Origin of the sequence: Luteibacter sp. (genome assembly GCF_036500425.1) — a bacterium.
Taxonomy (GTDB): Bacteria; Pseudomonadota; Gammaproteobacteria; order Xanthomonadales; family Rhodanobacteraceae; genus Luteibacter.
Genome location: NZ_DASYCB010000043.1, coordinates 1 through 57671, shown reverse-complemented (window position 1 = coordinate 57671; position 57671 = coordinate 1). Strand labels below are relative to the sequence as shown.

The 57671-nt window shown below is 64.0% G+C and carries 52 protein-coding genes, 1 tRNA gene and 1 pseudogene; 37 read left to right on the top strand and 17 right to left on the bottom strand.

Translation table 11 applies throughout. From position 1 onward, the window contains the following. Positions 1–192 precede the first annotated feature (192 nt). The 7 genes from VGN46_RS10430 (at position 193) to VGN46_RS10400 (ending at position 4181) form a co-directional block, all read left to right on the top strand. On the top strand, positions 193–609 hold the full coding sequence (locus VGN46_RS10430) for an organic hydroperoxide resistance protein (protein WP_331643433.1): 417 nt from the start codon (positions 193–195) through the stop codon (positions 607–609). Between the two features lie 37 nt (positions 610–646). Next, positions 647–922, top strand: coding sequence for a DUF2282 domain-containing protein (locus VGN46_RS10425; protein ID WP_331643431.1), 276 nt, complete (start codon positions 647–649; stop codon positions 920–922). Then, positions 919–1374 carry a DoxX family protein gene (locus tag VGN46_RS10420; RefSeq protein ID WP_331643429.1) on the top strand — a complete coding sequence of 152 codons (456 nt, stop codon included), beginning with the start codon at positions 919–921 and terminating at the stop codon, positions 1372–1374. Before VGN46_RS10425 ends, VGN46_RS10420 begins: the two co-directional genes overlap by 4 nt. 33 nt (positions 1375–1407) lie before the next feature. After that, a complete protein-coding gene (locus tag VGN46_RS10415) occupies positions 1408–2178 on the top strand; it encodes an alpha/beta hydrolase (protein ID WP_331643427.1) in 771 nt (256 codons plus the stop codon). Between the two features lie 30 nt (positions 2179–2208). Beyond that, positions 2209–2502 carry a hypothetical protein gene (locus VGN46_RS10410; protein WP_331643425.1) on the top strand — a complete coding sequence of 98 codons (294 nt, stop codon included), beginning with the start codon at positions 2209–2211 and terminating at the stop codon, positions 2500–2502. Between the two features lie 87 nt (positions 2503–2589). Further along, positions 2590–3435: a DUF692 domain-containing protein gene (locus VGN46_RS10405; RefSeq protein WP_331643423.1), complete on the top strand. Its 846-nt coding sequence runs from the start codon at positions 2590–2592 to the stop codon at positions 3433–3435. Next, entirely contained in the window at positions 3432–4181 is a 750-nt protein-coding gene (locus VGN46_RS10400) for a DNA-binding domain-containing protein (protein WP_331643421.1), read from the top strand. Before VGN46_RS10405 ends, VGN46_RS10400 begins: the two co-directional genes overlap by 4 nt. Positions 4182–4198: 17 nt before the next feature. Here the strand turns inward: VGN46_RS10400 and VGN46_RS10395 are convergent, their stop codons facing one another. The 3 genes from VGN46_RS10395 to VGN46_RS10385 all read right to left on the bottom strand — a co-directional run bounded on the left by VGN46_RS10395 (position 4199) and on the right by VGN46_RS10385 (position 6177). After that, positions 4199–5524 carry a type II toxin-antitoxin system HipA family toxin gene (locus VGN46_RS10395; protein WP_331643419.1) on the bottom strand — a complete coding sequence of 442 codons (1326 nt, stop codon included), beginning with the start codon at positions 5522–5524 and terminating at the stop codon, positions 4199–4201. A gap of 3 nt (positions 5525–5527) precedes the next feature. Continuing rightward, the gene (locus VGN46_RS10390; RefSeq protein WP_331643417.1) at positions 5528–5773 is read right to left on the bottom strand and encodes a helix-turn-helix domain-containing protein; all 246 of its coding nucleotides are present in this window, start codon (positions 5771–5773) and stop codon (positions 5528–5530) included. A gap of 98 nt (positions 5774–5871) precedes the next feature. Further along, complete coding sequence (locus tag VGN46_RS10385) at positions 5872–6177, bottom strand: hypothetical protein (RefSeq protein ID WP_331643415.1); 306 nt, start codon at positions 6175–6177, stop codon at positions 5872–5874. Positions 6178–6297: 120 nt separating this feature from the next. Between VGN46_RS10385 and VGN46_RS10380 the strand changes: the two genes are divergently transcribed. Next, positions 6298–6987, top strand: coding sequence for a response regulator transcription factor (locus VGN46_RS10380; protein WP_331643413.1), 690 nt, complete (start codon positions 6298–6300; stop codon positions 6985–6987). Beyond that, positions 6971–8311 carry a HAMP domain-containing sensor histidine kinase gene (locus VGN46_RS10375; RefSeq protein ID WP_331643411.1) on the top strand — a complete coding sequence of 447 codons (1341 nt, stop codon included), beginning with the start codon at positions 6971–6973 and terminating at the stop codon, positions 8309–8311. The genes VGN46_RS10380 and VGN46_RS10375 overlap by 17 nt, the downstream gene beginning before the upstream one ends. A gap of 5 nt (positions 8312–8316) precedes the next feature. Here VGN46_RS10375 and VGN46_RS10370 read toward each other — a convergent pair whose 3' ends face one another. The 3 genes from VGN46_RS10370 to VGN46_RS10360 are packed head-to-tail and all read right to left on the bottom strand — an operon-like array spanning position 8317 to position 10631. Beyond that, on the bottom strand, positions 8317–9102 hold the full coding sequence (locus tag VGN46_RS10370) for a hypothetical protein (RefSeq protein WP_331643408.1): 786 nt from the start codon (positions 9100–9102) through the stop codon (positions 8317–8319). 18 nt (positions 9103–9120) lie between these two features. Continuing rightward, positions 9121–9606 (bottom strand): discoidin domain-containing protein, encoded by a 486-nt coding sequence (locus VGN46_RS10365; RefSeq protein ID WP_331643406.1) that lies wholly within the window; start codon positions 9604–9606, stop codon positions 9121–9123. Next, the gene (locus VGN46_RS10360; protein WP_331643404.1) at positions 9603–10631 is read right to left on the bottom strand and encodes a sterol desaturase family protein; all 1029 of its coding nucleotides are present in this window, start codon (positions 10629–10631) and stop codon (positions 9603–9605) included. Before VGN46_RS10360 ends, VGN46_RS10365 begins: the two co-directional genes overlap by 4 nt. Positions 10632–10756: 125 nt before the next feature. Between VGN46_RS10360 and VGN46_RS10355 the strand changes: the two genes are divergently transcribed. Further along, a complete protein-coding gene (locus tag VGN46_RS10355) occupies positions 10757–11665 on the top strand; it encodes a hypothetical protein (protein ID WP_331643402.1) in 909 nt (302 codons plus the stop codon). Positions 11666–11734: 69 nt separating this feature from the next. Here the strand turns inward: VGN46_RS10355 and VGN46_RS10350 are convergent, their stop codons facing one another. Next, complete coding sequence (locus tag VGN46_RS10350; protein WP_331643400.1) at positions 11735–12607, bottom strand: LysR family transcriptional regulator; 873 nt, start codon at positions 12605–12607, stop codon at positions 11735–11737. A 132-nt stretch (positions 12608–12739) separates the two neighbouring features. Here VGN46_RS10350 and VGN46_RS10345 point away from each other — a divergent pair, with 132 nt between their 5' ends. Together VGN46_RS10345 and VGN46_RS10340 are read left to right on the top strand one after the other, a co-directional pair. Beyond that, entirely contained in the window at positions 12740–13477 is a 738-nt protein-coding gene (locus VGN46_RS10345; protein ID WP_331643398.1) for a glucose 1-dehydrogenase, read from the top strand. A gap of 113 nt (positions 13478–13590) precedes the next feature. Further along, positions 13591–14493 carry a LysR family transcriptional regulator gene (locus VGN46_RS10340; RefSeq protein ID WP_331643396.1) on the top strand — a complete coding sequence of 301 codons (903 nt, stop codon included), beginning with the start codon at positions 13591–13593 and terminating at the stop codon, positions 14491–14493. Between the two features lie 29 nt (positions 14494–14522). On the opposite strand, the gene VGN46_RS10335 is transcribed toward VGN46_RS10340, so the two are convergent. The 3 genes from VGN46_RS10335 to VGN46_RS10325 form a co-directional block, all read right to left on the bottom strand. Beyond that, positions 14523–14599, bottom strand: a tRNA-Arg gene (locus VGN46_RS10335). Between the two features lie 57 nt (positions 14600–14656). Next, positions 14657–15565: a LytTR family DNA-binding domain-containing protein gene (locus tag VGN46_RS10330; protein WP_331643394.1), complete on the bottom strand. Its 909-nt coding sequence runs from the start codon at positions 15563–15565 to the stop codon at positions 14657–14659. 94 nt (positions 15566–15659) lie between these two features. Further along, a complete protein-coding gene (locus VGN46_RS10325; protein ID WP_331643392.1) occupies positions 15660–17558 on the bottom strand; it encodes a M61 family peptidase in 1899 nt (632 codons plus the stop codon). Positions 17559–17810: 252 nt separating this feature from the next. On the opposite strand from VGN46_RS10325, the gene VGN46_RS10320 reads away from it, so the two are divergent. The 6 genes from VGN46_RS10320 (at position 17811) to VGN46_RS10295 (ending at position 23924) form a co-directional block, all read left to right on the top strand. Next, positions 17811–18002 (top strand): hypothetical protein, encoded by a 192-nt coding sequence (locus VGN46_RS10320; protein ID WP_331643390.1) that lies wholly within the window; start codon positions 17811–17813, stop codon positions 18000–18002. 22 nt (positions 18003–18024) lie between these two features. Then, positions 18025–18222 (top strand): hypothetical protein, encoded by a 198-nt coding sequence (locus VGN46_RS10315; RefSeq protein ID WP_331643388.1) that lies wholly within the window; start codon positions 18025–18027, stop codon positions 18220–18222. A gap of 149 nt (positions 18223–18371) precedes the next feature. Next, the gene (locus VGN46_RS10310; RefSeq protein ID WP_331643386.1) at positions 18372–19013 is read left to right on the top strand and encodes an outer membrane protein; all 642 of its coding nucleotides are present in this window, start codon (positions 18372–18374) and stop codon (positions 19011–19013) included. Positions 19014–19103: 90 nt separating this feature from the next. After that, a complete protein-coding gene (locus VGN46_RS10305; protein WP_331643384.1) occupies positions 19104–19748 on the top strand; it encodes an outer membrane protein in 645 nt (214 codons plus the stop codon). 149 nt (positions 19749–19897) lie between these two features. Beyond that, complete coding sequence (locus VGN46_RS10300; protein ID WP_331643382.1) at positions 19898–20548, top strand: outer membrane protein; 651 nt, start codon at positions 19898–19900, stop codon at positions 20546–20548. A gap of 331 nt (positions 20549–20879) precedes the next feature. Continuing rightward, a complete protein-coding gene (locus VGN46_RS10295; RefSeq protein WP_331643380.1) occupies positions 20880–23924 on the top strand; it encodes a TonB-dependent receptor in 3045 nt (1014 codons plus the stop codon). A 77-nt stretch (positions 23925–24001) separates the two neighbouring features. Here VGN46_RS10295 and VGN46_RS10290 read toward each other — a convergent pair whose 3' ends face one another. After that, a complete protein-coding gene (locus VGN46_RS10290) occupies positions 24002–24706 on the bottom strand; it encodes a glutathione binding-like protein (protein ID WP_331643379.1) in 705 nt (234 codons plus the stop codon). Between the two features lie 124 nt (positions 24707–24830). Between VGN46_RS10290 and VGN46_RS10285 the strand changes: the two genes are divergently transcribed. After that, positions 24831–25343: a DUF1697 domain-containing protein gene (locus VGN46_RS10285; RefSeq protein ID WP_331643377.1), complete on the top strand. Its 513-nt coding sequence runs from the start codon at positions 24831–24833 to the stop codon at positions 25341–25343. A 58-nt stretch (positions 25344–25401) separates the two neighbouring features. Here VGN46_RS10285 and VGN46_RS10280 read toward each other — a convergent pair whose 3' ends face one another. The 4 genes from VGN46_RS10280 to VGN46_RS10265 all read right to left on the bottom strand — a co-directional run bounded on the left by VGN46_RS10280 (position 25402) and on the right by VGN46_RS10265 (position 31453). Continuing rightward, positions 25402–26112: a hypothetical protein gene (locus VGN46_RS10280; protein WP_331643375.1), complete on the bottom strand. Its 711-nt coding sequence runs from the start codon at positions 26110–26112 to the stop codon at positions 25402–25404. Positions 26113–26386: 274 nt separating this feature from the next. Further along, entirely contained in the window at positions 26387–27892 is a 1506-nt protein-coding gene (locus VGN46_RS10275) for an amino acid permease (protein WP_331643373.1), read from the bottom strand. A gap of 172 nt (positions 27893–28064) precedes the next feature. Further along, entirely contained in the window at positions 28065–29105 is a 1041-nt protein-coding gene (locus VGN46_RS10270) for a glycerophosphodiester phosphodiesterase (protein WP_331643371.1), read from the bottom strand. A 56-nt stretch (positions 29106–29161) separates the two neighbouring features. Continuing rightward, the gene (locus tag VGN46_RS10265) at positions 29162–31453 is read right to left on the bottom strand and encodes a TonB-dependent receptor (protein ID WP_331643369.1); all 2292 of its coding nucleotides are present in this window, start codon (positions 31451–31453) and stop codon (positions 29162–29164) included. 205 nt (positions 31454–31658) lie between these two features. On the opposite strand from VGN46_RS10265, the gene VGN46_RS10260 reads away from it, so the two are divergent. The 14 genes and pseudogenes from VGN46_RS10260 (at position 31659) to ilvN (ending at position 50647) form a co-directional block, all read left to right on the top strand. Beyond that, the gene (locus VGN46_RS10260) at positions 31659–33587 is read left to right on the top strand and encodes an alkaline phosphatase family protein (RefSeq protein WP_331643367.1); all 1929 of its coding nucleotides are present in this window, start codon (positions 31659–31661) and stop codon (positions 33585–33587) included. A 144-nt stretch (positions 33588–33731) separates the two neighbouring features. Further along, on the top strand, positions 33732–35723 hold the full coding sequence (locus VGN46_RS10255; RefSeq protein ID WP_331643365.1) for a bifunctional 2',3'-cyclic-nucleotide 2'-phosphodiesterase/3'-nucleotidase: 1992 nt from the start codon (positions 33732–33734) through the stop codon (positions 35721–35723). A 435-nt stretch (positions 35724–36158) separates the two neighbouring features. Next, positions 36159–37259: a homoserine dehydrogenase gene (locus tag VGN46_RS10250; protein WP_331643467.1), complete on the top strand. Its 1101-nt coding sequence runs from the start codon at positions 36159–36161 to the stop codon at positions 37257–37259. Next, positions 37247–38203, top strand: a complete 957-nt coding sequence (locus tag VGN46_RS10245; protein WP_414675247.1) for a homoserine kinase — start codon at positions 37247–37249, stop codon at positions 38201–38203. Before VGN46_RS10250 ends, VGN46_RS10245 begins: the two co-directional genes overlap by 13 nt. 2 nt (positions 38204–38205) lie before the next feature. Next, positions 38206–39486 (top strand): threonine synthase, encoded by a 1281-nt coding sequence (thrC, locus tag VGN46_RS10240; RefSeq protein WP_331643363.1) that lies wholly within the window; start codon positions 38206–38208, stop codon positions 39484–39486. A gap of 572 nt (positions 39487–40058) precedes the next feature. After that, positions 40059–41234: pseudogene (locus VGN46_RS10235) on the top strand (2-isopropylmalate synthase); the annotation flags it as partial. A gap of 64 nt (positions 41235–41298) precedes the next feature. After that, positions 41299–42246: a branched-chain amino acid transaminase gene (locus VGN46_RS10230; RefSeq protein ID WP_331643361.1), complete on the top strand. Its 948-nt coding sequence runs from the start codon at positions 41299–41301 to the stop codon at positions 42244–42246. After that, positions 42243–43658, top strand: coding sequence for a 3-isopropylmalate dehydratase large subunit (leuC, locus tag VGN46_RS10225; RefSeq protein ID WP_331643359.1), 1416 nt, complete (start codon positions 42243–42245; stop codon positions 43656–43658). Before VGN46_RS10230 ends, leuC begins: the two co-directional genes overlap by 4 nt. Continuing rightward, a complete protein-coding gene (gene leuD / locus VGN46_RS10220; RefSeq protein ID WP_331643357.1) occupies positions 43655–44251 on the top strand; it encodes a 3-isopropylmalate dehydratase small subunit in 597 nt (198 codons plus the stop codon). Before leuC ends, leuD begins: the two co-directional genes overlap by 4 nt. Continuing rightward, complete coding sequence (gene leuB / locus VGN46_RS10215; RefSeq protein WP_331643355.1) at positions 44248–45315, top strand: 3-isopropylmalate dehydrogenase; 1068 nt, start codon at positions 44248–44250, stop codon at positions 45313–45315. Before leuD ends, leuB begins: the two co-directional genes overlap by 4 nt. Further along, on the top strand, positions 45312–47072 hold the full coding sequence (gene ilvD, locus VGN46_RS10210) for a dihydroxy-acid dehydratase (RefSeq protein WP_414675246.1): 1761 nt from the start codon (positions 45312–45314) through the stop codon (positions 47070–47072). The genes leuB and ilvD overlap by 4 nt, the downstream gene beginning before the upstream one ends. A gap of 105 nt (positions 47073–47177) precedes the next feature. Further along, a complete protein-coding gene (gene ilvC, locus VGN46_RS10205) occupies positions 47178–48200 on the top strand; it encodes a ketol-acid reductoisomerase (protein WP_331643354.1) in 1023 nt (340 codons plus the stop codon). Positions 48201–48371: 171 nt separating this feature from the next. Then, complete coding sequence (ilvB, locus tag VGN46_RS10200; protein ID WP_331643461.1) at positions 48372–50165, top strand: biosynthetic-type acetolactate synthase large subunit; 1794 nt, start codon at positions 48372–48374, stop codon at positions 50163–50165. Positions 50166–50167: 2 nt separating this feature from the next. Then, complete coding sequence (ilvN, locus tag VGN46_RS10195; RefSeq protein ID WP_331643352.1) at positions 50168–50647, top strand: acetolactate synthase small subunit; 480 nt, start codon at positions 50168–50170, stop codon at positions 50645–50647. Positions 50648–50715: 68 nt separating this feature from the next. Here ilvN and VGN46_RS10190 read toward each other — a convergent pair whose 3' ends face one another. Continuing rightward, the gene (locus tag VGN46_RS10190; RefSeq protein WP_331643350.1) at positions 50716–51204 is read right to left on the bottom strand and encodes a DoxX family protein; all 489 of its coding nucleotides are present in this window, start codon (positions 51202–51204) and stop codon (positions 50716–50718) included. A gap of 141 nt (positions 51205–51345) precedes the next feature. Continuing rightward, positions 51346–51945 (bottom strand): short chain dehydrogenase, encoded by a 600-nt coding sequence (locus VGN46_RS10185; protein ID WP_331643348.1) that lies wholly within the window; start codon positions 51943–51945, stop codon positions 51346–51348. 185 nt (positions 51946–52130) lie between these two features. Here VGN46_RS10185 and VGN46_RS10180 point away from each other — a divergent pair, with 185 nt between their 5' ends. From VGN46_RS10180 to VGN46_RS10165, 4 genes are all read left to right on the top strand, one after another. Then, a complete protein-coding gene (locus tag VGN46_RS10180) occupies positions 52131–52292 on the top strand; it encodes a hypothetical protein (RefSeq protein WP_331643347.1) in 162 nt (53 codons plus the stop codon). 104 nt (positions 52293–52396) lie between these two features. After that, the gene (gene ubiA, locus VGN46_RS10175) at positions 52397–53347 is read left to right on the top strand and encodes a 4-hydroxybenzoate octaprenyltransferase (RefSeq protein ID WP_331643346.1); all 951 of its coding nucleotides are present in this window, start codon (positions 52397–52399) and stop codon (positions 53345–53347) included. Positions 53348–53598: 251 nt separating this feature from the next. Further along, a complete protein-coding gene (locus tag VGN46_RS10170) occupies positions 53599–56124 on the top strand; it encodes a TonB-dependent receptor (RefSeq protein ID WP_331643344.1) in 2526 nt (841 codons plus the stop codon). Beyond that, positions 56124–57611: a CehA/McbA family metallohydrolase gene (locus VGN46_RS10165; protein WP_331643342.1), complete on the top strand. Its 1488-nt coding sequence runs from the start codon at positions 56124–56126 to the stop codon at positions 57609–57611. Before VGN46_RS10170 ends, VGN46_RS10165 begins: the two co-directional genes overlap by 1 nt. Positions 57612–57671: the final 60 nt, after the last annotated feature.

Genomic DNA, 57671 nt, shown 5'->3' with positions numbered 1-57671 from the left:
GGATGTCCCCCAAGGCCGGCTTTTGTATCGAAACGTACAAACCGCCCCGCTTTGTATCGAAACGTATCCAGGCCGTCGCAGGACACATTGCGATGCGTTTTGACCCGGATCGCGACACAAGCCGGATACGCCCGGACGTTTTCATGTGCATCACCGGCTGAGACCAGCCACCCACTGCACAAGGACACGACCATGAGCCAGATCGATACCGTTCTGTACACCGGCAAGACCCGCACCACCGGCGGCCGCGAAGGCCACGCCAGCAGCGCCGATGGCGCCCTGGACATCAAGCTCACCCCGCCAGGCGACCATGGTGGCGGCACGAACCCCGAGCAGCTGTTCGCTGCCGGCTGGTCGGCCTGCTTCATCGGCGCCATGGGCAAAGCTGCCGCTGAAAGCAAGATCCGGCTGCCTCAGGACACTGCCGTGAATGCGGAAGTCGATCTTGGTACCGGCGAGGGCGGCTACTTCCTGCAGGCCCGCCTCAACGTGAGCCTGCCGGGTATCGACGCCGACACCGCCCAGGCCCTCGTCGAGGCCGCGCACCGCACCTGCCCTTACTCAAAGGCGACCCGCGGAAACATCGACGTCGAAATCAACCTCGTCTGATCCCTCTACCGATCCCAAAACCGTAAGGAAGCCCACCATGAACCGCAAGTACAGCACCCTCGCCGCCACCCTCGCCCTCGGTCTCGCCGCGATCGCTGGCGCCGCACACGCCGATGAAGCCAAGAAGCCGATGGAAAAATGCTACGGCGTGGCGAAGGCCGGCCAGAACGATTGCGCCGCCGGCGCTGGCACGAGTTGCGCCGGTACCTCGAAGACCGACTACCAGGGCAATGCCTGGAAGCTCGTCGACAAGGGCACCTGCGTCACGATCAAGACCCCGAAGGGCGCCGGCACCCTTGAGGCGAAGGCGTGAGTGCCTTCGTCCCCGCTGTCCGCAAGGCACCCGCGGCGACAGGCTTGCTGTCGCGGGTGATCCCGGAACGTGCGCTGCTCCTCGTAGCGCGCCTTGGGATCGCAGCGGTGTTCTTCCAGTCTGGACGCACCAAGGTCGAAGGGTTTCTCACCCTCAAGGACTCCACCTACGACCTGTTCGCTTCGGAGTACGCCCTTCCGCTGATCCCCTCGAACGCTGCCGCGCATCTCGCTACCTACGCGGAACACCTGTTTCCCGTGCTGCTGGTGCTCGGTCTGTTCACCCGCTTCTCCGCTCTTTCGCTCCTCGCGATGACCACGGTGATCGAGGTATTCGTCTACCCCGATGCGTGGCCCACGCACCTTTCCTGGGCGGGGCTGTTGCTCCCCCTCGTCGCCCGCGGCGGTGGCAGCTGGTCGCTCGACCACTTCCTCTTTCCACCGCGCCGCTGATCCACCCCAACCCACCACCGCAGGCTTACCCACATGCGTAAGAGCATTCTTTTCGCGCTGACCGCGCTCGCCCTCGGCACCGGTTCAACCGCCTTCGCCGCCGATGCCGCGACTCCCACGCCGACCGGCATCAAGAACATCGTGATCGTGCCAGGCGCCTTCGTCGATGGCTCCGGCTGGCGTGTCGTCCACGACATCCTGATCCACAAGGGCTACCACGTGAGCGTGGTCCAGCCACGCATCGAAACGCTGGCCGATGATGTCGACCAGACCCGCGAGCAGATCCGTAAGCAGGATGGCCCCGTCGTACTCGTCGGCCACAGCTATGGCGGCGCCGTGATCACCCAGGCCGGTGCCCGCGACAAGGTCGCCGCGCTGGTCTACGTCTCGGCACTCGTGCCGGAGGTCGGTGAAAGCGTCTCGCAGCTGGTTGGCTCAATGCCTGCACCGAGCAACGACATCGAAGCCACCCGCGATGACCACCTGTTCTTCAGCGAGGCGAAGTTCGGCACGGATTTCGCCGGCGACCTGACCAAGAACCGCACCGACTTCATGGCGGCCTCGCAGGTACCTGCCGCCAAGGCGGCGTTCAACGCGACCCTGCCGAACGCGGCATGGCACACCAAGCCGGTCTGGGCCGTCGTCAGCACCCAGGACCATGCGCTCAGCCCTGATCTCCAGCGCTGGATGTACAAGCGCGCCCATGCCCACGTGACCGAAATCGAGGGCAGCCACGTCACCTATATCTCGCAGCCGGAGAAGGTCGCGGCCGTCATCGAAGAAGCCGCCCGCGACGCGAAGTAAGCAACCCACCTACCCAGAAGGAAAGACCCCATGAACACCATCGCTACCGTTACCCGTTCCCGCTCGACCTTCGCCGGCGCCGCCGCCCTGGTCGCCATTGCCATCGCCCAGTTCGCCTCGCCGGTGCATGCCGCCGACAAACCCGCCGCCGCCAAGGAAGAGCTCTCACGCTGCTACGGCGTGAACACCTGCAAGGGCACCAGCCTTTGCGCTACTGCGAAGAACGACTGCAAGGGCCTGAACACCTGCAAGGGCCAGGGCGTGGTCGTGAAGCTGCCCAGCGAATGCAAGGCCGCCGGCGGCACCCTGACCGAGCCGCAGTAACGAGCCCCATGTAGGAGCGCGCTTGCGCGCGATCCCAGGTTACCGCAACCCCATCGCGCGCAAGCGCGCTCCTACAGGAGCTTTGTAGTGTCCACGTCTCTTCCCACCTTCTCTGGCTACGGCCTTGGCCTGCGCAAGGAGCACTACCGTGACTTCCTCGGGGGCAACGTTCCTGTCGATTTCGTCGAGGTAATCTCCGAAAATTTCATGGTCGATGGTGGCCAGCCGCGTGACATCCTGCGGCGCATCCGCGAGAAGCATCCCGTCGCGATGCACGGTGTGTCGATGTCGATTGGCTCGTCGGATGGACTGGATCGCGCCTACCTACGCCGCCTGCGTGCCCTTGCGGATGAGATCGAGCCCTTGTTTGTTTCGGACCACCTTAGCTGGTCGCGCGTCGCCGGCTTCTCCTCTTACGACCTCCTGCCTGTGCCGTATACGACCGAAGCGCTCGAGATGGTCTGCCGCAACATCGACATGGCCCAGGAAGCGCTAGGGCGGCCCATGCTGTTCGAGAACCCATCGAGCTACGTGGCGTTTGAAGGTGCCGAGATGGCTGAGTGGGAATTTATGGGTGGCATGGCGAAGCGTACGGGCTGCGGCCTGCTACTCGATGTGAACAACGTCTATGTCAGCGCGCATAACCACGGCTTCGATGCGCATGCGTTTCTTTGTGGTATCCCGGCCGCGCACGTCCGCCAGATTCACCTGGCGGGTCATACCGAAGGCCCGGGTCTCCTGATCGATACCCACGACCAACCTGTATGCGACGACGTATGGTCGCTGTACGCCACCGCGCGTTCCCTGCTCGGCGATGTCGCCACGATGATCGAGCGCGACGATTCGATCCCGCCCCTGCCGGAGCTTCTCGCCGAACTGGATCTGGCTCGTACGATCGGCCGGCACGAAGATTTGCGTCGGGAGGCGGCATGAACCTCGCCGCGTTGCAATCACGCTTCCGCGATTGGCTGGTGACCGGTGATGAAGCGGATGCCGCCGCGTTTGGCGCTACCGCCTCCGCCGGCTTGAACGTCTACCAGAACAACTACCGGGTGCAGCTCATGGGCTGCCTCGAAGTGAGCTACCCACTGCTGCGTCGCTTCATTGGCGAGGAAGCCTTCCGCGTGGCGGCCGTTACCCACATCGATGGGAAGCCGCCACGCGGCTGGACGCTCGACCACTACGGCGCCGACTTCGCCGACACCTTGCGCTCGCTGTATCCGCATAACCCGGATCTGGATGAACTTGCATGGATTGAATGGATGCTCAGCGAGGCGTTCGTGGCGGCAAATGCGGTAGCGATGCCGCCCGAAGCCCTTGCAGGGGTCGACTGGGATACCGCGCAGCTCGTGCTCGCGCCCAGCGTTCGCGTACGCCACGCGGTGACCAACGCGGATGACGCGTGGATGGCATTGCGAGACGAAGTCAGCGGCGTGGAAAGCGAGATGCTTCCCGCTGCCGCGGGCCTGGTCATCTGGCGCCGCGACCATGTCTCGCGGCTGCGCCGGGCCGACGCCATTGAAGTCACGGCCCTGCAGTCCCTGGCGCAAGACGGAGGTTTTGGCGCGCTATGCGACACCCTGGTCGGCCTGCTCGGTGAAGAGGCCGGGATCCAGCGCGCGGGGCAATGGCTAGCTGAGTGGCTGGATGCCGGGGTCATCGTGGGCGTAGCGCATTAAGCAAAGCACGCGCCGCATCAGATCCCAGTTCGAAGAAGCCTTGATGCAGTACGCACGCCTTCCATGATGGGCTCATGCACCTGATGGGGAAAATCCTTTGGGATGCTGTGCGATACATCGTTCAATGCGTGATCCGTCATGGCGACAAGGTCGTGGATAATGGATCGCGCGCGCTCTTCGCCAAGGCCGCACGCATGCGCGGTAGATAGCCAATGCCGGGGAAGAATGCGCTTCCACAGGTAGTGCCGGTTGGACCCTATCGCCGCCATCGCCATTTTTACTTTTTCGGGGGCCCACTTTCCCGCCCCCTTCCCCATGACAGGGTAAGCCGATAGGACATCGTAGATCGGCGTCAGGTGAAAGCGACCGGTCCGGCCAAGGGAAAGACTGAAGTTCTTTGCGTGCCCGTCGGGCGCGCAAAGCATCCAGAAGACGACCTGGGTTCGGAAAAAGGCATCCCGGTCCATCGCCGGATTCGTCGAGCCTACGAGCAAACGCATGATGTCGCGAATGCCCGGACCACCATCGGCTTCATACTTGAGTGATGGAGGTATTCCCAAGGCCTGGCACATGTCTTCCTGCGGTAGACGGAGCCAATGGGACTGGTCGCCGGCCATCTGGCGGTCGAACCGCTCAACGATCAACGCCTTCTGATGGCCGAAGAACCCCAGTTCACATGTAGCAACGTTCAGTCCTAAGGCGGCGGCGATTTGTGCGCTGAGCCACTCGTTTTCGCAGGATGTAGCGAAGTCCGCCTGAAACGGCCCGACGCGACCCATCGGCAATTTGAAAATGTGCGTCGTGGGTGTCGATCCGTGCGGAAGGTACCAGCGGTTTTCGTGGCGAAGCAGCGCCGTCTTCTCCTGAGCGCCCGCAAGCGATATGCGAAAGTCGCCCGCTTCACCTCCCTGATCGACGACAGCGACGTCGCGAAGGATGGCCTCTACACCGCCATCGGAAAGCAACTCGCCCTCTATCCGGTCAAAGCCATCGGGGGCTTCGTCATCGGGCATGAGTTGCACGGCGCCCACGCAATCCCGCCCGATTTCAGCGAGCAGATCAAAGGCGCGCCCGGAAGCGGCGCGGTATCGGGTCTGGATCCGCTGCCGGATCAACCGACTATCAGGAAGCAGGTTGTCGAAGAAGGATTCGACGACTGGCCCGCGGAGCGTGTTCTCGCGTGTAAATGGGAGCGACAACGACAGCGGGCGGGATAATTCGGATTGTCGCCAGCTGTCGCGATACCTGAGCGCCTGGGTCCCGTCGCTCTCCAGCGTCCAGTCGCCGACCGGCTGACCGTTCATCCAGATGGCGAGTTGTCGACGGGTCCGGCTACGTGCCACCGGTCACCACTCCGACCCGGAGTCGTGCGATTCACGCGGCTCAAGCACGAGCTGGAGATCTAGTGCCGCCAGGAGCTTGAGCAGCGAATCGATCGTGCTTTTTTCGGGAGCGGACTCTAGCGCCGAAATAGTCTTTGGAAGAAGACCTACATTTGCCCCCGCCTGGGCCTGGGTGAGCCCCAAGCGGGAACGGCGTTCCCGCAGGGCCGCTGCGAGCTGGCTGGCGATCGTGATGGATTGCGGGGTCATCGGCATATACCTTGAAGGGTATAAGTCGAAACTATCCCCTGTAGGGTATAAATGTCAAATATACCCTGCAGGGTAAATTTGGCTATTTACGAGGCCTCTTAGCGGCCGGGCACGGCGACTACCGCTGCGCCAGAGTCAATAAATAACTCACCATTCGGCTGCAACCCCACCTGCCGCTTAGGCCGACGGGGGAAAGGGGTTACGTTGCCAGCGCCCTTGGTCCGGGCGAGAAGCTCGTGGAGGAAATCCACCACTTCCTGGCCCCGGCCATGGAAGGCCAGTTCCACGGGGCGGCCGCCCAACGCGTGGATGTGGGTTTCGAAGAACCAGGTCCATACCTGGGCGCGGTCGGGCTCGATGAGCTCGGCCAGCGTGACGATCCGTCGAACAATTCCGTAATGCATGGCGGGAGGGAACGCCCTATGGGGGAGCCTGCATGGTCTGGGCCGCCACATTGCCAGAACATTGCCGCCACGGGGAGCCCCCCGAGGTAGGATTTACCTGCCATTGGGCGTGGGTGGGCAATGCGGATACTCCTGGTTGAAGACGAAACCGAGCTGGCGGATGCCCTGCGCACCGCGCTCGAGCGGCATGGGCTGGTGATCGATGTGGCCCCCACCCTGCTCCAGGGAAGCGAGGCCGTGCGGCAATGTGTGCACGACCTGGTCATCCTGGATCGCCAGTTACCCGACGGCGATGGGGTCTCCCTCATCCGCAGGGCTCGCGAATGCCTGCCGGGCGTCCCGGTCATCGTGTTGACCGCGCGGGGCTCGTTGGCCGATCGCGTGGCCGGGCTCGACCTCGGTGCCGACGATTACCTGGTAAAACCGTTCGCCGTGGAAGAACTGCTCGCACGGATCCGCGCGGTCTCTCGCCGGCAATCCCCGCGCGATGTCCCCCGCGCGACGGTAGCGAACCTGTCGTTCGACTTCGGCGCACACGAGGCCGCCGTCGGCTCGACACCCCTGCGCCTGCCGCGGCGGCAACTGCTCGTCCTCGAGGCGCTATGCCTGCGCCACGGCCGCACGGTGTCGCGCAACGACCTGCTCGAAGCGGTGTACGACTTCGACGACGAGATCCAGTCGAACGCACTGGACGCCCACATTTCGAAGCTGCGCCGCTCACTCGAGGATGCCGGCGCGGATGTCGATATCCACGTCATCCGCGGCGTCGGTTACCTGTTACGGAGCAAGGTGCATGGCAAGGCGCGGTAGATCACTGGCTTGGCAGCTCACGCTGCGTATCGTGCTACCGCAAGGCCTGATCATGATGGCGGGCTTCCTGGTCCTGGGCTACCAGATTCACCACGATAGCGTGTCGTACGTGGAGCCGAACCTGGTGGATGAAGTACAGGCTTCACTGGTGCCCGCGTCCGACGGCGGCATCGCGCTCGCGCCAACGGAGTACCTGCGCAAGGCCCTTAACAAGCATCCCGACCTGTGGATCGTGGCTCGTGATGAGGCGGGCCACAGCTACATGCACGGCACGCCGCCGGCCAGCCTGGCGCCCCTGATCGACCGCCTGCCGCACCTCGCCACGTCCGATATCCACGGCTCCAGCGCACCGTATACAGATACCGCCGCAACCCGCCTCGTGGAATGGAAGTTCCGCAGGGTGCATTTCATGGTCGGCGGCGCCGCGACCGCCAGCGCCGGCGGCCTCGCCACCATGGTCGCGGATTACCTTACCTGGCGCCTGCTGCTGCCAACCGTGCTGGCGACGCTGATCATCGTCCCGATCATCGTGCGCCGGTCCATGAAGAGCGTACGCGAAGTTGCCCGCCATGCCGATGCGATTGACGTGGAGAAGCGCGGCGCACGGCTCGCCGACCAGATCGTGCCGCATGAGATCCAGCCGCTGGTGCGCGGGTTCAATGCAGCGCTTAGTCGCGTCAGTGAAGGCTACGATGTGCGCGATCGATTTCTCGCCAGCGCGGCACACGAACTGCGCGCGCCGATCGCGATTCTCCGCGCACGCATTGACGCGATGGACCCCAGCCCGGAACGCACGCGCTTGCTCGGCGACACCGCGCGTCTTTGGAACATCGCTGAACAGCTGCTCGACCTGCAGCGTTTTAACGGCGATGCGGCGGCCCTGCAGCGCCTCGACCTTGTCGCGGTCACTTCATCAGCGGTCGCGGATATCGCGCCACTGACCCTGGAATCGGGTAACGACATCGAGTTCGATGCGCCGAAAAATCCGGTATGGATCCACGGCGACGCGCTCTCACTATCGCGCGTGATCATGAACCTCGTGCAGAACGCCATGGTGCACGCCGAGGGTCAAGGTACGATCAGCGTGGCGGTCAACGCCGACGGGCACCTGACGGTGAGCGACCACGGTGGTGGCGTACCGCCTGAAGAACGCGACCGGATCTTCGAACCCTTCTATCGCACCCGCCCCAGCAGCAACGGCACGGGCTTGGGCCTCCACCTGGCACGACAGGTCGTGGAGCGCCACAGCGGGAGCATCGACGTGACCGATGCCGAGCATGGCGGGGCGTGCTTTCGCGTGCGGCTGCCCCTGGCACCGGCTTGATCCCGTCAGGGCCGCCAGCGGGCGATATGGCGTAGCGCCGCTTCGCGAGCGGCATCGAGCGGCTCGGGCCGTGTCACGGCCGACAAGGCCTCGCGCGGCTTCTGCCTGAGGAAGTAAGCGACACGCTCGGCATTGGCGCCGGAAGGGTGTGGAAGCCCCGCCACGATCCGGTCAGCGTCAAGCCGGCCGCTGGCGACCATGCGATCGCAGGCGAACTGCGCCGTGGCGCCAAGTGGGATGAACAGCGCATGCGCCAGCGCGGCGCACTCCGTGGCAAAGTAGGTGTCGATCTGGTCAAGCAGCAACGCGCTTCTCGCGACGCCGCCGCCGTTGTAGTTCTTCCCACCGGCGAAAACGGGATAGCGGAGCGTCGCGGAGAACTGCACGAGATCCGTCCGCGTGGTCCACAGCTCTGCTGTTGATGCGATGCCGAGTCGTTCGGCGACGCCGAGAAAATCCAGCATGCGCACGAGGTGGCTGCGGATCGGACCGGACCAGCTGGCAGCGCTCTTGGCCGCGGCGGCCGCAGTATCCGCACCGTGGCCGGCCAATAGTTCGGCTCGCGCAGTCTCCAGCGCCACGAGTGCCTGATAGCGGCCAGGCGAGAGCCCGACCAGCACGAGCGGGGCTGCTGCGTTCAGATAGTCGAAGGGCGCGTAATACACCGCATACTTCGCGTCGGCCACCATCCGCAACACATCCGGCAAAGGCTGATGCGCAGGAAAATCCAGCGCGGCATCCCGCAGGACGCCTTCGTAACGATGGAACAACGTCAGGGAACCGCTGGTCATGTGACGTGATTCGTGCAGCTACCAGACTTCCACTTCATAGATCCGCGTGGCGGGATCATCGGTCTGCGTTGGCTTCGTCACGTCGAGCTCCACGTAGCGGGCCTTCACGGGCGCAATGCGGTGCTCGGTGACACTCGCGGTATTCGCCGTCACCTCGACCACAGACGTCCAGTCCTTGCCGTCCGATGACACGCGCACGGTGAACGCCCGTGTGTTCATCTCTGCGGGCTCGTCGCCTGCACCGGCATGTTTGATCGTGAAGCCCGACACCTGCTCCACCTTCCCGAGGTCGATGCGAAGCCAGCTCGGGGCCTCCTTCGTGCAGAACTTATCCTGCGTCTTGCTGGCCAGCTTGCCGTTCACCGCCTTCACCGCTTCCTCGCCCGGTTTGCAGATGGGCGACCCGGTGACGGCCTTGCCCAGCGCGAGATCGACGTGCGCCGCATGGGATGCCATGGGCGTGGCGAGCAGGCTGGCAACGACGAGGCATGCGAATGCCTTCATGAACGAACTCCTTGAACGGTTTGCGACGGGGGCGGCCGATGCGGCTCCATCGCCGCCAGCTCCTGTTTGGCGACTTTCGCCGTCTTGTGCTGTCCGTCGTGGCTCCAGCCTGGCGGCATCACGAGATACATGAACTTATTGCGCAGGCCGGGTGCGTGCCATACATCCTTGCCGAGCAGGTAGAACTCACCCAGGTATGCATCGGTCACGCTGTACGGTTTCATCGGGCGAGTAATGCCGTATTCGATCGTCACGTCATCACGTTCTTCGATGTACGTGCCGAACACACGATCCCAGATCGGCAGCAGGTTGCAGAAATTGGTGTCCATGTACACCACGTTGCGCGCGTGGTGCACGCGGTGGTGCGAGGGGGTGAGGATGATGCTGTTCAGCGCGCCGAGCCTACCGTTCTTCAGCACGCCTTCGCCAACGTGGATGAAACTGCCCCAGAAGCCATCGATGATCATGATCAGCACGAGTAGCGGCGGGCTCACGCCAAGCACCATGCAGATGCTGGTGCGCACGAAGTCGGCGTACGCCGCCTCCAGGAAAATGTGCGAGTAGTTCACGCTCATGTTCATCGCCACGGGGGCGTGGTGCGTGGAATGCAGGCACCACAGGATCCGCACCTTGTGCGCGAAGAAGTGATAGACGAAATGGGAAAGCTCCCAGGCGACATAGCCGTACAGCACGCCGTACCACGTCAGGCCTGCCTGGAAGAGCGCGAAGCGCTGGAACAGGCCGATGCATAGCCCGACCACCGCAATGGTGATGAAGCTGCCGATGAACCGGTTGAGCACCATGACCAGGAGGGGCACCTGGTAGTGCTCGCGGCGGAAGGTTTTCTGGGCGACGCTACGCAGCAACTCGAAGACAAGCAGGAGGGGAAGGATCGGACCAAGCGCGGCGCCGAACCCATCCACCGTCAGCAGTGCGCCGTAGTCGCCTTTGGCGATCAGCTCAAGCAGCGGGCCGAGCCCGAAGAAATCAAGCACCTGGCCATGTAGCCATCCGATCACGTCCATCGCTGGCACCGCACCCCCCATGTGGCTGGATACCCGGTTTAACACGATCTAATAGGTGCAGCAAGACGCACCGCCGTGCATGATGCCTAGCTCTTCCGTACGATACGGAAAAAACGGGATCAGGGATGACCAGTCGGAAACGCACGGCACGGCCAGTCGGCCGCGCATCGCTCTACGCCACGCAGCACCCGCTGCTGTTCCTGGCTTTGACACCGGCCATCGTCTGCATTCTGATCGCTCTCGTCCCTGCCGCCCTCCTTGGCTTGCTCATCATCCTTCCAGGGCTTTCCGGGATAGCCGGGCTGATCGGCATAACCATGGCGTGGCTCGGCCTGGCAGCACCAGGCCTCATTGAGCGGCGCGGTGGAACGATTGTTTTTCTCCTGGCCGCCTCGATGCCGGCGATACTCTACGGCCTGTCCATCCTGTTGATCGATACCAGGGGAGTACCGAACCACGCGGTGGATCCGATGATGGCGGCAGGACCTGCATCGATGGCATTCGCGGTACTGGCCGTCTTCTTCGTCGCTGGCGTGATCGCGTGGGACTCGGAGGCGGCTACGGCGCACGCGGCCTACGCTCGGCGCTGGAAGATCCTCGGCATCCTCGTGGTGCTCCTTACGCTACCGCTGCCCGTGGGAGGCCTTCTGATGGCCGGTGGTTTCGGAAACACCATCCGGCAAGTACAAGGCGCGCAGGCCGAAGCACTATCGCAGCGGGCCATGTTGGCGGCCGATGCCTACCGATCAGCACATGGAGGCGCCTTCCCGGTCGACAATCTGAGTGCTGGACTTCCAGCGCCGGCGGAGATGCACGATACCTACGTCGCCTCGGTAACGCTCGCCAACGGAGAAATCAGGCTGGTGTACCGCGATAACGCCATGGCACGTGCCTTTGGCGCGGGGGCCGATGACGTCAGCCTCGTTTTCAGATCGGTCGCGGGCGGTGGCTCGGGCTGGTCGTGCCTGATGAACGGTTATCGCCTGGAGAACGACCTACCCCTGGGGATTCACGGGCGTTGCCGGTCGGGCTGAGGGGAAAGTTTCCTGGAGCGTTGCGCTCAACGGGGTCGAAAGCCCAATGGTGTCGCACGGGTCGATCGATCAGCCCGTGGCGAGCTCCTTCTCGATGAAGTCCGCAAATGCGCGGGCTTTGGCACTCACCTTGCGCCCGGACGGGAACACCGCCCACAAGGAAACGGGCGGCAGCTGCCATTCCGTGAGCACCTGGCGCACCTCGCCTGAGGCAAGCTCCGGCGCGAACATCCAGGTAGAGCCTACGGCCAGACCCATGCCTGCGAAAACGGCCTCGCGAACCCCTTCCGCCGCCGTAAAACGGACGCGCCCTTTTAGCGCAACCGTCTCGCTTTCGCCCGCGCCCCGAGTGAAGGTCCATGTGATACCACCGCCGCGACGGTCGTATATCACGGCTTCATGCGAAGCCAGTTCCGTTGGCGTCGTTGGCTCTCCAAACTTTGCAAGGTAGTCCGGCGCGCCCACTACCACGCGCTTGCTCTCGCCGATCTTCCTGGCGGTGAGCGCCGAATCTGCCAGATCGCCCATCCGGAATGCGACGTCGATTCCCGTCTCCACCAGATCCAGATTGCGATCATCGAGAAATGCTTCGATATCAAGCTCGGGGTGCATGGCCAGGAACGTTGAAAGACGTGGCACGACGTGAAGTCGTGAGAACGTCACCGCCGCACATATCCGCAATCGGCCGGTGAAGGCGGTACCTGATCCTCTTGCTGCCAGGTCTGCCTCTTCAGAGTACTCAAGCGCGCGCTTCGCGTGCTCGTAAAACCTCTCCCCTGCTTCGGTTGGCTTGAGCCCCTGCGTCGTGCGCAAGAGCAGCTTTACGGCGACGTGATCCTCGAGCTGGGCAATCAGCTTCGATACCGCAGGCTGGCCGACCCTTAGCTGGCGCGCAGCATCAGTGAATGATCCTGTGTCTACAACGCGTACGAACGCGTCCATGGCAGCTAATCGATTCATGTGCATTCCAAACAGGAATAAGGACTATGCGATCGCGGCGGGTTTTGGGTCAAGCGATCAGCCTCTATCTTTCCCCTCGAAGCAGAATACTTCACGCCAAAAGGGTTGAATGAAATGAGTATGAAATTGAACGGCAAGATCGCGGTCGTGACCGGTGGCAGTGCCGGCATCGGGCTCGGCATCGCCAAGGCATTCGCCAACGAGGGTGCGCAGGTATATATCACCGGCCGTCGCCAGGCTGAACTCGATGCCGCTGCCCGTGAGATCGGCAATGGCGCTATCGGCGTGCAGGCCGATGCGTCGCGCCTGGATGATATGGATCGTCTGTATGAGACTGTGGCGAACACAAGCGGTCGGATCGACGTGCTCGTACTCAACGCTGGCTTCTATGAATTCATGAAGTTCGGCGAGATCACCGAGGAACACTTCGACAAGACTTACAACACGAATGTCAAAGGCCTGCTCTTCGCGTTCCAGAAGGCATTGCCACTGCTAAAGCCGGGCGCCTCCGTCATCTTCACGGGCTCCATCGCGGGCTCCATCGGCATCCCGACCATGTCCGTCTACTCATCCACCAAGGCGGCGATTCGCAATCTCGCCCGCGGCTGGATGCTCGACACGAGCGAGCTTGGAATCCGCATCAACGTTCTGAGTCCCGGACATACAATGACACCCGGACTTGCCGGGCTCTTGCCGGAAGAAGCACACGCCGGCCTCATCAAGACCATTCCGGCTGGCCGACTGGGTACGCCAGACGACCTGGGTAAGGCGGCGGTCTTTCTTGCGTCGGACGACAGCTCCTACATCACGGGCATCGAGCTCGACGTGGATGGCGGTGTATCGCAATACTGACGTTCGTGGAGAGCACGGTGCCGCAGGCGCACGTTGCGTACGATGATCAGGCGCCACTCAAACCAGCCTTAGGGCTGGTTTATTTCATTCTATTGAGCGGATAGCCGTTTGTTATGTTGAATCCCCACTGGCTACGGTCCTTCACAGCGTTGGTGGAGCAACGCAGCTTCACGCGCGCCGCCCGGCACGTGGGTCTGACCCAGGCAGCCGTGAGCCAGCATATACGGTACCTGGAGGAACAGTTCGGCGCATTGCTGATCCGTCGCGTCCGGTCGCTCGAACTGACGCCGGCTGGTGCAGCTCTTTTGGATTATTGCAACGAGATAGACGAAGCGGATAAACGCTTGCGGTCAAAGGTGTCCGATGCCGAGGCCGATAAAGGTGTCGTCAGCTTGATTACCCCCGAAAGTGTAGGCCTTGCGCTGTATCCACTGCTACTGACCTTGCAGCAGGAGCATCGCGGGTTGATCGTCTGCCATCGGTTCGCCACCGATAGCGATGTCCTGGACGCAGTGCTGCGCAAGCAATACGAACTGGGCGTCGTGAGTTTCGAGCCGGACGACGCTCGTCTCGCATCCGAACCTCTCGCCGATGAACCGCTGGAGCTCGTGGTGCCGGCAGGTATCGACGTGCAGAACTGGAGTGATCTGGAGCGACTCGGCTTCATCGACCATCCCGACGGCGTGGCGATGGCCCCCCGCCTTCTCGCACAACGCTTTCCCGGCAATCCCGGCGTACGCACCGTGCCGCAACGAGGCTTCCATAGCGAAATTGCACTGGTTCTGGAGCCGGTCGCACGCGGCCTGGGCTTCACGGTACTTCCGCGGCATGCGCGCCAGGCGTTCGCCCGCGCCGATGCGATCAGGATCGTGGATTGCGGTACACCAGTGGTCGAAACCCTACGGCTTATTCACCGGGCCGAATGGCCTCTTACCGCACGCGCATCATGGGTGGTGAGCCAGTTACGAAAGCGGCCGCCGTTCACCCGGGGCTCGGTTGTCGTTGGCTCTGGGTGAGCAAATCGTGGCCGTTACACGGCGAAGAATGGTGCGCCCGGAGGGATTCGAACCCCCGACCAATGGCTTCGGAAGCCACTACTCTATCCGGCTGAGCTACGGGCGCGTATCTGAGCGGACCGGCATTGTAGCGGCAATAGCGCCCGCAGGCCTAGCCTCGGTATCAGGCCCTTGCCGCGGCCGGCTCTGCGCCCGCCGCCACGGCGCGCAGCGCCTCCCGGTAGCGGCGGCTGCAGGGCAATACGGTGCCATCGGCCATGTGCAGGCGAGCCTCACCCGCATCGAGCGGCTCGATGGACGTCACCTGGGCGAGCTGCACCACATAGCTGCGGTGGGCACGGACGAAGATCGCGGGATCTAGCCTGGCTTCCAGCGCCGCCAGCGTGCTGCGCAGCGGGTACTCACGACCACGGACCCGCAGGTTCACGTAGTTTCCCGATGCCTGCGCCCATTCGATATCCGATGTAGCCACCAGGAAATCACGGCCGAGCTTGCGGACCAGGAAACGCTCCGGCCGGTCGACCGGTTCCACCGGGGCAGCTTCGTCATCCGGCTCAGCAAGCAGGCTGGCCTCGCCCTTGATCTGCCGGCCAAACCAACCGACAGCGTGGCAGAGCACCACGATGTAGAAGAACGTGCGGACGTCCTTGAGGTATTCGTAGACGAATTGCAGACGCAAGCTACCCGGATCGTAGCTGTCGCCACCGAGCGAATAACCCGCGAGCCGCAGCAGGTCCATGCCCGTGATATGCAACACGCACCAGACCACGCTGCCCACGAGGTAGTACGGCAGGTAGCGTCGCCAGGTATCGGTGTGCAAAGGCCAGCGATCGCATGCGATGAGCAGGAACGGCAGGAGCAGCAACGAGGCGACCGGGCTGCTGACTTCGTTGAGGATGATGTGCCAGGTGGTATAGGGGACGTTGTAACGCTCAGCGTCGATTCGCGAGGTAAGCACGTTGCCGATGGCTGCTACGCCGAAAATAACGACCCACAAGAGGAACATCAGCCACCGACGGCGGCGCTGGGCGGTATCGAGTTGCTGGCCTGGTGCGGTGGGCGTCGTGTCCATGGCTGACAGTGTATGCCGGGATGCGGCGGAGCGCGCTCGCGCGCGATCCCCGGTGCAAAGCCAAAAAAAGGGCCCCTTGCAGGGCCCTTTTCGCTTACTTCGCCTTGTACAGCTGGGTGAGCCAATCCGGCTTACTGGTGTCCCGCTCCAGGTGCGGGTACTTCAGGCCATCGTGGTATTCGATCTTCACTGTCTTGTAGGTGTCGAAGTTCTTCACCAGCAGTTCGATCGGAGCCGAGGTGCCCTTGGCGGCGGTCACGGCATCCTTCAGCGTATCGCCGTCGAATTCCTTGCCGTTCACGGCGACCACATGCATGCCCGGCGACAGGCCTGCATTGAAGGCCGGACTGTCCCAGCGGACGTCGGAGATATCGCCCTTCGACGACACGCCAAAGCCTGCCGAGTAGGTCAGGTCGGTGAAGTGGCGGCGGGCTTCGAACGCCTTGACGGCTTCGGACGGCTTGTCGTTGTAAACCAGCTTCCAACCGCCGCGCTCGATGCCTTCGAGGTCGCCCTTGTGGCCATCGACGCGGTCGCGCAGGTACTTCGCCCAATCGTACGGCGCGATGGTATTCAGCGTCGAAGCGACTTCTTCGAAGGTGTACGGGTTGACCTTCCAGTCGCCGTCCTTCATGCCGAAGAAGGCCTTGGCGAAATCATCCAGCGAACGCTTGTTCTTGGTGAGTTCGCGCAGCTTGGTATCCACGTCCAGCCAGATCATCTGGCCGCCCGAATAGTAATCTTCGCTCATCTGGTAGTTGCGGTACGAGAGCGGGCGACGCTGGGCGATGGTCGGATCGTTGGTGGTGTCCTGGATGTTGCGCCAGGACAGGCCCGGACGGCCCTTGTCGTAGGTGGCGGCGACCATGGCGAGCAGATCGCGCGCCTGATCCTGCGAGACCAGGCCCGAACGCGCGGCGACCACGTTGCCCCAGAACTGGGTCTGGCCTTCGTACACCCACAGCAGGCTATCGCCCATCGGGACGTTGAAGCTCGCCGTGGCGAGGTCGGCACCGCGGCGATACTTGCCATCCCACGAGTGGTTGTATTCGTGTGCCAGCAGGTCACGACCCAGCCAGCTCTTGTCCCACTCGGTGAAGTAGTTGGGCGACGCGCTGTTTTCCGACGAGCGGTGATGCTCGAGGCCGATACCGCCGAGCTTTTCGGTCAGGGCCAGCAGGAAGTCGTAGTGGTTGTAGTGGCGCGCGCCATACAGCTTGTCCATCTGCTTGACGAGGTTGCGGTGGATCTCAAGCGCTTCCGGCTTGATTTCCAGCGACTTCGCGCTATCAGCGATGATGTTCAGGTGCACCGGCGAGCGGCCGTTCGGATCGAGGTCGACGCGCTTGAAGTAGCGGCCGGCGAAGATCGGCGAATCGACCAGGTCGTCGAAGTTGATGTTCTTGAAGGTGACGGTGTCGCCATCCTTGCTGGCCTGTTCCAGCGCGGTGCCGAACTGGAAGCCCGACGGCAGCTTCACCGAGGCCTCGAACTGAACCTGGTCGGCACGGTAGCCGGCCGGGTACAGAGCTACCTGGTTCCACTCGACGTTGACCATGTCCGGGGTCATGACGATGCGGCCCTGGCGGGTGTCCTGCGGGGTCAGGGTCTGGAATTCCAGATCGACCGAGGTCGCGCCCGCCGGCACGTCGACGTGGAAGGCGTAGACGTTGAACTCGTCACGGGTCCACTCGATACGCTGGCCGTTCGCCTTGACGACAAGGCCGGCGAACTGGTCGATCGGACCGGTCGGCGAATGGTGGCCCGGGATCCATTCCGGGAAAAGCAGCGTCAGCTTGCCCGGCTGGGCCGGCACGGTTTCCTTGACGCGGAAAATGCGGTGATCGAGGTCGGTGGCGTCGACGACGACCTTCACGGTGCCGTTGAACGCGCCATCCTGGATGGGGGGAACGTCATCCGCGGCGAAGGCGGCCGTGGCGCCGATACCGGCCAGGGCGGCCAGCAGGGCGGAAGCAAGAAGGGTGGATTTCAAAAGATTCTCCCGTGGAGCATGTGGGTCGCCGGGCCGTCCTGCCTGCGAGTGGGTCGGCGCGGTCCCCTGCGGTCCGCGCAAGCCACCGATGCTAAACGGCGTAGCCCGGGTCTCCCTATGCCAGAGGTCACGGGACGCCGCCCAAATACCTGTCATGGCATCGCAGGTTAAAACGACGTAAAATCCTGCTACCCACAGGGGGCGCGTCGGCGAAGGGGCCGGCGGAAACATTCATGGACTCAGGGACAACTCATGCAAAGGGTTCTGCTTTCGGTGGCCGCGGCCGCCGCACTTTCGTTTGCGTCATTGTCGGCTAGCGCCGCGACCCACGATGGCGCGTTTATTGGCGTGAATGGTGGCGGTTCCCACTATGACGTCACCCGTTCCAGCTTCGGCGATAAAACAGATACGGCCTACGGCGTGGTCGCCGGCTATCGCTCGTGAGGATGTCGAAGACCAGAGCTCGGTGTTCGCGAACGTGTACAGCAGCCAGTCGACCGATAACGCCATCTACGCGGGCCTCGGCTTCGGCTACGACTTCAACGAGCATTTCGGCATCACCGTCACCTACGATCACTATTCGCTGAGGGCGGATAACATCACCGGCGACAACCGCTCGGCGAATGTCGGTGTGTTCGGCGGTGCTTTGGAATACCGCTTCTGATAGCGGCCTGGCGGCCATGGCAGCAGGTTGTGACGCAGGTCACGATCAGCTGTCATGGCAGCCAACAGCAAAGCCTCGTAAGATACCGCAGCCCCAAAGGGCTCGCCGGCAACGGGGCCGGCAGACTTACAAGGACTCAGGGACTCACCATGCAAAAGGTTCTGCTCTCGGTGGCCACCGCCGCCGCACTCTCCCTCGCTTCATTCTCCGCCGCCGCCGTCACCCAGCAGGGTGCATTCATCAGCGTGAATGGCGGCAGCTCGCACTACAGCGTCAGCCACTCCAACTTCGACGATAACAACGATAGCGCCTATGGCGCCCTCGTGGGTTATCGCTGGGTGGTCGATCGTCCGTTCTCGATCGGTGTCGAGGCGGGCTATGTGTATCTCGGTGCCCAGAAGGCCAGCGGCCGCCAGACCGGCGATGGCTACTACCTGGACTACCACGACAAGTTCAAGGGTGAAGCCGTGCTCGTTGGCGCAAACGGCAAGTGGGACCTGCCGCATGGCTGGACCATTACCGCACGTGCTGGCTTGGCCCATTCGCGCGCCAAGTATGACTCCACTTCGACCTACGTCGGCTGCTGTGGAAGTCAGGATTTCTGGTTTCACAACCAGTCGACCGATAACGGCATCTACGGTGGACTCGGCTTTGGCTACGATTTCAACGAGAACTTCGGTATCACGGCTACCTATGATCACTATGCGCTGAAGGCCGAGGACGTCATCGGCGACAAGCGCACGGTGAATATCGGGGTGACCGGCCTGTCGGCGGAATACCGGTTCTGGTAATTCCTTGTTCGTAGCGGTGCACGTTTCAATCCAGCCCACGACAAACGTCGTGGGTTTTGAACGACTATCATGGATCGAAGGGGAACCATCGTGCAGAAGACGTTTCTAGCCGCCGCCGCGGCCGCGACTTTTTTCCTGGCCGCGCTTCCTGCCGCGGCAGCAACGCAGCAGGGTGCCTTCATCAGCGTCAATGGCGGTCGCTCGCACTACGACGTCAACCACCTGACCACGAACTTCAACGACATGGACGACAGGGCGTTCGGTGCCCTGGCTGGCTATCGCTGGGTCGTTGATCGCCCATTCGCCATCGGCGTGGAGGCTGGTTACGTCAACCTGGGCCGCTTCACGGCGGGACAGGGGCACAATTCGTACCGCTTCGAAGACAAAGTCAAGAGCGAGGCCGTGCTCATTGGTGCTAACGGCAAGTGGGATCTTCCGCACGGTTTCACGATTACCGCGCATACCGGCCTTGCTCATTCGCGCGCGAAGCTCGACGAGGAGTACGTCTCGTACACGTACGCTATTAGCGGCTATTACGAGACGACAACTCACTACCGCCAGACATCGAACGATAACGGCATCTACGCAGGCATCGGTTTCGGCTACGACTTCAACGAGAATTTCGGCATTACAGCGACGTACGACAACTATTCGCTGAAGGCAGAGGACATCACTGGTGATAAGCGCACGGCGAATGTCGGTGTGTTCGGCGGTGCGTTGGAATACCGCTTCTGATAGCGGCCTGGCGGCCATGGCAGCAGGTTGTGACGCAGGTCACGATCAGCTGTCATGGCAGCCATCTGCAACCCCCGGTAAGATAACGCAGCCCCACGGGCTCGCCGGCGACGGAGTCGGCTGACTTACAAGGACTCAGGGAACTCATCATGCAAAAGGTTCTGCTTTCGGTGGCCGCGGCCGCCGCTCTTACATTCGCTTCATTTTCCGCCGGTGCGGTCACCCAGCAGGGCGCTTTCATTGCCGTGAATGGCGGTAAATCGCACTTCGACGTAAGCCACTCATACTTCGATGACAACAACGACACCGCCTTCGGCGCCACCGCCGGCTACCGTTGGGTCGTGGATCGCCCGTTTTCGCTCGGGGTTGAAGTGGGCTACGCCAATCTAGGCAAGCAAACCGCTCAGCGCGGCAATATCCAGATCGTCGATGTACCGATCACTACGGATACGCGCTACAAGTTCAAGACCCAGGCCATCATGGTGGGTGCCAACGGCAAGTGGGATCTGCCGCATGGCTTCACGATCACGGCACGCGCCGGCATTGCCCATTCGCGCAGCACGTTTGATGTGACGTCGACGACCACTTCATCGCATGGCACCTCGTCCGAATGGGGCAGCGAAGACTCCAACGACAATGGCATCTATGGTGGCTTGGGCTTCGGCTACGATTTCAACGAGAACTTTGGCATCACGCTTACATATGATCACTTCGCCGTGAAGGCGCAGGACATCACCAACGACAAGCGCACGGTGAATATCGGCGTGACTGGTGCAAACCTGGAATATCGCTTCTGGTAATTCCCCATCGTGGTGCAAGTGGAGGAACGGCCGCATTCGCGGCCGTTTTTTTGTGCGGATTCCGCCGAGGCCCGCACTGCAGACTTTTTCGTTTGGCCGCCTAAACCCCTATACAACCTTACGGTTCTTCGCTATAACCGATAGCACGTGCTGCAACGCAGCACGCAAGGGATTCCGAAAGGAAGCATCCAACCGCCACTTGCCCGCGGCTTCGCCAGCCGGGCTGGCCGAGTGCACCCAGGGGTTTTCCATCGAAGCCATGACGGAGCCGTGCCGCGGCCCCGCGGGTACCTGTGCGCCTTAAAAAAACGTACCGAGGAGACGTTCACCCATGTCCAGTCGTACCGCTCGCCCTCGCCGCATCGCTCTCGCCGTGGCGCTTGCCCTGGCGACAACACCTGGGGCATTCGCCCAGTCCACCACTGGCGGCATCTTTGGCCAGGTGCCCACGGCCACGGGCCAGACTGTCGTGATTACCAGTGATACCGGCCTGAGCCGCGAGGTCGCCGTGGATGAGCGGGGCCGCTACAGCGCCGGCCAGCTGCCGTTGGGCACGTACACCGTCAGCCTGCGCGCTGGCGGCCAGACTGTGGACACGCGTAACAACATCGTCCTGAAGGTCGGCGCCGGCACGGAGGTCTCGTTCGTTTCGTCAGCGAAAGAGGCCCAGGATCTCTCGGGTATGACCGTCTCTGCCTCGGCACTGGCGAAGATCGACGTCTCCAGTATCGATTCACGCACGGTGGTGACGTCCGAACAGCTGGCCAAGCTACCTTTGGGTCGCAGTTCGGAGGCAATCGCCCTGCTCGCTCCGGGCGTGGTCAACAACGGTGGTAATTTCAAGGGCGCAACCGGGCATTCACTGGTCAGCTTTGGCGGCTCGGCCGCGTCGGAGAACGCCTACTACGTGAACGGCTTCGCCACCACGGATCCGCTGCAAGGCTTTGGCGGCCTGTCGTTGCCCTATGGTGCGATCGATCAGCAGGAGGTCTATACCGGCGGCTACAGCGCCCAATACGGCCGTTCCGATGGCGGCGTGATCAACGTGGTGGGTAAGCGCGGCACTAACGAGTGGCACTTCGGCGCGCAGGTGTTGTGGGAGCCATCGTTCGCGCGCGCCAACCAGCGCAACCGGTATTTTGAGAACGGCCTTCCCGCTTCGCCGCGCGCCGGGAATCTCTACGCACCCGATAGTGAGAACGGCAGTGACAGCACTACCGTTAGTGCGTACGCCGGCGGCCCGCTGATCAAGGACAAGCTGTTCGTCTTTGTCGCGGCGGAATATCAGCGCCAGGAGGGCAACACGGTCAACCCTGTCAGTGGCTACACCAGCACGAAGCCCTACGAGGATTACCGGTACAATTCGCCGCGCTGGTACGGCAAGATCGACTGGAATATCACCGACAGCCACATCCTCGAACTGACCGGTGCATCGGATAAGTACCAGACCAGCGGCACGGTCTACGATTACGACTATGCCTCGCGTAGCCGCCTCGACCGCATCGGTGCCGACGACGACACCAAGAACGGCGGCGACCTGTGGACAGCGAAGTACACCGGATACATCACCGACGACCTGACCGTCAGCGCGCAATACGGCAAGCTGCACACGACGGCTTACGATTCACCCGGTGGATACAACCCGGCGCTGACGTATGTCGATGGCATCGTGAACCAGAACCCGGGCCTCAATGGCGGGGCGCCACGTGGCAACGCGCAGACGGTGTCCAGCCTGATTCCCGCAGGCAAAGGCAACCGCACCACCAACACCCGCATCGATATCACCTACAAGCTGGGCGACCATACGATCACCGCAGGTATCGATAACCAGACCGCCACCGCACTCGACCAGGGCTCGGTGACTTCCGGCCCGGGTTACTCGTGGACATATGGGCAGGGTGATCCGAATACCCCCATCTCAACGGGCCTGGGCGTCCCGGCCACCGGCGGGTTCCCGAACGGCGCGGGTGGTTATTACGTCATCCAGAACATCAACAGCAGCCTGGCCACGGTGCGCTCCACGCAGCGAGCGCAGTACATCGAGGACAAGTGGCAGGTGAATGATCGCTGGTTACTCTCGCTCGGTATCCGCAACGACCAGTTCGAAAACTTCAACGCCGATAGCCAGGCCTTTATTACCCAGCACAAGCCGCAGTGGGCACCACGCCTGGGCGCGAGCTGGGATGTGAACGGGGATGCGACCTTCAAGGTGTACGCGAACGCGGGGCGCTATTATCTTGGCCTGCCGCTGAATCCCGCACTGAATGCGGCCGGTGGCGCGCTCACCACATCGCAGTACTTCACCTATGGGGGCATTGCAGCTGATGGCACGCCAACCGGCCTCACGGCGATCTCGGTGCCGGTCGCCGCGAACAATACCTTTGGCCAGCTGCCCGATCCGAAAACCGTAACATCCAAGGGCCTGAAGTCCGAGTACCAGGATGAATTCATCCTTGGATTTACAAAGACATTGGGTAGCGACTGGGTCTACGGAGCGAAGGCAACGCAGCGCATCCTGCGTAACGCGATCGACGACTATTGCGACATCGACCTTGTACTGGCGAAAGCGCAGTCGCTGGGATACAACGTCACGACGGATAGTAATCCCGTCAGTTGCTGGCTGTTCAACCCAGGTAAGGCGAACACGTTCAACCTGGTCGATACCGCTGGCAATTACGTAAGCGTACCGCTTTCGAACAAGGAGTTCGGCTTCCAGGGACTGAAACGCCGCTATTACGGACTGGAGACCTTCCTCGAGCATCCGTTCAACGATGGCTGGTACGGCAAGGTGAGCTACACGTTCTCGCGTAGCTACGGCAATACGGAAGGCCAGCTTCGTTCCGACCTGTTCCGCGAATCGCGCGGCACGGGCCAGACCGCGGTGTCGACCACCCAGGATTGGGACAATAGCTACATCATGGTCAACACCAATGGCGTACAGAACAACGATCACAAGCACCAGCTGAAGTTCTTCGGCTATTACCAGTTCACGCCCGAGTGGCTGGTCAGCGCCAACCTCAGCCTGATCTCCGGTGCACCGAAGCCCTGCCTCGGCTACTTCGGTGAAGACCGCACGGACCCGGCGGGTTATGGCAACAGCTACCACTTCTGCAACGGCGAACCCTCGCCCCCGGGCAGCCACGGCCGCCTGCCATGGATCCGCCAGCTGGATCTCGGCGGGACCTACCGGCCGGCTTTCGCTAGCGACCGGTTGGCCTTTAACCTCAACGTGTTCAATGTGACCAACGAGCAGAAGGTGCTGGCGATCTTCCCGAACGCGGAATCAAGCCCCAACCTGGCCAATCCGCTGTACGGCACGCCCACCGCCATGCAACAGCCGCGGTATGTTCGGTTGAGTGTTAATTACGATTACTGAGGTAATGGCGTGGCCATCGCGCGCAAGCGCGCTCCTACACGAGCCCTTGTAGGAGCGCGCTTGCGCGCGACCTAAGCTTACGGCCGCGCTGGGATCTTGAGGCCGCGCTCGACACCCGGGCGTGACGTGCCACGCTCCAGCCAGGCAATAACGTTTTCAAACTGATCGAATTCGACGAGCTCGCGAGCACCATAGAACGTCACAAGGTTGTTCACCCAGCCGAGCGTAGCGATATCGGCAATGGTGTACTCATCACCCACGATCCACTGCTTGCCAGCGAGCTGCTTGTCGAGCACGCCGAGCAGGCGCTTCGCCTCATCGACGTAACGCTGCAGCGGTCGCTTGTCTTCCCATTCACGGCCAGCGAACTTATGGAAGAAACCGACCTGGCCGAACATCGGGCCGATACTCGCCATCTGGAAGAACACCCACTGGATCGTCTCCCACTTCTTCTGCGGGTCCTTCGGCAGGAACTTGCCGGTCTTCTCAGCGAGGTACATCAGGATCGCACCGGATTCGAACAGGCCGATCGGCTTACCGTCCGGGCCATTCGGGTCGATCATGGCCGGGATCTTGCCATTTGGGTTCAGCGATTCGAACTCTGGCAGCTTGCTCTCGTTCTTCATGATGTCGACGAGATGCACCTCGTACGGCAGGCCGACTTCTTCCAGCATGATCGAGGCCTTGACCCCGTTAGGCGTGGGCAGCGAGTACAGCTGGATGCGGTCCGGATGCTGCGCCGGCCAGCGGGCGGTGATCGGGAACTGCGAGAGGTCGGCCATGAGAGATCCTTTGGGGAGATGGGGTCAGACCTTCGAAGGTAGGGCGCCCCAGGGGGCGATTCAACCGCCCCACCGGCAAGCCGCCTTCGCCTACACTCGCCCCCACCTTGCCACGGAGCCCGCCATGACCGCGTATATCGCCCTCCTCCGCGCTGTGAACGTCGGCGGCACCGGCAAGCTGCCCATGACCGAGCTGAAGGCCATGTGCGAAGCGGAAGGCTTCGAAGGGGTGAAGACCTACATCGCCAGTGGCAACGTGGTGTTCAAGACCAAAGGCAAGGAGAAAGCCGTGAAGGCCGCCCTGGAGGCCCGCCTCGCCGACTACGCTGGCAAGCCCGTGGGCGTCATGGTCCGCACCGCCACCGAAATGGCGGCCGTCCTGGCTGCCAATCCCTTTCCCGACGCCCCAGGCAACCGCGTCGTCGCCATCTTCCTGGACGATGCACCGCCCAAGGACACCCAGGCCGCCGCCCGCCACCAGGCCAACGAAGAGATCCGCCTGGGCAAACGCGAGGTGTACGTCCGCTACGACGACGGCATGGCCTCATCCAAACTCGTGATCCCCGCCGCAAAAACCGGAACGGCCCGCAACATCAACACCGTAGCAAAACTCGCGGACATGGCCGCCGCCTTGTAGGAGCCCGCTTGCGCGCGATACACGCCCACGACCACGCCCCTACAGGCAGGCGCCCAACTCATTCCGCGCTAGCCGCCACCACCAGCGGCAGCGGCTCCTTCGCCGTAAGGTCCAATGCCGAAAGCAAACGGCTCGCACAGCTGTCGCCGATCACCGCCGCATCGCGATAGATGCGTTCACGGTCATTGGCCATCCAATCGTCGTAGCTGTGTTTCTCGAGCGTGGCCCCCGAGCACGACACGGTACGCACAGCGAGGATGCCGTGCATCAGCGTCAGGCTCAGGTTGTAGTACACGCGGTAGTTGTTGGACTCGGTGAGCTTTTCGTAGTCGAGGCCCCAGAACGATGTTGACGCCATCAACGAATACGTGGCTTCCGGATTCGTGGCGATGCCCTTACCTGCCAGGCGACGCTGCAAGCTCACATCCAGCGCCTTCACCGGCGACTTGAACGCACCTACATCGGAGGCGTCAAACGTCATCGTCCACGCGTTGGTATCCAGGTAACCCTCGGCCGGCGCCTCGTTGCGCTTACCGGTGTGGAATGTGCCGCCACCTAGCAACGATGCCACGACCATACCAGCGGTCGCCGCCACAACCTTGCCCTTGGTCTGGGTACGGAATTCGGCGTCGCCGGAGGGCTTCACGTTGAGACCCTCGGCACGGATCGTGTCGAGCATCTCGCTATTGAGGCCCTGGTTGCGGGGTTGCGTGGCACAGCCGGCCAGCAGCGCGGCGCCCACTAGCGCCGACATGAGATGGAATCGCATGGATGGTTCCTTGTCGTTATGAATGGTCTGCACACCGTGTGCACGGGCCGGACGCGAAGACGACAAGGATGGCGGCGCATGAAGCCACCGTAGAGCGCGGCGGGCGCGCCCCGGATGATGATTGATGCTCATTGTTCCCCTGTTTCCTGGCTGCTCCGGGCCGCTTTACGTGTGAGCAGGGGAGATTTTAATCCGGACGAGCGCTTGTGGCTGGCCGAATGTTGTAGGCGAATGCTGGACGTCGTGTAGGGGAAGCCCTACACGACGCCTGCGATCATGGCCGGTTCAACTTGCTATGCCGCACTCCGTAGGCGAAGTAAACCACCAGGCCGATCGCCATCCAGATCGCGAAGCGCTCGAAGGTGATCCACGGCAGGCCATAGATCAGGGCCAGGGAGAACAGGATGCCGAGCGGCGCGGTGAACCACACGGCTGGCGTGCGGAAGTTGCGCTGCAGGTCCGGCTTGCGCACGCGCAGGACGAGGACCGACGCACAGATGAGAATGAACGCGCTCAGCGTCCCGATATTCACCAGCTCGGCGACTTCACCAATCGGCAGCAAGCCCGCGACGACGGCGGTGAACAGGCCGAGGATCATGGTCGGACGTGCCGGCGTACCGAAGCGCGGGTGCACCTTCGAGAACCAGGCCGGCAGCAGGCCGTCACGCGATAGCGCGAACCAGATGCGCGCCGCACCGAGCATGAAGGCGAACAGCACGCTGATCACGCCGATGACGGCGGCGATCGCGATGATGTTGCTGATCCACGGCAGGCCGATCGCGTTGAATGCGTCGGAGACCGAGGCTTCGCCGCTCAGCGAGCTGTAGGGGACGATGCCGGTGAGGACGAACGACACGGCGATGTACAGAACCATGGCGACGGCGAGCGAGAGCAGCACCGCGCGCGGCAGGTCGCGCTGCGGGTTCTTCGCTTCTTCCGCGGCGGTGGTCAGGGTGTCGTAACCGAATACCGCGAAGAACACGACCGACGCGCCGGTGAGCACGCCGTGCCAGCCGAAGTGGCTTACGCCCTTGGCATCGAACACGCGTTCCGGGATGAAGGGGTGCCAGTTCGCCGTATTGATATAGAACGCGCCGACGCCGATCACGAGCGCCACGCCGATGACCTTGATCGTGACGATCAGCGTGTTGAGGCGAGCGCCCCACTCCGTGCGCACGGAAAGCATGATCGCGACGAGCAGCGAGATGCTGGCAGCGATGATGTTGAAGCGGTGGCCGTCGGTCGGCGCGGCGACCGGCTCGGCGAAGGTGATACCCAGCGAGCCCACGGCGTGCTGCCAGTAGAACTTCATGGTGTCGGCGCTCATGCTTTTCTGCGCCCACTCGGGCAGATGCACGCCCGCGGTGCCGAGCAACACCTGCACGTAACCGGACCAGCCGATGGCGACCACCGCCACCACCAGGGCGTATTCGAGCAGGAGATCCCAGCCGATGATCCAGGCCGCACCCTCGCCGAGCACGGCGTAGCCGTAGGTGTAAGCGCTACCGGTGACGGGGATGAGCCCGGCGAACTCGGCATAGCACAGGGCGGCGCAGGCGCTGCCCAAGCCCGCGATGATGAAGCTGAGCGCCACCGCCGGGCCGGCGTTCAGGGCGGCCTGCTGGCCAGCCAGCACGAAGATGCCGACGCCGATGATGCCGCCGATGCCGATGGCGGTGAGCTGCCACAGGCCGAGGACGCGGCGGAAATCCGAGCGCTTGCCGACTTCCGCCTGCAGCTGCTCGACGGACTTGTGGCGAAGGAACCTGGCTAGCGACATGGGGCGATCCGGCGGTGTGGCAAGTGACCGCGGATCATAGCGGGCCCGGCGCCCGCCTGTCGCCGAGCGGGTGCAGCAAAACCCGGCCGTTGTAGGAGCGCGCTTGCGCGCGATGAGGCTTGCCGCGGCTCCCAATCGCGCACAAGCGCGCTCCTACAACGGTCTGGCCGCCTTAGCGGTGATCTACGGCCTTGCGGCCCAGCGCCGGGTCATCGGTGAAGAAGGCATCGATGCCGGTGGCTAGGTAGGCACGGATTTCTGCCACGGAGCCTGCCTCGTTGCGGGCTGCGTCACCGGCGTCATTGCGGAAATTCGCCGCCAGGAAGTGGTTTTCGGGGCGGAAGGTGTACGGATGGACCTCGAGGCCGGCGGCATGGGCGTCGTGGACCAGCGGGGCCACGGGCGCCAGCTTTCCGTCGGCGGCCAGGGGGATGATGCTGCGGATCGAGGGCCCGATCGCGTCGGCGTAGCCGCGCACGGCCTTCAGGCCGGCCGGGGTCATCATGGCCGCGTAGGTCAGCGAGGGCTGGTCGGCCGGATGGTCGTCGCCCGCCTCCATAAGCTGGAGCAGGCGGATGTTGGGGTGATCCTTCCCGAGCTTGCCACGCAGGTACTTCAGGTTCCCGACCTCGAACGACTGGATCTCCACCGGCGCCGTGCGGGTGTAGGCATGCGCGGCGAGGGTCGCCAGCACCTTGTCTTCCATGGGGAGGCCGATGCCCCGGAAGTACGTCGAATGCTTGATCTCCGGGATGATCCCCAGGACCTTCCCCTGCGCCGAGGCTTCCGCGGCGACGAACTCGATCATCTCGTCGAAGGTCGGCACGCTGAACTGACCGTCAAATGCGGTACTGGCCTTGCGGATATCGGCCAGCCGCTCGCGGGCACGGAGCGTCTTGAGCTCGGCGAGCGTGAAGTCTTCGGTGAACCAGCCGGTGATCTGCACGCCGTCCACGGTCTTCGTGGTCTTGCGGCTGGCGAACTCAGGGTGGGCGGCAACATCCGTGGTTCCGCCAATCTCGTTCTCGTGGCGTATCACCAGGACGCCATCCTTCGTCGAGACCAGGTCCGGTTCGACGAAGTCCGCCCCGTCACGGATCGCGACAGCGTACGAGGCCAGGGTGTGTTCGGGCCGCAGGGCACTGGCCCCGCGGTGTCCGATGACCAGCACCTTCGCGGCGATAGGACGGGCATCCATGGCTTCCACAGTCATCGGCAAGGCTCCGCACATCAGGGCAAGGAAGCCAAAGGATAGCGCCGTCTTCATCATCAGAAGTCTGCCGAGAGGGTTACGAAGCTCTGCCGCGGCGCGCTGGCGTGGAAGGCCAGGGCGCGGCCCTGCGGATCCGTGGCCGCGAACGCGGTCAGGTTGGTAGCGTAACGGTGGTCGGTGAGGTTGGTGACGTTCAACGCCAGGGTCAGCGCCTTCAGCTGCCCCATGGCGCCGAAGTCGTAACTCGCGCCGAAGTCGAACGAGGTGGCCCCCGCCACGCTCTGGTCGTTGGTGTAGGTGTAGTAGCGCTTACCGGTGTACTTGCCGCGCAGGCTGGCCGACCACGGCCCGGTGGTGTAGCTCACCTCGCTCGCGAACATGCGCTTGGGCGTATCCACCGTGGTCTTGTCCTTCACCGGTACCACCACGCCATTGGCGACGTAGTTGTCATCGTACTTCGAACGGTTGAACGAGGCCGAGTTGTACCACTGGAAGCCCTGCAACGGCTTCCAGATGAAGGTGAACTCCGCACCGCGGCTGCTCACCGAGCCCACGTTGACGAAGGCCGTGTTGCATTCGGGGCGCGTGCCGACATCGATGCTGGGGCACGGGTTAAGCGAGAGCAGGCGGTTGTCGAACTTCACATCGTAGAGCGCGACCGAGGCCTCGTAGAACGAGCCTACGCTACGGAAGCCACCATCGATACTGCGCGACTCTTCCGGTTTCAGGCTGCTCTTCGTGCCATCAAACGCGGCCTGTGACACCGACTGCGGGCCACCCGCGCCACCGCCCTGGAACGATGCGATGTTCTTGGCGTATGACAAGAACAGCTCCTGGCCCGGCGCCAGCTTCCATGCCAGGCCCGCCTGCGGCAGCAAGGCCTTCTGCGCCTTCAAAGTGCCCGTCGAATAGGGACCTTCTACGCCCGGGAGTTCGACCGCTTTCATGGTCGTGTGCGGGCTCTTCACGCCGATGTCGACAGAGAGGCGGTCATCGAACGCCTTGAAGCTGTCCTGCAGGTAAGCCTGTTTTGTGGTGATCGTATAGTCCTGCGCAAACAGGCGACGATTCGGATCACTCAGGTAGTAGTTGTCGCTGACCGGCCCGTCGATCCAGTAGAAGTTACGCTCCACATGGTGATCGTTCTGCTCGTACCACACACCCCCTTCCACGTGATGCGCACCGAAATCCCACGCCAGTGAGGCGATCGCGCCGTTTCGGTTGATCGTGTAGTTGGTACTGCGGATGCTGATCGGCAGTTCTTCCGCCGTACCCGGGAACGACTTCTGGCCCGGCGACCACCAATGGCCCTGGCCGGCGTTCTCGTGATGATAGACCTGTGTGTGCAAGGTGCCGCCATCGGCGACGTTAAAGTCGCCTGCGACGTAGTAAAGGTCGTCCCGGCGCAGCGCGCGGCTCTGGTAATAGGCGTCGTCGATGTTGTCCACACCGCCGGAGAAGCCGCAGCGCGAATCCTTCACACCGCCGATCGTGTACGCCGGGGCGCAGTACGCCGCCGCCAGTGCCCGATTCCAGTCGGGCGCGTAGAGGTTCCAGTCCCAGCCGAGGCCACGCTTCATCCCGCTCTTCGAGAGGTAGGCGTAGTCGGCCTGGCTGGTGCGCGAGGTATCGGCGAAACCGGTGATCCGGTTGCCATCGCCAAACTCGTACACCGCCTTGCCGTTGAATTGCTTGGTGGTCGTCTTCGAATCCGGCTGGGCCCACATGTCCGCATCGGCCTTCACGCCCGAGAGGTACATGGAGAAGCCCTTGTAATCCCCGGAGTCGATACGCGCATAGGTACGGCGGTTGTGGTCGCTGCCGAAAGTCTGCGCGACCTTGCCGCCAAACTTCGTCGAAGGATCCGCCGAGAAGTACTGGATGGCGCCGCCGAGGTTGCTGGTCGAGGCGGTGCCGAGCGCGGCGATACCTTCGGAAAGTTCCACGGTCGACATGTTCTCGGCGATGAGGGCACGCGAGATGTTCAGGCCGTTGTAGTTGCCGTAGGCGTTGTCACCCAGCGGCAGGCCATCCAGCGTGTAGCCCAGGCGCGTCGTGTTGAAGCCGCGCAGGGTGATCGACTGGGATTCCTCGTTGGCGCCGAAGGCATCGTTTGACTGCACGCTGACACCGGGCAGTCGATTGAGAATCTTCTGGGGACTCGTACCCGGCGGCAGTACCTTCTGGTCGTCCGGCACGATGCGCTGCACCTGGCGGGTTTCGCCCTGGCCGATGACCGACACCGCTTCCAGGTCCTGGGTTTTCGGCGGCGGGGTGTCTTCGGCGTGGGCCTGCAAGGCGACAGCGGCGGCAAGGGCGAGGAACAGGGCGGAGCGCGTGTACTTCATCGACGGGGGACTCGACGGTAGGAAAGCCGACGAGGGTGGCCGTGCTGTGTTGACGTTTTCTTACGAACCGCCACCCAAGGCAGGCTTTGGTGAACCGGTTCACATTCACAAAGCCAAGCGCGCTCCTACAGGAGGTGGAGTCACTGGCTGCGAAAAACTGCAACACTTCGCCCCAACAATGGCGAACCCTTGCTCGGACCCTTCCATGTCACTGCGCACCCGCCTCGCCGCCCTGCTCCTCCTGGCCCTCGCCTGCAGCGAAGCCAGCGCCGCCCACCGCGTCATCGTGTTCGTGTGGGATGGCATGCGCCCCGACGCGATCAGTGAGGAGGACACGCCCCACCTGGCGGCACTGGTCAGGGAAGGCACGTTCTTCGCGGATAACCACGCGACCTACCCGACCTTCACCATGATCAACGCGTCGAGCTTCGCCACGGGCTCGTTCCCCGGCACGATCGGCTTCTTCGGCAATCGCTTCTGGGCGCCAGGCGCCAGCGGATTCGATGCCAAGGGTGCGCCCAGCGATTTTGCCGCGCCGGTGTACACCGAGGACTACGCGGTGCTGCGTGCCCTCGATGATCACTACCATCACGACCTGCTGCAGGCACCGACGCTGCTTGAGCGGGCGCGGAAAAAAGGCCTGAAGACCGCCGTCGTCGGCAAGTCCGGCCCAGCCTTCCTGCAGGATATCCACGAGGGCGGCACCATCCTCGACGAGAATGTGGCGCTGCCGCTCTCCTTCGCACAGAAGCTCTCCAAAGCCGGCTTCGCGCTACCGGCTAACATCGTGCACGCGTACGATGCCGACCACTTCCACCTCGAGCCGGATAACGGCACGCCCACGGCGCAGCTGCCGCTGGTGACCTTGAAGGATGGCAGCACCTCCGATGCATCGGATGGCGCCGGTGCGCCGCCCACGCCCGCCAATGCGTACCTGATGAAGGCGTTCCTCGAGTACATCCTCCCCGTGGAGAAGCCCGACGTCAGCTTCGTCTGGTTGCGCAACCCGGATTCCACGGAGCACCAGTACGGGGTGGGCTCGCCCAATTTCCATCTGGCCCTGCGTGCGCAGGATGACCTGCTCGGCCAGTTACAGGCGAAGCTGAAGACGCTTGGGATGGAGGATGATACGGACCTGGTCATCGTTTCCGACCACGCGCATAGCAACGTCGCCGGTCCGGCTGACCTGTTCCCGCTGCGCCAGATCGCCGATGGCCGCGTGGGACGCGTCGATGGTGAATGGGGCTTTTCGACCTCCGGCGCCATTCGCCTCGCGGACGAGATGACCCAGGCCGGTTTCACCGCCTTCGATGGTTTTGGCTGCATTTACGCGCCGGTGATGGCGGGCATTCTCGCCAACGGCAAGCCGCTGCATCCCACGCGTTATGACGATGATGGGCGCGTCTGCGGCAAGCCCGCGCCGTATACGACACCTGCGTACAAGGTACCGGCCGACATGCCGAAGGACGCCTTTGTGATCGCGCCCAACGGTGGAAGTGAGTACCTCTACCTGCCCACACATGATCGCGCCCAGATCGAGAAGGCGGTGCGGTTCCTGCAGTCACGCGAGATGTTCGGCGCCATCTTCGTGGATGCGCGTTACGGAAAGATCCCCGGTACCCTGCCCCTCGCCACCGTGCACCTCGCGAACAAGCGTGCCCCGGACATCATCGCGAGCTACGACTTCGATGCCGATGCCATGGTCCAGGGCTTTCCCGGCACGGTGTACACCAGCATGAGCAACGAGCGCGGCATGCACGGCAGCTTCAGCCCGCGCGACGTGCACAACACGCTGCTGGTGACGGGCCCCGACTTCCGCAAGAACCTGCGTAGCGAACTGCCCAGCGGCAACGTGGACCTGGCCCCGACGCTCGCCGCGGTGCTCGGCCTTGACCTCGGCAAGGCCGATGGCCGCGTACTACGCGAGGGCGTGGCGGCCCGTGATAGCGATGGCCTCAGCGTGAAGCCGGTCGACATCACCACCGATGCCGCCACCGGCCTGGACATACGCCGCGTCGACGGCAGCCCGATGGGTCGGAGTACCTACCGCTTTACCCTGAAAACCAAGCAGCTGACCGATAACGGCAAGACCTACACCTACTTCGACCAGGCCAAGGCCGAAAGAACCCCGTAAACAGGCTCCTGTAGGAGCGCGCTTGCGCGCGATCCACGCCGTCGCGAGCACCCATCGCGCGCAAGCGCGCTCCTACGGGGGGCGGGTGTCACGGGATTCTGCTAGCTTCCTCCCCCCTGATCCACCGATAAACGGACCTACCAGATGTTCAAGCCCCTCGCGCTGGCCTCGCTTTCGGCCGCCCTGCTTGCTGCCTGTGCCAGCACGCCCGCCGATAAGCCCGGCAAGCCGGCCGCCCTGGCCGATGGCGCGACGCTCGACCTCGCGATCCTCGAGACCACCGACGTCCACTCGAACATCCTTTCGTACGACTACTACAAGCAGAAGGACGACCCATCGTTCGGCTACGAGCGCGTCGCCACGCTGATCCGCCAGGCGCGCAAGGAATTCCCGAACACGGTGCTGTTCGACAGCGGCGATACGATCCAGGGTAGCGTCCTCGCGGATTACCAGGCGCTGGTGAAGCCGATCGGCTGCGATACCGAACTCGGCATCTACAAAGCCATGGATAGCGTGGGCTACGACGGCGGCACCGCCGGCAACCATGAGTTCAACTACGGCCTTCCGTTCCTCGCCCAGGTCACCAACACCGCGATGAACGTCGATGGCGTGGACGCAAAGCAGTGCGCTGGCCCGAAGTTCCCGCTGGTGCTTTCCAACGTCGACAGCGCACGTGACGGCAAACCCATTTTCAAGCCGTGGACCATCGTCACCAAGACCGTGATGGCGAAGAATACCGCCGGCAAGGAGGTCCCGACCGAGCTGCGTATCGCGATCGTCGGCTTCACCCCGCCGCCGATCCTGGACTGGGACAAGCGCAACCTGCAGGGCAAGGTCACCGTGACCGGCGTGGTCGAGGCCGCGCAGAAGTACATGCCGGAGATCCAGGCCCAGCATCCGGATCTCGTCGTCGCGATCCTGCATGGCGGCCTGAATACCGCGCCGTACACACCGCAGATGGAGAACGGCGGCTGGTACCTCGCCGGCGTGCCGGGCATCGACGCGCTATTGCTCGGCCACTCGCACACCGAGTTCCCGGGGCCGCGCTACGAGGGCGTGAAGGACGTGGACGCCAAGCGCGGTATCGTCCGTGGCGTGCCCGCGGTGATGGGCGGCTTCTTTGGCAAGGATCTCGGCGTTATCAACCTCACGATGAAGCGTGAGGGTGGCCGCTGGGTCGTCGAGAAGGACAAGAGCCACAGCCAGGTGCGTCCGATCTGCCAGAAGAAGGGCGCATGCGTTGAGGCCGATCCGACCATCGCGCCGCTGGTGAAGGATGCGCACGAGGCCGCCGTGGCGTACGTGAATACGCCGATCGGTGCGACCGACCACGCGCTGACCAGCTACTTCGCCGACGAAGGCAACATGACCGCGCTCGCCGTCGTCAACGCCGCGCAGATCGATTACGCACGCGATGAACTCGCCCGCTCGCGACCGGACCTGAAGGACGTGCCGGTGATTTCCGCCGCGTCGGCCTTCCGCACCGGCTTCGGTGGCCCGGATGACTTCACCGATGTGGCGAAGGGGCCGCTGACGATCCGCAATGCCTCGGATCTGTACTTCTACCCGAACACGCTGGCCGCCGTGAAGATCGACGGCGCAGGCGTCAAAGCGTGGCTGGAGAAGTCGGCGAACCGCTTCAACCAGATCGATCCGTCCAAGGACGGCGAGCAGGCGCTGATCGGCAAGATGCCCGGCTACAACTTCGACCAGATCCAGGGCGGGATCACGTACACGATCGATGTGACCAAGCCGGAAGGCCAGCGCATCGGCAACCTGCGCTTCAAGGGCAAGCCGGTGAAGGACAGCCAGCCGTTCATCGTGGTGACCAACAGCTACCGTGCGAACGGCGGCGGCGAGTTCCCGGGCATGAATGGCGACTCCGTCGTGCTCAACGCACCGGACGGCAACCGCGAGGTCGTCATCAAGTGGGTCGAAGCGAACAAGACCATCACCCACAAGCTGGTCGACAAGCGCTCGTGGACCTTCGTCCCGGTCAAGGTGAAGGGTCCGGTGACCTTCACCAACGCCTCGGGCAAGGCCGACCTGGCGAAGTCGCTGGGCCTCCACGTGACCGAGGTGAAGGACAACGGCGACGGCACCGCGGTCTACGCCCTGGACCTGTCCCGAAAGTAAGCCATCCCTGTAGGAGCGCGCTTGCGCGCGATGGGCCTGACCGCAAGCCCAACGCGCGCAAGCGCGCTCCTACAACGGCCTGGGCGGGCCTATGACTTTCTGGTGCTTGACACACTGCACAACGCGGGCCTAACGTCGGGCTATGTCTTTCAACACGCCAGCGCTGCGTTTCACCCGGGCCACTTCCGTGGCCTGCGCGCTTGCGTCCACCACCACCGCGACTACGACCACCACTACGACCACTACGGTCGGAGGATCGGAGTCCGCGCGCGCTTAGGTTCCATGTCGCTGCCGGCCCCGACCTCCCGCAGGACGGGACCGGCGCCGGGATCCACAGCCGAAATCCCCTCTTGCGGTGAGTGAAGGGCCTCTCAAGGAGGCTTTACCGTGTCCCTCGCCGTCGCTTTGAAACGTTCCCCCTTACGTGCCGCGCCCATGCGCGCTGCCGTCTCGCCGCTTGTCGTCAATGTCGGGGTCATTGGCCCCGGCAAGGTCGGCACGGCCTTCCTGCACCAGCTGCGCGATGCCGCACCCCGGCTCCTGCGCGAGTGCCACCTCGAGCTTCGCCTGCGCGCGGTCAGCGATAGCCGGCATATGTGGCTCGATTGCGACGATGAGGCCCTGAACGGCCGCAGCGGCGGCGCCCAGACCTGGCGCCCCGTGGCCCTGGATGACTTCGCCGCCTATGTCGCGGGCCATCACGGCGAGGCCGCGGTCCTGGCCGACTGCACCGCCAGCGATGTGGTCGCCGACCATTACGCCGGCTGGCTGGCCGCCGGCATCCACGTCGTCACCCCGAACAAGCGCGCGGCCAGCGGCTGCCTGGACCGCTGGCAGGCCATCGCCCGCGCCTCGGATGCCAGCGGCGCCCGCCTGCACTACGAAGGCACGGTGGGCGCCGGACTGCCAGTGGTGCAGACCCTGCGCGACCTGATCGATACCGGCGATGAACTGCTCGCCGTGGAAGGCATGCTCTCGGGCACGCTGGCCTGGCTGTGTAACCGCTTCGATGGGTCGGTGCCATTCTCCGCACTGGTCCGCGAGGCGCATGCGCTCGGCTACACCGAGCCTGATCCGCGTGATGACCTGTCCGGGATGGATGTGGCGCGCAAGCTGGTGATCCTGGCCCGTGAAGCCGGCGTGGCGCTGTCGCTGGACGATGTGGCAGTGAACAGCCTGGTACCACCGGCCCTGGCCACCCTTGATCGCGATGAGTTCATGGAGCAACTCCCGGCGATGGATGCCCCGATGGCGGCCCTGCTCGCCCAGGCCCGTGCCGTGGGCGGCGTGCTGCGCCATGTCGCACGGCTTGATCGCGAAGGCGCCTCGGTCGGCGTACAGGTGCTGGAACGCAGCCACGCCTTCGCCCACGGCCAGCTCACCGATAACGTGGTGCGTTTCGCCACGCGCCGTTACTGCGACAATGCCCTGGTCGTCCAGGGGCCGGGTGCCGGCCCCGAGGTCACGGCGGCGGCGGTCTTCACCGACCTGCTGCGCGTGGCCGGCGCCATGGGAGTAAAACGATGCGCATGCTGAAAGAAGATACCTCGCCCCTCGCCCGTACCGATGTCGCCACCGCTGAAGCCTATGCCAGCGTCGGGAATGTTGGCATAGGCTTCGACATCCTTGGCCACACCGTGGAGGGTGCCGGTGATCGCGCGGTCGTGCGCCGTATACCCGAGCGTGAGGTCCAGATCGCCGCCATCCACGGCGTGGTGACCGATCTCCCGCTCAAGCCGGAAGACAACACCGGCGGCGCCGCGCTGCTTTCGATGCTGCGCGCGCTCGACCTTCCGTTCGGTTTTGAACTCACCTTGCACAAGGGCATCGCGCTGGGCTCCGGTATGGGTGGCTCGGCCGCCTCGTGCGTCGCCGCCGTCGTGGCCGCCAACGCTCTGCTCGATGAACCATTGCCGCGCGAGGCGCTGTATCCGTTCGCGATGGATGGTGAAGTGGTCGCCAGCGGCAGTCGGCATGGTGACAACCTGGGGCCCATGCTCCTGGGCGGGCTCGTGCTCGCCACCGACAAGCGCCTCGTGCGCGTGCCCGTCCCCGCCGAATGGCATTGCGCGCTGGTCCATCCACACGTGGTGCTGGAAACGCGCAAGGCGCGTGCGGCCCTGGCGGGGCAGTACGCACTGGGCGAGTTCGTGGCGCAGAGCGCGAATCTCGCCATGGTGCTCGCCGGTTGCTACCGCGGTGAGGCGGCACTCGTACGCGAAGGCCTTTCGGATGTGCTGGTGGAACCGCGGCGCGCCCCGCTGATTCCTGGCTTCTATCAGGTGAAACAGGCCGCGCTCGACCACGGCGCGCTTGGCGCGAGCATTTCCGGGGCGGGTCCCAGCGTGTTCGGCTGGTTCGAAGACCGTGCCGCCGCCATCGCTGCGGCGCACGACATGCAGGCCGCCTTCCGCACGGCGGGGCACCGCAGCGATGCCTTGGTCGCGCCGATCGATGGTCCGGCGGCGCGGGTGGTGTGACGATGCGCTATGTGAGTACGCGCGGCGGTGCCGCGCCGGTGTCGCTTTCCTCGGCCATCGCGGCCGGCCTGGCCCCGGATGGCGGCTTGTTCGTGCCCGAGGCCATGCCACGGGTCGGCAAGCTCGCGACGGGTGGCTACCTTGCCGGCACCGCGGCAGCGATGCTCGAACCGTTCTTCGAAGGCGATGCGCTGGCGGGTGAGCTCGAAGCGATCTGCGCCGAGGCGTTTGCGCACCCGGTGCCACGGCGGGAACTGCGCATTGCGGGCGCCCATGTGCTTGAGTTGTTCCACGGCCCAACCGCCGCGTTCAAGGACTTCGGGGCGCGCTTTCTCGCCGCCTGCATATCGCGCCTGCGGGCCGGGGAAGACCAGCCGCTGACCATTCTCGTCGCCACCTCCGGCGACACGGGCGCGGCGGTGGGTGCCGCGTTTCACGAGGTGCCCGGCGTTCGCGTCGCCATTCTCTACCCCGACAGCCGCGTATCGCCGCGCCAGGCCCACCAGCTCGGTAGCTTTGGTGGCAACGTGCGCGCGCTGCGAGTCGAAGGCAGTTTCGATGATTGCCAGCGGCTGGTGAAAGGCGCGCTGGGCGATCCAGCCTTGCAGGCCGACGTACCGCTCTCCTCCGCCAACAGCATCAGCCTCGGCCGCCTGCTGCCGCAGATGGCCTACTTCGGCCACGCGGCATTGAACGCGGACGACGGCCCGATGAACGTCATCGTTCCGACCGGCAACCTCGGCAATGCGGTCGCCTGCCTGTGGGCTCGCGCGATCGGGCTGCCGATCGGCGAGGTCGTCTTCGCCTGCAATGCTAATGACACCCTTCCCGAATTCTTCGCCGGCCAGCCGTACCGTGCGCGCGATGCCGTGGCGACGATTGCCAATGCGATGGATGTGGGCGCACCCAGTAACTTCGAACGCCTGAGCCATCTCTTCGGTGGTGAAGATGCCGCACGGCTCAACGGCAGCGCCCATCGGGTCGATGATGCGACCATCCGCGACGTGATCCGCCGGCATGCCACGAGCGATGGCGAGGTTTTCTGCCCGCACACCGCCACGGCGATCCGGGTGTTCGAGCAGCGACGGCTGGCAGGTGATTCGCGGGCGTGGACCATGGCTGCTACGGCGCATCCGGCGAAGTTCGATACGGTGGTCGAGCCTTTGATTGGGCGTGCGGTGGAAGTGCCTGAGGCGTTGGCAGCGATGTTGCGGCGAGATGCCGTTGCGGAGCCGTTAGCGGCGGATGGGCGTCTCTTCGCTGAGTGGCTTCGGGGCTGGTAAGGGTTCGGTAACTCCGATCGCGAGCAAGCTCGCTCCTACAAAAGAGCTCCGCGGGCTCTTGTAGGAGCGCGCTTGCGCGCGATCAATCTGGCGACCACGCCGCTCCAGGCACGACACCACCGACTTTCGCGACACACATCACACTCGCAGAAATGCGCGATATCGCCTTATTTGGCAGGGCATACCACTTGCCTGAAAACCGCATTCCCATGCGCTCCTGGCGACCAAACCACGGCTTGGATGGATAGCCGTCCAAACGCTCCTAGGAAAATTCTTTCACTAGAAACTGTTGACACGCTCTAAACGGGTGACGTACGTTCGACCTCATGACGCAGCGCACCACCCATGGCCGCTTTTCCCTGAATCGACTTACCAAGGTCGACGGAAAGCTGCGTCTCGGCGGCGGCCTCCTTCTTATTAACCTTGTACTTATTACCTGCGGAGGTGCGGGCTAAGGGCAAGTGTCCAGGTGAAACGAAAATAACCTGAAGACTCCTTAAGAACCCCGCACCCGGTAACGGATGCGGGGTTTTTTATTGCCCGGCCCGCCTCGACAACGAGCGGAGCCAGACATGAATCCAGCACACCAGGGCAGTACCCACGGCGACGTCGAAAGCGACGTAGGCCGCGTGCGTATCTTCGACACCACCTTGCGCGACGGCGAACAGGCCCCTGGGTTTTCCATGGACCGGCGCGCCAAATTGCGCATGGCACAAGCCCTGGAAGACCTGGGCGTCGACATCATCGAAGCGGGATTCCCGCAGGCTTCACCCGATGATTTCGCCGCCGTCGCCGAGATCGCAAGGACACTGAGAAAACCCACCGTCGCCGCACTGGCACGCTGCCAACCCGGTGATATCGATGCTGCTGGCAAGGCCCTGGAAGGCGCAAGGCGATCACGGATCCACCTGTTCCTGTCCACCTCCCCACTGCACCGCGAACACAAGCTGGGCAAATCGAAACAGCAAGTGATCGATATCGCCGCCGAGGCGATCTACCGGGCAAAAGCCCTGGCCCATGAAGTTGAGTTCTCCGCCGAAGACGCCCTGCGCACCGAGCCGGACTACCTCGCCGAGATCTTCTCGGTCGCCGTTGAAGCCGGCGCCTGTGTCCTGAACGCCCCCGACACCGTCGGCTATACCACCCCCGCCGAAATCACCGAGATGTTCCGTTACCTGCAGCAAAACGTGCGCGGGGCGGACAAGGTGATCTTCTCGGCGCACTGCCACGATGACCTCGGCATGGCCGTTGCCAACAGTCTCGCCGCGATCAGCGCAGGCGCACGCCAGGTCGAGTGCACGATCAATGGCATCGGCGAACGCGCCGGCAATGCCGCGCTGGAAGAGATCGTGATGGCGCTGCACACGCGCCGCCCCCTGTTCAATCTGGACACAGGCATCGTCACCCAGCACCTGTATCCGACCTCGCGCCTGCTCACCGAAGTCACCGGCCAGGCCGTGCCGCGCAACAAGGCGATCGTCGGCGATAACGCCTTCGCGCACGAATCGGGCATCCATCAGCACGGCATGCTCAAGCACCGCGGCACCTACGAAATCATGAGCCCGCAGGATGTCGGCGCAAAGACCTCGCTCGTGCTGGGCAAGCATTCCGGGCGCCACGCCCTGCGCCAGCGCCTCGTCGAACTGGAGTTCGAGGTCGACGACAGCACGCTGGACACCCTCTTCGAGCGCTTCAAGGTCGTCGCCGACCAGCAGCGCTCCGTCACCAACGATGACCTCGTCGCGCTCATGGGCGCGTTTGAAGCCGAAAACGAGACCGCCGATGTCGCGGTCCAGTCCTGAAGGAGGAACCATGGAAGCCCCGACCCATCTCTGGCACAACGGCCGCATCAAGGCCTGGGCCGAAGCCACCTGCCATGTCGGCGCACACGCGCTGCACTACGGTTCCTCGGTATTTGAAGGCATCCGCGTGTACAGCACGCCGGAGGGCCCGCGCTATTTCCGTCTGGAAGAGCACACCGAACGCCTGTTCCACTCGGCGCGCGTATACGACCTGGTGATGCCGTACGACGCCGCCACGCTCAACCGCGCGTGTCGTGAGGTCATCGTGGCTAACGGCCTGCAATCGGCGTACGTGCGCCCTATCGTCTACCGCAGCGGCTTCACCTTCAGCCTTGCGCCGTCGCTGGATACCGCCGTGGATGTCGCGATCATCGCGCTGCCATGGGGTGCGTACCACGGCGCGGACGCCATCGAAAAAGGCGTCGATGTCTGCGTTTCCTCGTGGAACCGAGCGGCACCCAACACCTTCCCGAGCGGCGCGAAGGCCGGTGGCAATTACCTCAATAGCCAGCTGATCGCCCGTGAGGCCGTGAACGGTGGCTATGCCGAAGGCATCGCGCTGGGCACCGATGGCCTGCTGAGCGAAGGCGCCGGCGAGAACCTGTTCATCGTGCGCAAGGGCGTGATCTACACGCCGCCCGCTGCCGCTTCCATCCTGTGCGGCATCACCCGTGATTCCGTCCTGGTCCTGGCGAAGCAGTTGGGCTACGACGTCGTCGAGCAGCCCTTGCCGCGCGAGATGCTGTACTTCGCCGACGAAGTGTTCATGACCGGCACCGCCGCCGAAGTCACCGCCGTGCGCTCCGTCGACCGCAAGCCGGTCGGCAGCGGCCGCCCGGGCCCGATCACTCGCGCCCTGCAGGACGCCTTCTTCGGCCTGTTCGATGGCCGCACCGATGACCGCTGGGGTTGGCTCACGCCGGTCGAAGAAGTGAATGCCGGGAGGGTCGCCGCATGAGCGCGCGCACCCTGTTCGACAAGCTGTGGGATTCGCACCAGGTCGCCGCCGAGTCCGAAAGCACGCCGGGCGTGCTGTACATCGACCTGCACATGGTCCACGAAGTAACCTCGCCGCAGGCGTTCGATGAGCTGCGCTCGCGCGGCCTGAAGGTTCGCCGCCCCGATCGCACGCTGGCCACGCTCGATCATTCGACGCCGACGCTGCCCCCTGGCGCGGACGGCAAGCGTCCGTACTTCACGAAGGAAGCCGAAGCGCAGGTCGCCAAGCTCGAAGCCAATGTGCAGGAGTTCGGCATCGACCTGATGGGTTGGGATAGCCCGCACCGTGGCGTCGTCCACGTAGCAGGCCCCGAAGTCGGGGCGACCCAGCCCGGCATGACCATCGTCTGCGGCGATAGCCATACCGCCACCCACGGCGCGTTCGGCGCCCTGGCGTTTGGCATCGGTACCACCGAGGTCGGCCATGTACTGGCCACGCAGTGCCTGCTCCAGCGCAAGCCGAAGTCGTTTGCCATCCATGTCGATGGCCAGCTCCAGGTCGGCGTGACGGCGAAGGACCTGATCCTGCACATCATCGGGAAGATCGGCATCGCGGGTGGTACTGGCTACGTGCTCGAGTACACCGGCGAAGCGGTCCGCGCGCTGTCGATGGAAGAGCGCATGACCGTCTGCAACATGTCGATCGAGGCGGGCGCCCGCGCCGGTCTGGTCGCGCCCGACGAAACCACCTTCGCATGGCTGAAGGGTCGCGAACGCGCGCCGCAGGGTGCCGCATGGGATGAAGCCGTCGCCACCTGGCGTACGCTGACCACCGACGAAGGCGCCACCTACGATCGCGAAGTGCGCATCGATGCATCGACGATCCAGCCGTCGGTCACCTACGGTACCCACCCCGGCATGGTCGTGCCGATCCACGCGCCCGTCCCCGCCGCAGCCGACGCCCTGGAACAGCGCGCACTGGACTACATGAAGGTCACCGCGGGCAAGCCGATCGCTGGCGAGGCCGTGGATGTCGTCTTTATCGGCAGCTGCACGAATGGCCGACTCTCCGACCTGCGCGCCGCTGCTGAGATCCTGCGTGGTCGTCACGTCGCGGAAGGCGTCCGCATGCTGGTCGTGCCGGGCTCCGAACAGGTACGTCGCGAGGCGGAAAGCGAAGGCCTGCACGAGGTGTTCCTCAACGCCGGTGCCGAATGGCGCCAGCCGGGCTGCTCCATGTGCATCGCCATGAACGGCGACATGGCCCAGCCGGGCCAGCTCGTCGTCGCCACCAGCAACCGCAACTTCGAAGGCCGCCAGGGCAAGGGCGCACGCACCGTACTGGCCAGCCCGCTGGTGGCCGCGGCCTCCGCCGTCGCCGGCCGCGTCGCCGATCCACGTGAATACCTGAACCAGGAAGTCGCCGCATGAGCACCGCCACCCGCCCGCTGACCTACGTGCACTCGCGCACCGCGGTGCTGCGTGATGAAAACATCGACACTGACCGGATCATCCCGGCGCGCTTCCTCACCACCACCGAACGCACCGGCCTTGGCAAGCACGCTTTCGAAGACTGGCGCTATGCGGCCGATGGCAGCGACAACCCCTCGTTCCCGCTGAACCAGCCGCAGGCACGCGGCTGCTCCATCCTGGTCGCCGGCCGCAACTTCGGTTGCGGATCTTCGCGTGAGCACGCGCCCTGGGCCTTGCTGGATTACGGCATCAACGCCGTGATCTCCAACGAGATCGCCGACATCTTCCGCGGCAACGCGCTGAAGAACGGCCTGCTCGCGATCGTGTTGACCGATGCGGAACACCGCTGGCTGCTGGACAACCCCGGCATTGAACTGCGCATCGATATCGCCAGCAGCAGCATCCGCCTCCCCGATGGCGGCTCCATCCACTTCGAACTCGAATCCTTCGCCCGCCACTGCCTGCTCAATGGCGTGGACCAGATGGGCTTCCTGCTGCAGCAAGACGATGCCATCACCGCCTACGAACACCGCACGGAGAAAGCCGCATGAAGAAGGCCCATATCGTCGTACTGCCGGGTGACGGCATCGGCCCGGAGGTAGCAGGCGCGGGCGTCGCCGTCCTGCGCGCGGTCGCCGAGCGCTTTGGCCACACGTTCACGTTCGCCGAGCACGCCATCGGCGGCGATGCGATCGATCGCTTCAACGACCCGTTGCCGCAGGTCACGCGCGATGCCCTGCTGGCCTGCGATGCGATCCTGCTCGGCGCGGTCGGTGGCCCGAAGTGGTCGGATCCCGCGGCGAAGATCCGCCCCGAGCAGGGTCTGCTGGCCATGCGCAAGATGCTCGGTGTGTTCGCCAACGTACGTCCGCTGAAGCTGCATCCGCGCACCGCCGCCCTGTCACCACTGAAGCCGGAGCGCACGCAGGGTGTCGATCTGGTGTTCATCCGTGAGCTGACCGGTGGCATCTACTTCGGCGCCAAGACCCGCAGCGCGACCGATGCGACGGACGAGTGCCGTTATAGCGTCGAAGAAGTCGAACGCGTCGTGCGCCACGCCTTCGAGCTCGCGCGTACGCGGCGCAAGAAGGTGACCTCGGTCGACAAGGCCAACGTGCTGGAAACCTCGCGCCTGTGGCGATCGGTCGCCACGCGCGTCGGCGCGGAGTACCCCGATGTCGCCCTGGAACACCAGCTGGTCGATTCGATGGCGATGCACCTGCTGACCCACCCTGCCGACTACGACGTGATCGTCACCGAGAACATGTTCGGCGACATCCTGACCGATGAAGCCTCGGTCCTGGCCGGATCGCTGGGCCTGTCGCCATCGGCGTCCATCGGCGGCCCCGGCGCAGGCATCTACGAACCGATCCACGGCTCCGCGCCGGATATCGCCGGCCAGGCCGCGGCCAATCCGCTTGGCACGATTCTCTCCGCCGCGATGTTGCTGCGCCATTCGCTGGGCCTCGCGGACGAAGCCGCCACGGTCGAAGCCGCGGTGGACCAGGTACTCGAGCACGCCAACCTCACCCGCGACCTGGGCGGCACGGCCACCACGCATGCCGTGACCCGCGCCGTCCTGGAAGCCATCCAAGCCAAGGCGGAGGCCGCATGAGCACCCGGAAGATCCCCATCCGCACCCTGCGCAGCGACGCGATCAAGACGGGTCCCGACCGTGCGCCGGCACGCGCTATGTTGCGCGCCACCGGCCTGGACGACGAAGCGATCGCCAAGCCGATGGTCGCGATCGTGCACAGCTGGTCGAACGTCTCGCCCTGCAACCTCAACCTGCGTGACCTGGCCGAAGCTGCCGCTGAAGGCGTGCGCGCCGCGGGCGGTACGCCGGTGGAGTTCAACACCATCGCCGTCACCGACGGCATCGCCATGGGTACCAGCGGTATGCGCTCGTCGCTGGTCAGCCGTGAAGTGATCACCGATTCCATCGAGCTGGCCGTCGATGGCCATTGTCTCGATGCGATGGTGGTGCTGTGTGGCTGCGACAAGACCATTCCCGCCGCCGCGATGGCGCTGGCTCGCCTGAATATCCCCGGCGTGGCGCTCTACGGTGGCAGTATCGATCACGGCAGCCGCAACGGTTGCCCGATCACCGTGCAGAACGTCTTTGAGGCCGTGGGCGCGCATGGTGCCGGCAAGATCAGCGATGCCGAGCTGGATGATGTCGAGCGCCACGCCTGCCCAGGTGCCGGCGCGTGCGGGGGCCAGTACACCGCCAACACCATGGCGATGGTGCTGACTACGCTGGGCCTCTCACCGATGGGCCTCAACGACATTCCCGCGACGCATCCGTCGAAGCGCGACGCGGCATTCCGTTGCGGTGAACTCGCCATGGAGTGCCTGAACGCCGATCGCAAGCCGCGCGATGTGATGACCCGTGCCGCGTTCGACAATGCGGCGCGCGTTGTCGCCGCGACCGCGGGTTCGACCAATGCCGTGCTGCACCTGCTGGCCATGGCGAATGAAGCGCGCGTGCCGCTCTCCATCGAAGACTTCGAGCCGGCCTCGAAGAACACGCCGGTCATCGCCGACCTGATGCCGGGTGGTCGATTCAGCGCGGTGGAGATGTCCGCCGCCGGCGGCGTCGCCATCGTCGCGCGCGAGCTGCGAGTCGCGGGCATGCTGTCCGATACCGATACGGTCACCGGCCGCAGCCTGTTCGCCGAACTGGATGCCGCCCCACCGGCGACGGAGGGCCAGGTTGTGGTACGTCCGGTGAGCCAGGCGTTCAAGCCGCGCGGTGGTTACAGCATCCTCTACGGCAACCTCTCGCCGGAAGGTTGCATCCTGAAGCTGGCCGGTCATGGCCGTACCAGCCACGCCGGTCCCGCGCGCGTGTTCGAAAGCGAGGAGGAAGCCTTCGCTGCCGTGCAGGAAGGCCGTATTCGCGCCGGGGACGTCATGGTGATTCGCAACGAAGGGCCTGCCGGTGGCCCGGGCATGCGCGAGATGCTTGCCGTCACCGCGGCCCTCGTCGGCCGGGGCCTCGGCAACGACGTCGCGCTGATCACCGATGGCCGCTTCAGCGGCGCGACGCACGGCTTCATGGTCGGGCACATCGCACCGGAGGCCGCGCGCGGTGGCCCCATTGGCCTGCTCCGCGAAGGTGATGCGATTTTCATCGATGCGAGCACGCGTGAACTGCGTACCGACGCCGACCTGGCCTCGCGCCGCGCGGCATGGCGACCGACCGCACCGAAGGTGACACGAGGCGTGCTGGCGAAATATGCGCGTCTGGTCGGTTCCGCTGCGGAAGGTGCGGTGACGCAAGCCTTCGACGACGCACCGGCACCCAGCCCACGTATCCGTCGCGAAATCGAAGACGAAGACCTGACCCAGGAACTGATTGGTAACTAACCCAGCCCTTGTAGGAGCGTGCTTGCACGCGATTGCCCTGAGGCGATCCCCAATCGCGCACAAGCGCGTTCCTACACCTTCATTAAAGACACCAAGGAAATGACCATGACCGAGAAGCAAGCCACCACCGCTCCGCTGCAGAACGCCCGTATTGCCGTGCTCGGCTACGGTAGCCAGGGCCGCGCCCACGCGCTGAACCTGAAGGATTCCGGCCTCGATGTGGTCGTCGGTCTCCGTCCGGGCGGTCCGTCCTGGAACCGCGCTTATGTCGATGGCTTCGCCGTCGCCGAACCGGCTGAAGCCGTGCGTGGTGCCGACCTCGTCGCGGTGCTCACGCCCGACATGACCCAGCCCGGCATTTACAAAGACGCCATTGAAGCGAACATCAAGCCGGGCGCGACCCTGCTCTTCGCCCATGGTTTCAACGTGCACTTCGGCCAGATCACCCCACGCGCCGACATCAATGTCGTGCTCGTGGCGCCGAAGGGTCCCGGCGCCCTGGTACGCCGCGAGTATGAAATCGGTCGTGGCGTCCCGTGTCTGTACGCCGTGCACCAGGACGCGACCGGCGAGGCTACCGACAAGGCAACCGCATACGCGGCAGGCATCGGTGGCGCACGCGCCATGCTGATTGAAACCGACTTCAAGGAAGAAACCGAGACCGATCTGTTCGGCGAACAGGCTGTGCTGTGCGGTGGCGCTTCCGAGCTGGTTATCAAGGGCTTCGAAACGCTGGTCGAAGCCGGCTACCGCCCGGAGATTGCTTACTACGAAGTGATGCACGAACTGAAGCTGATCGTCGACCTGTTCTATGAAGGCGGCATCGCACGCATGCTTGAGTTCATCTCGGAGACCGCCCAGTACGGCGACTACACCCGCGGCCCGCGCATCGTCGACGAAGGCACGAAGGAGCGCATGAAGGGCGTCCTGAAGGAAATCCAGGACGGCACCTTCGCTCGCGAGTGGACCGCGGAGTACAAGGCCGGCCTGCCGAACTACAAGGCGTTCAAGCAGCGCGACCTGGAGCACCCGATCGAAAAGGTCGGCGCCCAGCTCCGCGCACGCATGCCGTGGCTGGCAACGAACCAGCCCAAGCCCGCCGAGGCCGCCGCCCCCAAAACCGCCTGACCGCCCCTGTAGGAGCGTGCTTGCGCGCGATGGGTGCTTGCACCACGACCTATCCCGCGCAAGCGCGCTCCTACAACGAGCTCAACATAAGGAACCCACGTGAACGCGCAACTGGATACCGTCGGCGACATTAGCCGCACCACCTCGAAGCACCCCCAGGCCGGGCGCGCCATGATCGGCGCCGATATCGTCGTGCAGGTCCTTGCCGACGAAGGCCTTGATGTACTTTTCGGTTACTCCGGCGGCGCGATCCTTCCCGTGTATGACGCAGTGTTCCGTTTCAACGCCGACCACGCGGGGGATGATGGCAGCGAGCCGCTGCCGCTGATCGTTCCTGCCAATGAGCAAGGCGCCTGCTTCATGGCCGCCGGCTACGCCCGCGCGTCGGGCCGTGTTGGCGTGGCGTTGGTCACCTCCGGCCCGGGCGCCACGAACGCGGTGACGCCGGTGCGCGATTCCATGGCCGATTCCATTCCACTGGTCGTGATCAGTGGCCAGGTGCCGACCGGCTCGATCGGCACCGATGCGTTCCAGGAGGCACCGGTCAGCCAGATCATGGGCTCCTGTGCTAAGCACGTGTTCCTTGTAACCGATGCGTCCACGCTGGAAGCGACGTTGCGCACGGCGTTCCATATCGCCCGCAGCGGCCGCCCCGGCCCTGTCGTGATCGATATCCCGAAAGATGTACAGAATGCGCCACTAACCTTCGAAGGCGACCGCGAGCTGCCTGTGCGCGGCTACCGCTCACGCCTGCATGCCGTGGAATCCGCCACGCTCACCGATGCGCATTGCGCCGCTTTCTTCGCTCGCCTGGCCAACGCCGAACGCCCGCTGATCTATGCGGGAGGCGGTATCGTCTCGGCCGGCGCCGCCGGTCCGCTGCGCGAGTTCACGCATGCGTTTGGCATCCCTGTCGTCACCACCCTGATGGGTATCGGTGGGTTCGATACCACTGATCCGCTCGCGCTGCACATGCTCGGCATGCATGGTGCCGCATACGCCAATTATGCCATGGACGATTGCGACTTCGTTTTCGCCCTTGGCGCCCGCTTCGATGACCGTGTGGTTGGCGTGCCCGATCAGTTCGCCCCACGCGCCAAGGCAATCGCACAGGTCGATATCGATCCTGCCGAGATCGGCAAGGTGAAGTCCGTGGACTGGCACCACGTTGGTTCGTTAGATAGCACCCTGGATCGCCTGCTTGCTTATGGTGCGCGCAAAGGTTTCCGCAAGGATCTCTCGGCGTGGCACCATCATGTCGCGACGCTGAAGCGCACGCACAGAATGAACTTCTGCCGCGATAGCGACAGCATCCATCCCTGCGCCGTCATCGAAGCGATCAACCGCATCACCAACGGTCGCGCCATCATCAGTACGGGCGTGGGCCAGCACCAGATGTGGGCGGCGCAGTACTTCGACTTCCGCGAACCACGGCATTGGCTCACCTCGGGTTCGATGGGCACGATGGGCTTCGGCCTGCCGGCCGCGATCGGTGCACAGTTCGCCCGCCGCGACCTGACCGTGATCGACATCGATGGCGACGCCAGCATTCGCATGAACATCGGCGAACTAGAGACCGTCACCACCTATGGCCTGCCGGTGAAGGTCGTCGTGCTCAACAACAGCGGCGACGGCATGGTCCGGCAATGGCAGAAGCTGTTTTTCAAAGGGCGCTTCGCCGCCTCGGACAAGAGCCTGCACAAGAAGGATTTTGTCCGTGCCGCTCAGGCAGATGGCTTTGAGTGGGCGCAACGCCTGGATGACCCCAAGGCGATCGAGGCGACCATCGCGGACTTCCTCGCCTTCAACGGCCCTGCTTTCCTCGAAGTCGTGATCGACCCGGATGCAGGCGTGTACCCGATGGTCGGGCCGGGTGCGACGTACGCCGAGATGATCACTGGCGACTGGATCCCAAGCCGCAGCGCTCCCGTGCAGCCGACCGGCCAGCCGACGGGAATGTTCTGACCATGCGCCATACGATTTCCATGCTGCTGCAGAACGAAGCCGGTGCTCTGGCCCGCGTCGCCGGCCTGTTCGCCTCGCGTGGGTATAACATCGAATCGCTCACCGTGGCAGCGACGCACGATGAAGACGTATCGCGGCTCACCCTGGTGATCTTTGGTGACGATATGGTCATCGAACAGATCATCAAGCAATCGGCGAAACTGGTGGACGTGATCGAGATCGGTGAACTGACGCGCAAGGCGCATGTTGAGCGCGAACTCCTCGTCGCTCGCGTGGACGCAGCCGGCGATACCGTGGATGCCTGCCTCGCTCGCTTCGGCGGGCGGCTGCTCCAGCGCGAAGGCGACCAGTCCGTCGTCGAGTTCACCGGTCGCGCCGACGAGGTAGACACCTTCCTTGACGCGTTAGGCCTCGCGGGGGAGATTGCCGACCATGCCCGCAGTGGCATCGCCGCCATCGAACGCCCCCTCATCACCGCCTGATTCACCGGTAGGAGCGCGCGTGCGCGCGATGGGGCTTGCGGCAAGCCCCATCGCGCGCACGCGCACTCCTACAACGTGCCACCGCGCGATGCCTTGCTGCGTAGCCAGCCGTCGATGGAAAGGGGCCCCGCCCCACCGATGCACAAGGCGAACAGCCCGGCCAGGTAGAGCAGATCCGTTTCGTAACCAGGCTGGCCGAAATGCGCACCCATCGCATCGAACGACTGCAGCTTGATCGAACTGAATCCGTTCGGCAGGTGCACCGTGATAACGGCCACAAGCAGCACGATGGCCATGGGGATACTCACCAGCGGCAGCAGCGCGCCAAGCAGCACCATCAGGCCACCGCCCAGTTCGACCAGGATAGTCGCCCAGCCCAGCAAGTCGGCGTGCGGCAAGCCCATGGCATGAAGTATCCCGATGAAATCACCGGGCCCACGCGCGAGCTTCGCGTAACCATGTTGCATGAAGCCAAAGCCAACGATCAGCCGCAGCGGCAACGCAAACCAGCCGGGCGGCAGGGGGAGAGGGGAAGTAGCGAAACGGGCAAGGCGCATGGGCGAATTCCACGAGGACGACCCCCTAAGTTCGCTCGAAGCAACCTCCCGGTTACACCACCCCTGTAGGAGCGCGCTCGCGCGCGATGGAACTTGCTGCCAGCACCCATCGCGCGCAAGCGCGCTCCTACAGGCGGCCTGTTACCAGACTTTGTAGACCTGGCCGGTCTGCAGGCCTTCGACACTGCGTGAGAAGGCCAGGGCTGCGCGAGCTGCGCTGACCGGCTCGAAGCCGCGGAAGAACGGGCCGTAGGCGTCCATCGCTTCGGTCAGCACGTTGGGGCTGATGACATTGATGCGCAGACCGCGCGGCAGCTCGATCGCCGCGGCCCGCGCGTAGGCTTCGATCGCGCCGTTCGCCATGCTCGCGCAAGCGCCAGCGAGGATCGGCTGCTCGGTCAGGATGCCGGTGATCAGCGTGAACGAGCCACGGTCGCGTAGCCGGTTCATGCCGGCCTGCACCAGGCGCACCTGGCCGAGCAGCTTGTCGTTCAAGCCTTCGAGATACTTTGACTCGGTCAATTCGGCCAATGGTGCGAACGGCACCTTGCCCGCGGCGCACACGACGGCATCAAGCTCGCCTACCGAGGCGTACATCGCTTCAATGCTCGCCATATCGCGCATATCCACATGCACGTCGCCACTGCTTCGCCCGGCGCGGATGATGTCGTGGCGCACGCCGAGCTCAGCGGCCACGACCTGGCCCAGCGTGCCGCTGGCGCCGACGATCAGGATCTTCATGACAAGGTCTCCATGGTGGTTGCGAATCGCAAAGGTTACGCCTGGGTGGATAAACTGTCAGGGCGTGTGTCTTCAGGGCGCACGCGCGACTTGGCGCGTCGACCACGGCTTCATGAGGTGTACCCGAGGGCTTCACCCCGGCGACCCTACGTTGAAGGCCAACGCAGCCGCACGGAGTTTCCGTCATGCCCCTCACCCCGACCATCCCCCAGCCGCCGTTCGCCGAACCCGGCAAGAACCGGCCTGAAGACGAGATTCGCAAACCCGGTAGCTACAAACCGGAGCGCGACGCGGATCCTGAGCCGCCGCCGGACGATGATCCGATCGAACCGTTGGAACCGAAGTAGCCCAAAACGCCTTTAACCTCTGTGGGAGCGCAGGGCTGCGCGGTTAGACTTCCCCTATGAGCCCTGCCCCCCGAAAGACGACCCCGCGCCGCAAGGTTCCGACCATGGCGCGCAAGCCGGCTGCGCCCGTGCGCCCGGCGGATGCCTCGACCACGGCCGAGCGCGTGCTGGCCTTCCTCCTGCGCGGGGCCCCGGCTGCGCGCCGCGAAAAGATCTACGCTTTCCTCCAGCTCACCCGCATGGATCGCCCGATCGGCGCCTTGCTCCTGCTCTGGCCCACATGGTGGGCGCTGTGGCTCGCCGCGAAGGATTTTCCGCCCGTAGGGCCCCTGGTGATCTTCACCCTGGGCGTGTTCGCCATGCGCTCGGCCGGCTGCGCGATCAACGACTATGCGGATCGCAAGCTCGACCCGCAGGTGGCGCGGACCGCCGGCCGCCCGATCGCCAGCGGCCGGATCACCCCGAAGGAGGCCCTCATCACCTTCGCCGCGCTGCTTGTGTTTTCGTTCGTGCTGGTGCTCTTTACCAACCGCCTGACCATCCTGCTTTCGTTCGCGGGCGCGGCGCTCGCGGCGCTATACCCCTTTACCAAGCGCTACACCAACCTTCCCCAGGTGGTATTGGGCGCGGCGTTCGGCTGGTCGATTCCCATGGCCTTCGCCGCTGTGACGGACAGCGTGCCGCCCGTGGCATGGCTGCTATTCATCGCCAACATCCTCTGGTCGGTGATCTACGACACCGAATACGCCATGGTCGATCGCGACGATGACCTGAAGGTCGGTGCGAAATCCACCGCCATCCTCTTCGCCGATGCAGACCTCGTCATCATCGGCGTGCTGATGGGGACGTTCCTGCTGGCGATGCTGCTGGTCGGTACGCGTGCGGCGCTAGGCTGGCCGTACTGGCTGGGCCTCGCGGCGACCGCCGGCTTGTTCGGCTACCAGCAGTGGGTTATGCGTGATCGTGCGCGTGACGCATGCCTGGCAGCGTTCCGGCATAACAACTGGGTCGGCCTGGCGTTGTGGCTAGGCATCGTCATAGCGCTAGCCCTGTAGGAGCGCACTTGCGCGCGATCTGCTGGCAGGCGGTAAGGGTGAGGCGAGTGCATCGCGCGCAAGCGCGCTCCTACAGGGTGTGATGGGGGTCACGTTAGTCACGGTTCGGAAGTCTTTGCCGTCATCGTGACATCTCACGGACATCGCGCATGAACTTGTCCGTCACCACTGACGCATAAGTTCTTAGAGATCGCGCGCCCAGGGAGAGGCCGGCGTCCCGGCAAGCCCCTGCCGGGCGACGGGGTGGGCACGTGCACCACCCATCCCCGGAGTTCGACCCCACCATGCGTAACACCCTGCTCTGCCGTGCCGTGCGCGCGGCGATCGTTGGCGCGTTTGTGTTTTCTGCCGCCACCCACGCCCAGGACGCCACACCGCAGAAGAAGACCACCGACCTCGACAACGTCGTCGTCACGGCCCGCTCTGGTGTGGAAACCCGCACCAAGGCAGAGACGAGCTACTCGATCACCACGATCGACGAAGACCGCTTGCGCATGCAGGCGCCGACCAGCGTCACCGAGGCGGTGAAGTCGGTACCTGGCTTCTGGGTGGAATCCTCCGGTGGCGAAGCCTCTGGCAACATTCGCGCCCGCGGTATTCCGGTCGATGGCTACGGTTCGGTCACCTTGCTCGAAGACGGCATCCCCGTGCAACACGACCCGGCGTTGGGCTATCTCAACGCCGACCAGGCCTTCCGCCTCGATGAAACCATCGAACGTGTGGAAGTGGTCCGCGGTGGTCCCTCTTCGGTGTTCTATTCGAATGCACCGGCGGGCGCGATCAACTTTATCCCGCGCCAGGTCGGCGACACCGCCGAAGGCCTGGTGAAGTACACGGTCGGCAACTATTCGCTGAACCGCCTGGATTTCTGGTACGGCACGCCGATCGGCGGTGGCTGGAAACTCGGCGTCGGTGGTTTCTGGCGTGTCGATGACGGCGTGCGCCGCCCGCAGTTCAACGCCGACGATGGTGGCCAGCTGCGCGCCACGCTATCGAAGACGCTGGAGCACGGCGACATCAGCTTCGACGTGAAGCATATGGACGACAAGGTCGCGCTTTACCTCGGCATCCCGATGTACACGGATTCGCACGGGGATATTCGCCCGGCCCCGGGTTTCAACGGTAACTACGGCACATTGGCCGGTCCGGAAACCGAGAACCTCAACATGCGCGAGGCCGGCGGTGGCACATACCACTTCGACAACAGCGAAGGGACGCACGTCAAGCGCACCCAGGTGTCGTTCAAGTTCGATCACGACCTTGGCGACGACTGGAAGCTCGCGGAGTCCATGCGCTACAGCACGACCGATACGCAGCGTAACGGCGTGTTCCCTAACGCCGTGCAGACCGGCGCCTCGATGATCCAGCAGGATAGTGCGAAGCGCCTGGGCCTGGTGCCGGGCGCCACGGCGCTCCAGCTGCGCTATGTCGACAACCCCAACCAGATTTACGACGTCAACGGCCAGAACGGTAACGGCCTGGTCGTGACCGGCGGTATCCGCGGCGTCACCCTGCCGGTCGATGAGTTCATCAACGACACGCGTGTCCTGCGCAAGTTCGAGATCGGTGAGCAGAGCCACGATGTGACGCTGGGTTACTACCACGCCAATTTCGAGCAGGACTTTGATCGTTACTCGTCGACCGTGCTGACCGACGTGCAGAACAATGCCCGCCTGCTCGATCTCGTGGGCGTGGATGCGAACGGCAACGTCGTCGGTTCCCTCACCGACCACGGCTTCTACGGCTACGGCTACGAGTGGGAGCACGCCAGCGGCAAGTCGGCCACCAACGCCTTCTATCTCTCCGATGAGTGGCAGATAACTCCCGAGCTGCGCCTCGACGGCGGTGTCCGCCGGGAAAAGGTGACGGTGCAGGGCTACACGGAAGGCAAGGCCACCGTGGACCTGGGCGGCTCGCCGGCGGCGGCCAAGGTGCTGACCGGCAACGGCCAATACATCCACTACGACCAGAGCTTCAGCAAGACCGGCTGGACCCTGGGCGCGAACTGGCAGTTCACCCCACGCCAGGGCGTGTTCGCGCGCTGGACCTCGGCGTTCCGCCTGCCCAACCTCAGCACCTACATCACCAGCCCCACCGCAACGCCCGTGCTGCAGACGATGGACCTGGGCGAGGCCGGCTGGAAGTACAGCGACCGCTTCGTGGACATGTATGCCACGGCGTTCTACACGAAGTACGACAACGTGGGTTTCTCCAACTACGTCTTCGACCGCAGCAACAACACGTCTACCCCGCAGACCGGCTACGCTAGCACCAAGACCTACGGACTTGAGCTGGAGGGCACCGTGTACCCGACCAAGTGGTTTGACGTGCAGTTCAATGCGACGCTGCAGGATCCGAAGTACAAGGGCCTGCGCTACACCGAGGCCGTGAACAACGCACCGGTGCTGCGCGACTACGAAGACAACCAGCTGATCCGCGTACCCAAGGTGAGTTACCGTATCGTGCCAGGCGTGAACCTGATGGATAACCGCCTGCGCCTGCAGTTCTCGTACGAGCATGAGGGCCAGCGCTTCGTGGACACCGCCAACTCGGTACGTTTGCCTGCATACCATGTGGTGAACTTCAGCGCCCGCTACGATGCGACCCAGCAGCTGTCGCTGTATCTCTACGCCGACAACCTGTTCAACTCGCTCGGTCTCACTGAGGGCAACCCGCGCGCGGGTGAGCTGGCCAGTTCCGATGTCGGCGCCACCACCTTCATCGCGCGCCCGCTGCTGGGCCGCTCGTTCCGCGCCGCCGCGATGTACCGTTTCTGATGCGCGGCCTCATCGCACTCCTGCTGGCCTGCTTCGCCGCCGCCACCCTGGCGGCGGAGCGCACGCCCGATGTCGTTTTGCGCGGCGACCTCTCGGGCAAGGATATCCACACCTACCGCGAAGTACCGTTCGACGTACCGGCTGGCACGCGCCGGATCACGATCGACGTGACCTATACGGGTCGCGAACAGCACACCACCATCGATCTCGGCCTGCTCGGGCCAGGCGGCTTCGCGGAGCAGGATGGTTTCCGGGGTTGGAGCGGGGGCAGCAAACGGCGCTTCACCGTTTCGGCGACGGATGCTACCGCATCGTTCTTGCCCGGCGAGATCCGCGCAGGCCGCTGGCGCCTGTTGTTGGGTATCCCCAACATCCGGCCCGCCTCGACGGCCTCGTTCACGGCGGATGTGTGGTTCTCGGGCGACGACGAAGGCTTCGGTCCGGAACATGGCCTGGCACCGCCCCTGAAGGTCGCCGATGGCTGGTACCGCGGCGACCTGCATATGCACACCGCGCATAGCGATGGCGGCTGCTCCAACGTCAGCGGTACGGCGAAGGTGCCCTGCCCGCTCTTCCTCACGGCGGCCACTGCATCGAAGCGCGGTCTCGACTTCATTGCGATTTCCGAGCACAACACCATGTCGCAGGTGTCGGAGATGCGCGAACTGCAGCCGTACTTCGACACGATGCTCATGATTCCGGCCCGCGAAATCACGACGTTCGAAGGGCACGCCAATCTGTTCGGTGTATCGCGCCCGCTGGATTTCCGCGTGGGCAGCACGGAGGTTCCCGACTGGAACGCGCTGACCGCCGACGTGGCGAAAGCGCACGGGCTCATCTCAATCAATCATCCGCGCCGCCCCAACGATGAAACCTGCATGGGCTGCGGCTTCACCCCGAAGAAGCCGGTGGACATGCATGGCTTCCAGGCGATCGAAGCCATCAACGGTCGCGATACGGAACGGAAAGATACGGGCATCCCGTTCTGGGAAGCCCAGCTCAACACCGGCGTTCGTATCACCGGCATCGGCGGCGGGGATAGCCATGATGGTAGTGATGGCGCGCGCGATGAGTTCGCCGGGGTGATCGGCATACCGACCACGGTGGTGCATGCGAGCGAGCTTTCGATGGACGGGATTCTCGCCGGCATTCGGGCGGGGCATGTCTTTGTCGATACGGAAGGTACGAAGGATCGGACGCTCGACGTGACTGCTACGGCAGCTGGCGCAGAGGCCCACATGGGTGATGCGCTGACGGTCGCGAAGGGCACGCAGATGCACGTAGCCGTGGCAACCACCGCGGCAGCCAGCATGCAGGCCGTGGCCTCCGTCGACGGGAAGCGCGTCGCCACGAAGCCTATCGCCGCAAACGGCACCGCCTCCTTCGACTGGAAGAGCGACGGCAAGGCCCACTGGTACCGCGTAGACGTACGCGACACTAGCGGCAAGCTCCTGCTCTTAGGCAACCCCATCTACCCCAACCACTAATGTAGGAGCGCGCTTGCGCGCGATGGGTGCTCGCGGCAACCCCCATCGCGCGCAAGCGCG

Coding starts and splice junctions, on each gene's coding strand:
- VGN46_RS10430 (WP_331643433.1), top strand. CDS start 193: ATGAGCCAGATCGATACCGTTCTGTACACCGGCAAGACCCGCACCACC.
- VGN46_RS10425 (WP_331643431.1), top strand. CDS start 647: ATGAACCGCAAGTACAGCACCCTCGCCGCCACCCTCGCCCTCGGTCTC.
- VGN46_RS10415 (WP_331643427.1), top strand. CDS start 1,408: ATGCGTAAGAGCATTCTTTTCGCGCTGACCGCGCTCGCCCTCGGCACC.
- VGN46_RS10410 (WP_331643425.1), top strand. CDS start 2,209: ATGAACACCATCGCTACCGTTACCCGTTCCCGCTCGACCTTCGCCGGC.
- VGN46_RS10400 (WP_331643421.1), top strand. CDS start 3,432: ATGAACCTCGCCGCGTTGCAATCACGCTTCCGCGATTGGCTGGTGACC.
- VGN46_RS10390 (WP_331643417.1), bottom strand. CDS start 5,773: ATGACCCCGCAATCCATCACGATCGCCAGCCAGCTCGCAGCGGCCCTG.
- VGN46_RS10385 (WP_331643415.1), bottom strand. CDS start 6,177: ATGCATTACGGAATTGTTCGACGGATCGTCACGCTGGCCGAGCTCATC.
- VGN46_RS10380 (WP_331643413.1), top strand. CDS start 6,298: ATGCGGATACTCCTGGTTGAAGACGAAACCGAGCTGGCGGATGCCCTG.
- VGN46_RS10375 (WP_331643411.1), top strand. CDS start 6,971: ATGGCAAGGCGCGGTAGATCACTGGCTTGGCAGCTCACGCTGCGTATC.
- VGN46_RS10370 (WP_331643408.1), bottom strand. CDS start 9,102: ATGACCAGCGGTTCCCTGACGTTGTTCCATCGTTACGAAGGCGTCCTG.
- VGN46_RS10365 (WP_331643406.1), bottom strand. CDS start 9,606: ATGAAGGCATTCGCATGCCTCGTCGTTGCCAGCCTGCTCGCCACGCCC.
- VGN46_RS10360 (WP_331643404.1), bottom strand. CDS start 10,631: ATGGACGTGATCGGATGGCTACATGGCCAGGTGCTTGATTTCTTCGGG.
- VGN46_RS10355 (WP_331643402.1), top strand. CDS start 10,757: ATGACCAGTCGGAAACGCACGGCACGGCCAGTCGGCCGCGCATCGCTC.
- VGN46_RS10350 (WP_331643400.1), bottom strand. CDS start 12,607: ATGGACGCGTTCGTACGCGTTGTAGACACAGGATCATTCACTGATGCT.
- VGN46_RS10345 (WP_331643398.1), top strand. CDS start 12,740: ATGAGTATGAAATTGAACGGCAAGATCGCGGTCGTGACCGGTGGCAGT.
- VGN46_RS10340 (WP_331643396.1), top strand. CDS start 13,591: ATGTTGAATCCCCACTGGCTACGGTCCTTCACAGCGTTGGTGGAGCAA.
- VGN46_RS10330 (WP_331643394.1), bottom strand. CDS start 15,565: ATGGACACGACGCCCACCGCACCAGGCCAGCAACTCGATACCGCCCAG.
- VGN46_RS10320 (WP_331643390.1), top strand. CDS start 17,811: ATGCAAAGGGTTCTGCTTTCGGTGGCCGCGGCCGCCGCACTTTCGTTT.
- VGN46_RS10310 (WP_331643386.1), top strand. CDS start 18,372: ATGCAAAAGGTTCTGCTCTCGGTGGCCACCGCCGCCGCACTCTCCCTC.
- VGN46_RS10300 (WP_331643382.1), top strand. CDS start 19,898: ATGCAAAAGGTTCTGCTTTCGGTGGCCGCGGCCGCCGCTCTTACATTC.
- VGN46_RS10295 (WP_331643380.1), top strand. CDS start 20,880: ATGTCCAGTCGTACCGCTCGCCCTCGCCGCATCGCTCTCGCCGTGGCG.
- VGN46_RS10290 (WP_331643379.1), bottom strand. CDS start 24,706: ATGGCCGACCTCTCGCAGTTCCCGATCACCGCCCGCTGGCCGGCGCAG.
- VGN46_RS10285 (WP_331643377.1), top strand. CDS start 24,831: ATGACCGCGTATATCGCCCTCCTCCGCGCTGTGAACGTCGGCGGCACC.
- VGN46_RS10280 (WP_331643375.1), bottom strand. CDS start 26,112: ATGCGATTCCATCTCATGTCGGCGCTAGTGGGCGCCGCGCTGCTGGCC.
- VGN46_RS10275 (WP_331643373.1), bottom strand. CDS start 27,892: ATGTCGCTAGCCAGGTTCCTTCGCCACAAGTCCGTCGAGCAGCTGCAG.
- VGN46_RS10270 (WP_331643371.1), bottom strand. CDS start 29,105: ATGACTGTGGAAGCCATGGATGCCCGTCCTATCGCCGCGAAGGTGCTG.
- VGN46_RS10265 (WP_331643369.1), bottom strand. CDS start 31,453: ATGAAGTACACGCGCTCCGCCCTGTTCCTCGCCCTTGCCGCCGCTGTC.
- VGN46_RS10260 (WP_331643367.1), top strand. CDS start 31,659: ATGTCACTGCGCACCCGCCTCGCCGCCCTGCTCCTCCTGGCCCTCGCC.
- VGN46_RS10255 (WP_331643365.1), top strand. CDS start 33,732: ATGTTCAAGCCCCTCGCGCTGGCCTCGCTTTCGGCCGCCCTGCTTGCT.
- VGN46_RS10250 (WP_331643467.1), top strand. CDS start 36,159: ATGCGCGCTGCCGTCTCGCCGCTTGTCGTCAATGTCGGGGTCATTGGC.
- VGN46_RS10245 (WP_414675247.1), top strand. CDS start 37,247: ATGCGCATGCTGAAAGAAGATACCTCGCCCCTCGCCCGTACCGATGTC.
- thrC (WP_331643363.1), top strand. CDS start 38,206: ATGCGCTATGTGAGTACGCGCGGCGGTGCCGCGCCGGTGTCGCTTTCC.
- VGN46_RS10230 (WP_331643361.1), top strand. CDS start 41,299: ATGGAAGCCCCGACCCATCTCTGGCACAACGGCCGCATCAAGGCCTGG.
- leuC (WP_331643359.1), top strand. CDS start 42,243: ATGAGCGCGCGCACCCTGTTCGACAAGCTGTGGGATTCGCACCAGGTC.
- leuD (WP_331643357.1), top strand. CDS start 43,655: ATGAGCACCGCCACCCGCCCGCTGACCTACGTGCACTCGCGCACCGCG.
- leuB (WP_331643355.1), top strand. CDS start 44,248: ATGAAGAAGGCCCATATCGTCGTACTGCCGGGTGACGGCATCGGCCCG.
- ilvD (WP_414675246.1), top strand. CDS start 45,312: ATGAGCACCCGGAAGATCCCCATCCGCACCCTGCGCAGCGACGCGATC.
- ilvC (WP_331643354.1), top strand. CDS start 47,178: ATGACCGAGAAGCAAGCCACCACCGCTCCGCTGCAGAACGCCCGTATT.
- ilvB (WP_331643461.1), top strand. CDS start 48,372: ATGATCGGCGCCGATATCGTCGTGCAGGTCCTTGCCGACGAAGGCCTT.
- ilvN (WP_331643352.1), top strand. CDS start 50,168: ATGCGCCATACGATTTCCATGCTGCTGCAGAACGAAGCCGGTGCTCTG.
- VGN46_RS10190 (WP_331643350.1), bottom strand. CDS start 51,204: ATGCGCCTTGCCCGTTTCGCTACTTCCCCTCTCCCCCTGCCGCCCGGC.
- VGN46_RS10185 (WP_331643348.1), bottom strand. CDS start 51,945: ATGAAGATCCTGATCGTCGGCGCCAGCGGCACGCTGGGCCAGGTCGTG.
- VGN46_RS10180 (WP_331643347.1), top strand. CDS start 52,131: ATGCCCCTCACCCCGACCATCCCCCAGCCGCCGTTCGCCGAACCCGGC.
- ubiA (WP_331643346.1), top strand. CDS start 52,397: ATGGCGCGCAAGCCGGCTGCGCCCGTGCGCCCGGCGGATGCCTCGACC.
- VGN46_RS10165 (WP_331643342.1), top strand. CDS start 56,124: ATGCGCGGCCTCATCGCACTCCTGCTGGCCTGCTTCGCCGCCGCCACC.